Below are 57671 nucleotides of genomic sequence, written 5' to 3'. Positions count from 1 at the left end.
CGGGCGCGACGGCGGCTGGCTGCCGCGCTGGGCGCTGGCCGGGAGCGAAACGAACATCATGACCGGCGACCCGGTGACGCCTTTCCTCGTCGAAGCCTGGTCCAAGGGCCTGCTCGCCGGGCACGAGGAAGAGGCGTACGCGCTGCTCAAGAAGAATGCCACGAGCACACCGCCCGCCGATTCGCCGTACAACGGGCGCTCCGGCGTGAACTTCTACAACGACCGCGGCTACATCCCCAGCGGCCTGACCCTCGGCACGGACTGCGCGGCCAAGGGCGGCGACAACGACTGCAACCACCCGGCTTCGGCGACGATGGAGTACTCCGCGGCCGACGCGGCGCTCGCGCTGATGGCGAAGGGCCTCGGCCACACCGCCGACGCGCGGATGTTCGCCGACCGCGGCCAGTGGTACAAGAACCTCTGGGACTCCTCGACGCAGGCGTTCCGCCCCCGCACCACCGAAGGCACCTGGCTGACGCCGTACAACCCGGTCGACGCGGATCAGCAGTTCCACGAGGGCGGCGCCTACCAGTACCAGTGGCTCGTGCCGCAGGACCCGGCCGGACTGGTCTCCCTGATGGGCGGGCGCGCCACCACGCAGAAGCGGCTGGACTCCTTCTTCGCCTACGACAAGCTGCTCACCGACCCGGCGGGCACCGCGCGCAACGACTGGATCGCCAGCCCGTACGACTACTACGGCAAGCCCACCTACAACCCGAACAACGAGCCCGACCTGCTGGCGCCGTACATGTACAACTGGGTCGGCGCGCCGGCGAAGACCGCGACCGTGGTGCGGGCGGCGATGACGCTGTTCACCACCGGCCCGGACGGCATGACCGGCAACGACGACCTCGGCACCATGTCGGCCTGGTACGTGTTCTCCTCGCTCGGGCTGTACCCGACGATGAGCGGCTCGAACTTCCTCGCGGTGTCCAGCCCGCAGTTCGAGTCGGCGACCGTCCGGATCGGACAGTACGGCAGTGCGCAGGGCGGCACGCTCACCGTTTCCGCGCCGGGCGCGAGCGACACCAACCGGTACGTGCAGAGCGTTTCGCTGAACGGCCGTGACGTCCGGCAGACCTGGCTGGACTGGTCCGCGGTCTCCCACGGCGGCACCCTGACGCACGAACTCGGCTCCAGCCCGTCGAAGTGGGGTACGTCCGCGAACGCCGAGCCGCCTTCGGTGAACAACGCGGTCGGCGACCTGCGCAGTCACGTCGACGCTTCGCTGGGCCAGAGCTCGGTGGTGATCCCCGCGTCGGCGCGGGCGCAGCAGGTGAACCTGAACCTGGACGTGCTCACCCAGAGCCCGGGGGTGCAGCCGGTCATGGTGACCTCGACCGCGCCGAAGGGCTGGAAGGTGACCACGAAGCCGTGGAACCCGCTGCTCCGGTGGTCGGGCCGGTTGCCGGTGCAGCAACCGGTTTCAGTGACCGTGACGGTGCCGGCGGGGACCCCGGTCGGCAGCTATCCGTTGCAGGTCAAGGCTTCCGGGCTGGGCGCGAACACCGTCACCCGGCCGGTGAGCGTCGAAGTGCGGGCGCCGGCGGTCTGCGCGGCGACGTCCGGCGCGGCGTGCGCGGTCGACCTGAGCCGGGACCTCGACCACGACGGCACGGCCACCGTCGCCGCGTCCACCGAGGGGAACTTCGACGGCTCCGGCTGGAGCTACGACGCGGACCTGATGCCGCCCGCCGGGCCGGTCCTGTGGGACGGCGTCACCTACGCCGCCCCGGACCCGAGCGGGACCGCGGCGAACTTCGTCGAGGCCCGCGGCCAGTCGCTGCTGGTCCCGGCGGGCAGCCACGGGACGCTGCGGATCGTCGGCTCCTCGCACAGCGGCCCGGTGACGACCACGCTGACCGCGCATTACACCGACGGCAGCAGCGCCGCCCTCGGCGTGACACTCGGCGACTGGGCGGGCTCGGCCCCGGCGGGCAGCACCGTCGTGCTCGACCTGCCGCACCGGATCAAGGCGGGCAGCGGCGTGGACGGGCCGCCGGTCCGGCTCTTCGGCGTCCAGGCCGCCCTGGACCCCGGGAAGACGCTCCAGTCGCTGTCCCTGCCGAACGACCCCCGGGCCGAGCTGTACGCGATCACCCTCGCCTGAGCGCGGCGGGCCGGTGCGTCCACTGTGGACGTGCCGGCCCGGCTCAGCGCGTGACCGGCGCCAGCATCAGCCCGGTGATGCCGTCGATCAGGCCGGTCGCGGCGTCGGCCCAGGTGGCCCGCGGGGTGGGGGTGCCCTCGGCGAGGGCGCGCTCGCGCTCGGCGGTCACGTGGATCATCAGCTGGCGGACCATGTCCCCGCGCTCGGCGCGGACCTCCGGCGGCAGCTGGGGCAGGCAGTGGTTCAGCCCGTCGACCGCCCGGGCCAGCACCGGCGAGGAAAGCGATTCCGTCACCATGATCTCGCGCAGCGCGGGGTCGGTCATGATCTGCGCGCCGAACCGGGCGAACCAGCTCGGCGCGCCGAGCTCGTCGAGGTACGAGGTGGTCGGCCGGACCAGGCAGGCCACCCACTCGCGCAGGCCGGGGTTCGCGGGCACCGCGTCGACCATCTCCGTGCGCAGCACCTCGATCCGCGCCGTGTGCTTGCGCATGATCGCGCGGACCAGGTCCACTTTGGTGCCGAAGTGGTAGTTCACCGCGGCGTTGTTGCCCTGGCCCGCGGCCTCGCTGATGTGCCGGTTGGACACCGCGTGCACCCCGTGCTCGGCGAACAGCTGCTCCGCCGTGCCGAGGATCGCCTCCCGGGTCGCGCCGGCCCGGTCCACCCGGACGGTTCTCTCCGTCATAAACCACCGCCTCTTCGCCGGGGAAGATCCTACGTGCGCGCCCGCAGCCAGCTGCGGGCCGCGGCCAGATACGCGCGGGCGAGGTCTTCGCCGTGGAACGGGTCGAGGTCCCGCCGCGCGGCGGTGCGGTCGTCGAGCATCGGGCAGAACAGCCGCTGCGCGAGCGGTTGCCGGCCGCTCTCGTCGTGCAGCCGTCGCACCAGCGCCGCGGCGAGCCCGCCGCCGGCGCTCTGCTCGCCGACCGCCACCCACGCCGGGTCGACGCCGCCCGGTCCTGCAGCCAGGTCCAGGCGGCGTGACAGTCGTCGATCGCCGCCGGGCACGGGTGCTCGGGCGCCGGCCGGTACTCGGCCGAAACGACGGCGATCCCCAGCTCACGGGCGGTCTCATCGCAGAACCGGTCGTCCGCCACGGCGCTTCCGGCCACGAGTCCCCCGCCGTGGATCCAGAGCAGCGCGGCGTCCGAGCGGACGACGACGGGGCGGTGGACCCGGACCCCGTCCGCGGCCTCCAGGCGCACGCCGGGAACCTCGACCGCGCGCATCCGCCGGGTCAGCGGCCGGGCCAATCGCCGCACCCACGGGCGCCGCATCGAGAGGCGCGGCACCCATCGGACCCGGGCCCGCAGCTCCGGCGCCACCTTCTCCGGTTCCACCGCTACTGCACCGCCCATCCGCCGTCGGAAGACAGCACGGCGCCGTTGACGTTGACGCCGTCGTCGCCGAGCAGGAACGTGATCGAGGCCGCGAGCTGCTCCGCCCGCGCGATCGCCGGGATGAGCGGGAGGAACGCGCGGATCCGCCGCTGACCGAACTCCGACGGGTTCGCGCTCTGCGGGACCCCGGTGGCGACCCCGCCCGGGGCGACGGCGTTGACGCGCAGGCCTTGCGGCCCGTACATGAACGCGCAGCTGCGGGTGATTCCCACGACAGCGTGTTTCGAGGCGGTGTAAGCGATTCCGGCAGCCGAGCCGCGCAGCGCCGCTCCGGAGGCGACGTTGACGATCGAGCCGGCACCGGCGTCCAGCATCGACGGCGCGGATGAGGCGCAGCGTGCCGTCCACGTTGACGGCGAAAACGCGTCGCCAGACCTCGTCGCTGACCTCATGGGCCGGCGAATTGTCGTCGGTGATGCCCGCGACGTTGGCCAGCCCGTGGATCCGCGGCCCGGCCACGGCCACGATCCGCTCGACCCCGGCCGCGTCGGTGATGTCCGCGACCACGGTGACGAGGTCGCCGGATCCGGCTTCGGCGGCGAAGGCGTCCAGGCCGTCGGCGGAGAGATCGGCCGCGACCACCCGGCCGGCGCCGCGGTGTCGATCCGGGTGCCGGGCGCCTGAGCATCGTCCATGGCCTGGAGCCTACCCCGAATTTAAATCACTTGCTTGACTAAGGTCGCGTGAGTGGGTTACCTAGGAACTGAGATCACCGACCCCGGAAGGCATCCATGTCCAGCACCTCGTCAGCCCCGGGTTTCGACCCGGACGCGCTGCGCGCCAAGTACCGTGCCGAGCGCGACCGGCGGCTGCGCCCGGACGGCAGCGCCCAGTACCGGAAAGCCGAAGGCGACTTCGGCTACTACGCCGCCGACCCGTACGCCACCCCCGGCTTCACCCGGGAGCCGCTGCACGACCGGGTCGACGCGGTGGTCGTCGGCGGCGGTTTCGGCGGGCTGCTCGCCGCGGCGCGCCTGCGCCAGGCCGGCCTGGACCGCGTGCGGGTGATCGAGAAGGCCGGGGACTTCGGCGGCACCTGGTACTGGAACCGCTACCCGGGCATCCACTGCGACGTCGAGTCCTACATCTACCTGCCGTTGCTGGAAGAACTCGGCTACGTGCCCGAGTGGAAGTACGCGCCCGGCGCGGAGATCCTGCGGCACTGCCAGGCGATCGGCCGGCACTTCGGCCTCTACCGCGACGCCTGCTTCCGCACCGCCGTCGAAGGACTGCGCTGGGACGAGGACCAAGCCGAGTGGACGGTCCGCACCGACCGCGGGGACACGATCCGGGCCCGCTACGCGGTCGTCTCCAGCGCTGTGCTCGACCGCCCCAAGCTGCCCGGCATCCCGGGCATCGAGACGTTCGAGGGGCACACCTTCCACACCAGCCGGTGGGACTACGGCTACACCGGCGGTGACGCCGACGGCGGCCTCACCGGGCTCGCCGGCAAGCGCGTGGCGCTCATCGGCACCGGCGCCACCGCGATCCAGGTCGTGCCGCACCTGGGGCGCGATGCCGGGCACCTGTACGTCTTCCAGCGCACTCCGTCCACTGTGGACTTCCGGGGCAACCGCCGCACCGACCCCGCGTGGGCCCGCTCGCTCGCACCGGGCTGGCAGCAGGCCCGGCGGGACAACTTCCTCACGATCATCACCGGCGGGCAGGTCGAGGAGGACCTGATCGCCGACGGCTGGACCGGCAGCGCCCGGCTGCTGGAGAAGCTCATCCCCACCGACGCCTACGCCGGGCTCCCCGAGGAGGAACGCGAACGCGTCGGCGAGCTGGCCGATTTCCAGAAGATGAACGAGCTGCGCGACCGGGTCGCGTCGGTGGTACGGGACCCGGCGACGGCCGAGGCGCTCAAACCCTGGTACCGCTACATGTGCAAGCGGCCGACGTTCAGCGACCATTACCTGCAGACGTTCAACCGCCCCAACGTGACCCTGGTCGACACCGCGGACCACGGCGGCGTCGAGCGGATCACCGGGAAGACCGTGGTGGTCGGCGACCAGGAGCACGAGGTCGACTGCATCATCTTCGCGACCGGTTTCGCCCTCGGCGCGACCGACCTGCTGAGCGGCCGCCTCCCGGTCCACGGGCGCGACGGCGTCCCGCTGCTGGAGCACTGGCGAAACGGCATCCGGACCCTGCACGGCTTCGCCAGCCACGGCTTCCCGAACCTGTTCCACGTCGGGCAGCTGCAGACCGCCGGCACGGTCAATTTCGTGCACGGCCTCGACCAGCAGGCCGTGCACATCCGCGAGATCGTCGCCGAGGCCCGTGCACGCGGCGTGGACCGGATCGAGCCGACCTCCGAGGCCGAGGCCGCGTGGCTCGACACGATCCGGGGGAAGGCGAAGGACCGTACCCAGTTCGCTCTCGAATGCACCCCGGGCTACTACAACAACGAAGGCCGGCCGAGCGAGCGCGGCCAGTCCTACGGCTTCGGTGACGGCCCGCTGGCATTGCAGGAACTGCTGCGGAAATGGCGTGCGGACGGCGGTTTCGACGAGGTCATGGCCGCGCGGTGACGCTTGCGACGATCAGCTCCGCGGCGACCCGGGCGCCGTCCGTGCGCACCTCGGCGGCGAACGACCGCGCCCGACTCTCCACATCGGACCGAAGGACCTGCTTCAACGCCGTGGCCAGGGAAACCGCGGTCGGCTCGGCACCCGCGTGCGCGACGCCGATGCCGAGGTCCTGGACGCGGCGAGCGAAGTAGTCCTGGTCGTAGTGGTGCGGCACCACGACCTGCGGCGCGCCCCCACGGGCCGCGGTGGTCGTGGTGCCCGCCCCGCCGTGGTGCACGACGGCGGCGACCCGCGGGAACAGCGCCTGCAGGTTCAGCTCCGTGACGGCCAGGCAGTCCGGCCCGTCGTCCGGCAGTGACAGCCCGGCCCAGCCGCGCAGCACGATCGCGCGGCGTCCGAGCGCCCGGGCCGCCTCGACCGCCGCCCGGCCCAGTTCCCGCGGCGAGCGCATGCTGCCGAAGCCGAAGTAGACCGGTGGCTCGCCGTCCGCGAGGAAGTCCTCCACCTCCCGGGGAAGCGGCCGCCGGTCGGGCAGGGTCCAGGCGCCGGTCTGCACGACGTCCACATCGGACGGTCGCGGCCACGGCGCCAGCGCCGGGTCGGCGGCCAGCAGGGGCCGGTCGGTCAGGATGTGGCCGAGCACGTCGTCGACCGGGCCGAGCCCGGCCGCCGCGCGCTGTCCGTTGAGCGCGGGGCGCCAGATGGCGTTGCGGCGGTTGATCTCCTGGGCCCACCGGGTCCGGTCGTCGGCGTCCGGGTCGGCCGGCGGGCGCCCGGGCAACGGCGGCGGCGCGTGCTGCGGCGACGGCAGGCTGACCGGGCTGTAGTCGGCGAAGAAGTAGCGGATGCCCCGCAGCTCGGCCACCGACCGCGCGGCGACCTGGAGCTGGTTGCAGCCCACGATCGCGTCGCAGCCCCCGGCCGCCTCCCCCACCGTCTCGAACTGACCGGCGACGGTGGCCGGCACCAGCGCCCGCAGCTCCTCGATCGTCGGCTTCTTGGGCGCCGGGCCCGCCGTCGCGCCGGGCTGCAGCCCGGGCCCCAGCGGCACGAACGGCAGGCCGTGCTCTTCGGCCAGCCCCCGGAAGTCCGGCGGCGCGCACAGCCGCGCCTCGTGCCCGAGACCACGCAGCTGCACCCCGAGCGCCAGCAACGGCTGGAAGTCCCCCCGTGAACCGATCGTCGACAGCAGCACCCGCATCGAAGTCCCCCTCGCTCCTCGGCCCGCGGAGCAGCGATTATGCGCCGCCGGACGGGCCTTGCGGCAAGCCCCGGGGTGCGCTATACCGTGAAGTGGGAAGGGAAATCCCCCGCCGAAGTGGGAAGAGAAATCCCCCCGCCGCCCGGAGCGGTCTCCGTCCACTTCGGACACCTCTCACCGAGCCACCCACCGCGCCTGCGGCGTCACTCACAGCACCCCGGCGCAATGTTGACATTCGGACATCGGCTCCGGCACGATCAAGAAGCCGCCGGAGCCGAGGAGCCGCCCCGATGTCCCGCCCCATCCCGTCACCGCCCGAGGCGAACCGGCCGGGCGTGTCGCACGGGATCGCTGTGACCTCGGTCGCGCCGGGGTTCGCGACGGCCGGGCAGCCACCGGCCGGAAATGGCTTGCCCCTGCGGAAACAGCGCCCGTCCGGGCAGGTCGGTACCACCGGGGAGACCGCCGGCGCCGTGCTCTACTTGGCTTCGGCGCCGGCCATCAGCGCGACTCTCGACCCCGCCGGGGCGTCCACCCCGCGGGCCTGCCCCCCGCCGCGTCGTTCGGAAGGATCCCGATGACCCAGACCGCACTGGCCGTCCGCCACGTCGCCTTCGAGGACCTCGGCCTGATCGAGCCGGTGCTGAACCGCCTCGGGTACGACGTGCTGTACCTCGACGCCGGCGTCCACGAGATCAGCGCCGAGACCGTCGCGGAGGCCGATCTGCTCGTCGTGCTGGGCGGCCCGATCGGAGCCGCCGACGCCGGGCGCTACCCGTTCCTCACCGCCGAGGTCGACGCCATCCGGGAGCGGGTCCGCCGCGGCGGGCGCACGCTGGGCATCTGCCTGGGCGCGCAGCTGCTCGCCCGCGCGCTGGGCGCCGGGGTCGAAGCCGCCGGGCACAGCGAAATCGGCTACACGCCGTTGACCTTCACCGACGAAGGGCTCCGCTCGCCGCTGCGGCACCTCGCGGACGTCCCCGTGCTGCACTGGCACCAGGAGCGGTTCGACATCCCGGCGGGCGCGGTCCGGCTCGCCTCGACGCCGGCGTGCCCGAACCAGGCGTTCGCCGTCGGCGCGCACGTCCTCGGCCTGCAGTTCCACCTCGAAGCCGACCCGCGCGCCCTGGAACGGTGGCTGATCGGCCACGCCCAGTCCCTCACCGCGCTCGGCCTGCACCCCCAGCCGCTGCGCGAGGCCGCGGCGGACGCCGGCACCGCCCTCACCACCGCCGCGACCCGCGTGCTCACCGAATGGCTGCGCCCCGTGCCCGGCCCGGCCGCGGAGGTCTCCGGCGCCGTCGGGTGTTCTGCCTGGTAGACGGCCAGAATGCAGCACCCGCCGCGACGACTTTCGCGTCCCGGACCGCCCCCGAATTGCACGACGATGCATAAGTGTGCATAATCATTCGCGTGTCCAAGATGCTCACTTCCCTCCCTGTCGGCGAGCGCGTCGGGATCGCCTTCTCCGGCGGCCTCGACACGTCTGTGGCGGTCGCGTGGATGCGCGACAAAGGCGCGGTGCCCTGCACCTACACCGCGGACATCGGCCAGTACGACGAGCCCGACATCGCGTCGGTGCCCGGGCGCGCCCACGCCTACGGCGCGGAGATCGCGCGGCTGGTCGACTGCCGTGAGGCCCTCGTGGAAGAGGGGCTCGCGGCGCTGACCTGCGGCGCGTTCCACATCCGTTCCGGCGGCCGCCCGTACTTCAACACCACCCCGCTCGGCCGCGCGGTCACCGGCACGCTGCTGGTGCGCGCGATGCTCGAGGACAACGTCCAGATCTGGGGCGACGGGTCCACCTTCAAGGGCAACGACATCGAGCGGTTCTACCGCTACGGCCTGCTCGCCAACCCCTCCCTGCGGATCTACAAGCCGTGGCTGGACGCCGACTTCGTCACCGAGCTGGGCGGCCGCAAGGAGATGTCCGAGTGGCTCGTCGCGCACGAGCTGCCCTACCGCGACAGCACCGAGAAGGCCTACTCCACCGACGCGAACATCTGGGGCGCGACGCACGAGGCCAAGTCGCTGGAGCACCTCGACACCAGTGTCGAGATCGTCGAGCCGATCATGGGCGTGCGGTTCTGGGACGCCGACGTCGAGATCGCCCCGGAGGACGTCACCGTCGGCTTCGAGCTGGGCCGCCCGGTCACGATCAACGGCCGGAAGTTCGACACCGCCGTCGACCTGGTGCTGGAGGCCAACGCGATCGGCGGGCGGCACGGGCTGGGCATGTCCGACCAGATCGAGAACCGCATCATCGAGGCGAAGAGCCGCGGCATCTACGAGGCGCCGGGCATGGCGCTGCTGCACGCGGCGTACGAGCGGCTGGTCAACGCGGTGCACAACGAGGACACCGTCGCCAGCTACCACAACGAGGGCCGCCGCCTCGGCCGGCTGATGTACGAGGGCCGCTGGCTGGACCCGCAGGCGATGATGCTGCGCGAGTCGCTGCAACGCTGGGTCGGCACCGCGATCACCGGCGAGGTGACACTGCGGCTGCGGCGCGGCGAGGACTACTCGATCCTCGACACGTCCGGCCCGGCGTTCAGCTACCACCCGGACAAGCTGTCGATGGAGCGCACCGAGGACTCGGCGTTCGGCCCGGTGGACCGGATCGGCCAGCTGACCATGCGCAACCTCGACATCGCCGACTCCCGCGCCAAGCTGGAGCAGTACGCGAGCCTCGGCATGGTCGGCAGCACCTCGCACCCGGCCCTCATCGGCGCCGCCCAAGCCGCCTCGACCGGCCTCATCGGCGCCATGCCCCAAGGCGGCGCCGAAGCGATCGCCTCCCGCGGCCGCGTCTCCGGCGACGACGAGCTGCTAGACCACGCAGCCATGGAGTCGGGCACCGACTGACCCGGCCGCCCTGGCTCGGCCCGGCTGGGCCAGTCGCTGAACGAGCCACTCCCGAGACGATGTCCGCACGCTGGTCGGGCCGGCGTGCGGGCATCGCTGTCTCCGGGGGCTTCTCGTTCGCGATTTTCTTGCGCCGCAAGGGGTCCGGCACCGGACGGGAGACTGCTGCGCTGGGGTGCCGGACCCCACCACGCGCCCGGCACCGGTCAAGAGGCTTTCGCGCCCGGGTTCCTTGCCCCACAACGGACCCGACCCCGGCGGAGAGGCTGCCGCACCCGGGCTCTGCGCCCCACAACGCACCCGGCACCGGCGGAGAGGCTGCCGCGCCGGGCTCCGGATCCCCCAATGAACTCACCGCCGGCCGAGAGACTGCCGCGCTCGGGTTCCTTGCCCCACAACGGACCCGACCCCGGCGGAGAGACTGCCGCACCCGGGTTCCGCTCCCCGCCACGCGCCCGGCGCCGGCCAAGAGGCCGCGCTCAGGTTCCGAACCCTACAACGCACCCGGCACCGGCTGAGAGGCTGTCGCGCCCAGGTTCCCGGACCCCACAATGCACCCGCCGCCAGCCGAGAGGCTGCCGCCCTCGGGCTCCGCGCCCCACAACGCACCCGGGCACCGGCCAAGAAACAGCGTTCCCGGTTTCCTTGGCCCGCAATGGACCCGGCACCGGCAGAGAAGACTGCCGCGCCGGGCTCCGCGCCCCGCAACGCATCCGGCCCCGGCTGGGGAACTGCCGCACCCGGGTTGCACACCCGCAAAGCATCCGGCACCGGCAGAGGGCTGCCTGGGCCGGTCTTCGGCCGGTGTCTCGGCTCAGGCGTCGTCCAGGTCCTCGTTCGGTTTGCGGGCCGCGGTGTTCTCCCAGGGGTCCGGCAGGGGGCGGCGGGGTTCGCGGACACCGGCTGGGTCGCCGGAGTCGGTGACCCAGACCGTCACCGGGTCCCACCGGGAAAGGCGGGCGCCCGCGGCGGGCAGCTGCGCCACCACGACGCCGTTCAACACGGCGTGGGGACTGTCGGGATCGGGGCCCTGCAGCAATAATCCCGCGTCGTGGCCGGACAGCCACGCGTCGAGAGCCTGTCGCCCCCGGAAGTTCGGCACCACTACCGACCTGTCGTCCGGCCGATGCTTGTCCGTCAATGCTGCTCACCCGCAGCCCAGAATACCCCCGGCGACTGGCCGAGGTGAAGGCTTTAGCGCGGGTAAAGGCCGCCGTTGACGTCCCAGCAGGCGCCGGTCACGAAGCCGGCGTGCTCCGCCGCGAGCAGCGCCACCATGTCGGCCACGAACAGCGGTGAGCCCAGCGTGCCGACGGGAATCGAGCGTTTGATCTCCGCGAGCCGGTCCGCGGGCACGGACTCGTGCACCACCGGCAGGTCGAGCGGGCCGGGTGACACGGCGTTCACCGTGACCCCGCGCCCGGCCAGCTCGCGCGCGAACACCTTGGTCAGCGTGGCGACCCCGCCCTTGGCCGCGGCGTAGTGCGCACCGGTGGCGGTCCCGCCGTTCTGCCCGGCCAGCGAGGCGACGTTGACGATCCGGCCGGCGCCCCGTTCGGCGAAATACGCCCCGAAGACCTGGCTGCCGAGGAACGCCCCGTCGAGGTTGGCCGACACCACGGCGGAGAAGCTCTCCGGGCTGATCTCCATCAGTGGCTCCACTGTGGACATTCCCGCATTGTTGACCAGCACGTCGATCCGGCCCCAGCGACGGTGTGCCTCGTCCCGGGCACGTTCGAACGCCGCCTTGTCTCGCACGTCGAGCGGGAGCGCCAGCGCGGTCGTGCCGCCGGGGTCGAGTTCGTTCGCGGCGCGGCGCACCGCCTCGTCCGCCCGGTCGGTCAGCACGACGCGATAGCCCTGCTCGTGCAGCCGCCCGGCGATCACGCGGCCGAGCCCGCGCGCGGCGCCCGTCACGACCGCGACCCGCGACGCCGTCACCGGTCCCCCGCCGCGGAGTCCGACGAGGTGACGGCGGCCGGGATGGCCAGCTCACGGCCCATCCGCGCCTCGATCCGCATGTACCGCCAGAGCGCGTGCTCGCCGACCGGGGTGGTGCGGAACAGGTTGCAGGCCCGCACGACGGTCGGCTGGTCCGCGACATCGGCCAGCACGTAACAGGTCCACGGCCAGGCCGCGGACGGGCCGACCATGTGCTGATCGTCGTCGATCGTGCCGAGCACCGTGACCCCGTCCAGCGCCGCGAGGTCGCGCAGCATGGCGGAGAAGGCCTGCCACACCACGCCGATGCCGTCGGTGGGCAGGTCGAAGAAGTTCTGGTTGACCCCGATGCAGAACAGCACGCGCAGCGGGACGGCGGCTTCGGTCACGTTTCCCGGTCCTCCTCGAGATCGGCTCGTCCGGTCCGCACGACCGTAGCGGAGGGGTCCGACAAAAGGAGACACGCCGGTGCCGGCGCCGGAAAACCCGGCACCGGCACTGGAAAACGTGGCTCAGACGCCCGCGACCGAGGAGATCCAGTCGCGGTAGAGGGTGACGTTGATGTAGGCGGTGTAGGACTGGCGGTCGCTGGTCGAGGCGACGCCGACCTGCTTTCCGTTGGCGTACATCGGGCCGCCGGAGTCGCCGCCGGCGGTGATGCCGTCGCCGCGGTTCGCGCAGACCGAGGTGCCGGCCGCGCCGTCGGGGCAGTCGATGGAGGTGACGTTCACCTTGGCCACCTTCAGCTGCTGCGACTGGCACTCGATCTCCGGCTTGTCGGTGCAGGTCGCGCCCCAGCCGTAGACCTGGGCCTCGTCGCCGACCTTGACGTCGCCGGCGCTGCCCAGCGGCGCGTAATCGGTCTGCACCTGCTGGTCGATCTTGACCAGCGAGATGTCGGCGTCGGTCGACTCGTGGACCTCGGTGGCGTTCACCGAGGTGCCCTGGGTCTGGTCGAGGCTGCCGACGTGGAAGCTGATCTGCTGGCCGTCGGCGCCCTGGGTGCAGTGCCGCGCGGTGAGGATCCAGTCCGGCGCGATGATGGTCGCCGAGCAGAGCTCCTGGCCGCCGGCGAACATCCGGGCCGCACCGTGCAGCGAGTCGGCGTTGCCGCCGTCGATGATGTACGGCTGGGCGGCGACCGAGGTCCCGGCCGCGGCCAGCGAGAACAGGGCCACTCCGGACAGAACCGCGGCGACACGGGCTTTGCGCACTGGGATCTACCTCCAACCGCGGGCCGGGCCACGCGGTGACGGGGACGGTGAAGGACGCGCCCACTTTCACGGCTGTGAGTGATTACCCGGTACCCGACGATGGTCGGTAAAGGAAGAACGCGACTTCCGTCGTAGGCCGATGGAAGCCGCTGCGACGGTGGTTGCTCCGCTGAACGGCGGTACCCGTCCACGGTGGCGGGGCCGTGTTCGGGCCGGGGCTCCTTACCTGAGTGGGGCGCGGCGAAGGCGACCTTGTCGGGCAACCCAAGCGGTCAGTCCAGGCCCTCAGGCAGGCCGGGCCAGGGTGGTGTCCAGGAATGCCTGGGTCGCGGCCGTGATCGGGCCGGTGCGGTGCACGAGCCATTGCGGCAGCCGCTCCGGTGGGGAGAAGCGGTAGACCTCGGCGCCGGCCCGGCGGGCCAGGTCGGCCCAGCCGTCGGGCATCAGGCCGGCGCCGATGCCTCGCAGGACCATCGGCAGGACCACGCTGCGGTCACCCACCTCGGCCGCGATGGAGACCTCGCCGACGCTCGCGGCCAGCCGGTCGAACAGCGCGCGCACCGCGGTGGCCGGCTTGGTCACCACGAACCGCATGCCTTCGAGGTCTTCCCACGCGACGGTGCCGTCCCCGCCGAGGCGTGTCCCCGGTGGCGCGACCAGCAGGAACTCCTCGTCCCGCAGATGGTGGGCGACCAGGCCCTGGCCGGTCGGGCGCTCGGCGCTGCCGCAGACCCCGGCCTCGCAGCGGCCTTGCAGGACCATGGCCACCACCTCGGCCGCGGACAGGGCCGAAGAGGTGCTGACCAGCACGCCGGGATGCCGTTCCCGCAGTTCGGCGATGATGCTGATCACCGGCTCCAGCGCCGAGGACGAGGTCGCGGCGACGTCGACCCGGCCGACCAGGCCGTCGCCGACCGCGCGGGCCGCCGCGCGCATCGCGTCCAGGTCGCGCAGGACCAGGCGGGCGCGGTCGGCCATCAGCTGGCCCGCGCTGGAGAGCACGGCGTTGCGGCCGACCCGGTGGAACAGCTCGACGTCCAGCTCGTGCTCCAGCTTGGCGATCGCGCGCGACAACGAGGGCTGCGCCACCCGCAGTGCCTTCGCGGCGTGGGTGAAGCCGCCGTGCTCGACGATCGCGACGAAATACTCCAGCTGACGGCGTTCCATAGCACAACGCTATCGGAACGGTGTCTCACATGTCTTGGACGTACACCCGCCGCGCGCGCGAGGATGCAGGCATGTTCCAGACGCGTCCCACCCTGCAGGGCACCTTCGGCATGGTCTCGTCCACCCACTGGCTCGCCTCCGCCTCCGCGATGGCGGTCCTCGAGGACGGCGGCAACGCCTACGACGCGGCCACCGCCGCCGCCTTCGTGCTGCACGTGGTCGAGCCGCACCTGAACGGCCCGGGCGGCGACGTGCCGATGATCGTCGCCCCCGCGGGCGGCGCGCCGAAGGTCCTCTGTGGACAGGGCCCCGCGCCGGCCGGGGCCACCATCGGGCACTACACCTCACTCGGGCTGGACCTGGTCCCCGGCACCGGCCCGCTGGCCGCCGCGATCCCGGGCGCGTTCGACGCCTGGCTGCTCCTGCTGCGCGACCACGGCACCAAACCGCTGCGCACGATCCTCGGCTACGCGATCGGGTACGCCGCGAACGGGCACCCGGCGGTCGAGCGGATCGGCACCACGGTCGAGACCGTGCGCGAGCTGTTCGAGACCGAGTGGACCAGCTCGGCCGAGCTCTACCTGCGCGACGGCAAGGCGCCGGCGGCGGGCGCGCTGCTGAAGAACCCCGCGCTCGCGGACACCTGGCGCCGCGTGCTCGCCGAGGCCGAGGCGGCCGGGCCGGGCCGTGAGACGCAGATCGACGCGGCCCGCAAGGTCTGGCGCGAGGGCTTCATCGGCGAGGCGATCGCCGAGTTCTCCGCGAAGCCCACCATGGACACCTCCGGCGAGCGGCACGCCGGCACCCTCACCGGCCAGGACCTGGCCACGTACGAGGCGTCGTACGAGGACCCGGTCACGCACACGTGGAACGGCTGGACCATCGCCAAAGCGGGTCTGTGGAGCCAAGGACCCGTGCTCCTGCAGCAGCTCGCGCTCCTGCCCGGCGAGCTGGACTACGCCACGCCGGACTACTACCACACGCTCATCGAGGGCACGAAGCTCGCGATGGCCGACCGCGAAGCGTGGTACGGCGACAGCTCGGACGTCTCGATGGAGACCCTGCTTTCCCCGCAGTACAACGAAACCCGGCGCCGGCTGATCGGTGACAAGGCGTCGCACGAGCTGCGCCCGGGACGCCCGGACGGACGCGAGCCGCGGCTGGCCCGGCATGTCGAGTACGTCGGGGCGGGCGGCGCCGTCGTCACGCCGGTGGGCGCGGGCGAGCCGACCGTCGCCAAGGACGGCGCGACCCGCGGCGACACCTGCCACGTCGACGTGGTCGACCGGTGGGGCAACATGATCGCGGCGACGCCCAGCGGCGGCTGGCTGCAGTCCAACCCGGTCATCCCGGGCCTCGGCTTCCCGCTCGGCACCCGGCTGCAGATGGCCTGGCTCGACCCGGGCCTGCCCAACTCCCTCGCCCCCGGCAAACGCCCGCGCACCACGCTTTCGCCTTCGCTCGCCCTTCGCGACGGCGTCCCGGTAATGGCGTTCGGCACTCCCGGCGGTGATCAGCAGGACCAGTGGAGCATGCATTTCCTGCTCGCCGTCGCGCTGGGCGAAAACGTCCGCGGCGGACTCGACCTGCAAGGCGCGATCGACGCGCCGAACTGGCACACCGACAGCTTCCCGAGTTCGTTCTACCCCCGTGCGATGGTGCCCGGCGGGGTCACCGTGGAATCGCGGGCCGGCGCCGACGTGATCGCTTCTTTGGAAAGCCGCGGACACGTGGTCGAAGTGGGAGAACCCTGGTCCGAAGGCCGGTTGTGCGCCGTCGCTCGAGACCCGGGGACCGGCATGCTCTCGGGCGCGGCGAACCCCCGCGGAATGCAGGGATACGCCGCTGGGAGATAATGCGGGAACCGTCGGAAAACAGCGGACCGGAATCGCCGGGCCGCTTTTTTCCATGCCATTTTGAAGGATAACGATATTAACACGGATTAACACCGGGGAAACGACGTCGGGGAAAAACCGACGTAGCTTGTTCGCCATGTCCCCCCGGTCCTTTTATGTGGCCCTCGCCGTGCTGGCGGCGGCGACGCTGACGGCCTGCGTGCCGGTGCAGCACGTGAGCGGTCGCAGCGAGCACCACAACGACTTCGGCACCCCGGTCGGCGACCAGCGGGTGGCGGACGGGGGCGAGCTGGTGATGGGCCTGTCCTCGGAGCCCGACCGCCTCGACCCGACCACCTCCAGCTCGCTCTACACGCGCTACGTGATGAGCACGATCTGCGAGAAGCTCTACGACCTCGACTCGGCCGGCAGCGTGGTCCCGCAGCTGGCGGCCACGCTGCCCACGGTCTCCCCCGACGGCCTCACCGTCACCATCGGCGTCCGCTCCGGCATCGTGTTCGCCGACGGCACGCCGTTCGACGCGAAGGCGGTCGCGACCAGCCTGCAGCGGCACTTCTCGCTCAAGACCTCCCAGCGCACCAGCGAAATGGGGCCGGTCAAGAGCATCGAGGCGACCGACGCGAGCCAGGTGGTGCTGCACTACAAACGCCCGTTCGCGCCGATCACCGCCGCGCTCGCCGACCGCGCCGGCATGATCATGTCGCCCGCGGCGCTGGCGAAGGAGGGCGACGGCTTCGGCGACCACCCGGTCTGCGTCGGGCCGTTCAAGTTCGCCGGGCGGGTGCCGCAGACGTCGATCACCGTCACCCGCGACCCGCTTTACTACGACGCCAAGGACGTCCACCTCGACCGGATCACCTACCGGATCATGTCCGACGCCAACATCCGCGCCGCGAACCTGCGCTCCGGCGACGTCCAGGTCGCCGACACCATCTCGCCGCAGGACATCGACGCGCTCGCCAAGGACCCGGCCCTGAAGGTGCTGCAGGCGCCGTCGCTGGGCTACCAGGGCATCACGCTCAACACCGGCAACGTCGACGGCGTCGGCAAGCCCACCAAGCCGATCGACACGCCGCTGGCCAAGGACCCGCGCGTGCGCCAGGCGTTCTCCCTCGCGATCGACCGCCAGACGCTGGTGGACACGGTCTTCAACAACTGGTTCGACCCCGCCTGCTCACCCATCGCGCCGGCGACGCCGTACGCCTCGTCCGCCAGCAACGCCTGTCCCGCCTTCGATCCCGCGAAGGCCCGTCAACTCCTGCACGAGGCTGGGGTGCCCATCCCCTACCCCGTCTCGATGCAGGTCTCAAACGCCCAGGACCAGCTCCGGTACGCGCAGGCACTTCAGGCGAGCGTCGCCGAGGGCGGGTTCGACCTGAAGATCGTGCCGGTCGAGTACTCGACGCTGCTGGACGTGCAGAAGCGCGGCACGTTCGAGGCGCTGATGCTCGGCTGGTCCGGCCGCGTCGACCCGGACGCCAACACCGCCCGGTTCCTCTCTTCCGGCGCGGGCGGCAACTACGGCGGGTTCCATTCGTCCACATTGGACAACCTGCTCGGCGCCGCCTCGCGCAGCATCGACGTCAAGGCCCGCGCCGCGCTGTACGGGCAGGCGGTGCAGCTGATCCAGCAGCAGAACCCGATCGTCTACACCTACCGCCTGCGGAACCTGACCGTGCGGTCCACGCGGGTCGCGGGCGTCGAGGTGTACTCCGACGGCGTGGTGCGGCTCGGCAAGGCCGCGTACCTGCAGAACCAGGAGGGCTGAGCCGTGTTGCGCCACCTGTTCCACCGCCTCTGGCAGTCCGCGCTGACGCTGGTGCTCGCGTCCGTCGTGGTGTTCATCGGGGTGCGGGCGCTGCCCGGCGACCCGGCGACGGCGATGGCCGGCGAGCAGGCCGACCCCGCGGCGATCGCGGCGGTGCGCGCCCAGCTCGGCCTGGACGACCCGCTTCCGGTGCAGTACTTCAAGTTCGTCGGCCACGCGCTGACCGGCGACTTCGGCAAGTCCGTCCGGACCGGGACGCCGGTGCGCGAGATGATCGGCGCGACGCTGCCGGTGACCGTGCAGCTGGCGGTGTTCGCGATGGTGATCGCCGTGCTCGCGGGCATGGCCGGCGGCGTGGTCGCGGCGGTTTCGCGCGGCCGCTGGCCGGAGTGGGCCGCGAACGGCTTCTCGCTGCTCGCCCTGTCGATCCCGACCTTCTGGCTCGGCATCCTCGCCGTGCTCTACCTGTCGGTGCAGCTGGGCTGGTTCCCCGCCTCCGGGTACGTCTCGCCGTTCGAGCAACCGTTGCGCGGGCTCTACTACCTCGCGCTGCCGGCGCTGATCCTCGGCCTCGCGCACGCGGCGGTGGTGCAGCGCCAGACGCGCTCGTCGATGGTGGAGACGCTGACCGCCGACTTCGTCCGCACCGCGCGGGCGAAGGGCCTCGGCCGGGGCGCGGTGGTCTTCCGCTACGCCCTGCGCAACAGCCTCATCGTGGTCACCACCATCGTCGGGCTCCAGCTCGGCGGCCTGATCGCGGGCGCGGTGGTCACCGAGCGGATCTTCAGCCTGCCCGGCATCGGCAAGCTGACCCTCGACTCGGTGTTCACCCGCGACTACCCGGTGATCCAGGCCGTGGTCCTGGTGATCACCAGCGCCTACATCGTGATCAACCTGCTGGTCGACTTCCTCTACACCGTCATCGATCCGCGCATGCGCGTCTCCGGGAGGACCCGATGACCGTCGAGACCGCCGCCCCCGTTCCGTCGGCCCGGGTCCGCGGGCGCACGCTGGGACGGCTGAGGCGGAACCCGATGGGCGTGGCCGGCGGCGTGCTGCTGCTGATCGTGCTGGTCGCCGGAGTGTTCGCGCCGCTGCTGGCGCCCTACGCGCCGGCCGAGGTGCACTTCTCGACGCCGTTCCAGCAGCCCGGCACGGTCGGCTTCGGGCTCGGCACCGACGACCTCGGCCGCGACATCCTGTCCCGGGTGCTCTACGGGACCCGCGCCTCGCTGGAGGTCGGCGCGCTGTCGGTGCTGCTCGCGGTGGTCCTCGGCGTGCCGCTGGGGCTGCTTTCGGGGTACTGGCGTTGGCTGGACGCGATCGTCTCCCGGCTGGCGGACCTGATGCTGGCGTTCCCGTTCCTGATCCTCGCCGTCGGGCTGGCCGCGATCAACGGCGGCGGCCTGGCCAACGCCGCGGTCGCGCTGGGCATCGCGCAGATCCCGACCATGGTCCGCGTGGTGCGGGCGGAAACGTTGCGGCTGAAGGAAACCGACTTCGTGCTGGCCGCGCACACCATGCACGCCGGGCCGTGGCGGATCCTCGGCCAGCACGTGCTGCCCAACGCGCTGCCGGTGATCATCGTGCAGGCCACCGTGATCATGCCGGCGGCGGTGCTCGGCGAGGCGATCCTGTCGTTCCTCGGCCTCGGCATCCAGCCGCCCGACCCGAGCCTGGGCATCATGCTGTCGGACGCCCAGCAGTACCTGTTCCGCACGCCGTGGCCCGGCATCTTCCCCGGCATCGCGCTCGCCGTGATCTGCCTGGGCTTCAACCTGTTCGGCGACGCCCTGCGCGACGCGCTCGACCCGAAGACCAGCCGGTGAAGGGGACCGTCATGACCGAGCCGCTGCTGGAGATCAACGACCTGGAAGTGTCCTTTGGGGACACTCCCGCGGTGCGCGGCGTGAGCCTGAGCGTGGCGCCGGGCGAACGCGTCGCCGTCGTCGGCCAGTCCGGCTCCGGGAAGTCCACCACCGCGCACGCGGTGATGGGCCTGCTGCCCGGGTCCGGCCGGGTCACCGGCGGCACGATCCGCTGGCGGGGCGAGGACATCACGCAGTCCGGCGAAAAGCGGCTGCGGCGGTTGCGCGGACGCGAGGTCGGCCTGGTGCCGCAGGACCCGATGTCGAACCTCAACCCGGTGTCACGGGTCGGCCGCCAGGTCGCGGAAACCCTGCTGGCGCACCGGGTCTGCGGACGGCGGGAGGCCTGGGGCCGGGCCGTGGAGCTGCTCGGGCAGGCCGGGCTGACCGAGCCGGCCCGGCGGGCGCGGCAGTACCCGCACGAGTTCTCCGGCGGCATGCGCCAGCGGGTGCTGATCGCGATCGGCCTGGCCTGCCGGCCGGACCTGCTGATCGCCGACGAGCCGACCTCCGCGCTCGACGTCACCGTGCAGCGGCAGATCCTCGATCACCTGGACGGGCTGACCCGCGAGCTGGGCACGGCACTGCTGCTGGTCACCCACGACCTGGGGCTGGCGGCAGAGCGGGCCGACCGGGTCGTGGTGATGTCCGAGGGCGAGATCGTCGAAACCGGTGCCGCGAAACAGGTCCTGACCGCGCCCCGGGAGGACTACACCCGGCGGCTGGTGGCCGCCGCGCCGTCACTCAAGGCTCCCCCGCGACGGCCAGTGTCCTCTTCGGACGTCGTGCTCGAGGTCGAGCACGTGTCCAAGGAGTACCGCCTCCGGGGCAGGGGCGGTGTGCTGCGCGCGGTGGACGACGTGTCGTTCACCGTCGAGCGCGGGCGCACCACCGCGATCGTCGGCGAGTCCGGTTCGGGCAAGACCACCACCGCGCGGATGGTGCTGGGACTGGTGCCCGCGACCGACGGCCGGATCCGGCTCGACGGCACCGGCCTGGCCGGGCTGCGCGGCGCCCGGCTGCGGGCGGCGCGGCAGGCCATGCAGCCGGTGTTCCAGGACCCGTACGCCTCGCTCGATCCGATGTGGACGGTCGAGCGGATCGTCACCGAGCCGTTGCGCACCTTCGGCGTCGGCGACCGCGCCTCGCGGCGGGTGAAGGTGGCGGAGCTGCTGGACCAGGTCGCGCTGCCGGCCGCGCTCGCCCAGCGTTACCCGAACGAGCTGTCCGGCGGGCAGCGCCAGCGGGTCGCGATCGCCCGCGCGCTCGCCGCCGGCCCGCGCCTGGTCGTGTGCGACGAGGCGGTGTCCGCGCTGGACGTCCTGGTGCAGGACCAGATCCTCGGCCTGCTCTCGTCGCTGCAGGAGGAGCTGGGGCTGAGCTACCTGTTCATCTCGCACGACCTCGCCGTGGTCCGCTCGCTCGCCCACCACGTGCTGGTGATGAAGGACGGCCGCGTGGTCGAGCAGGGGCCGGTGGACGAAGTCCTCTCCGCGCCCGCCGACCCGTACACCCGGCAGCTGCTGGACGCGGTGCCGGGCGCCACGGCCTTCGCCGGTTGACAGTTCTGGAACGGCGCTCCATGATTGTGGAACAACGTTCCAGAGACCCTTGCGGAGCCCATCATGAAAACCCCGGTCACGATCATCGGCGCCGGCCTCGGCGGACTTGTCCTCGCCCGCGTCCTGCACGTCCACGACATCCCGGTCACGGTCTGCGAAGCGGAGCCCTCACCGAAGGCGCGTTCGCAGGGCGGGATGCTCGACATCCACGAAAACACCGGCCAGGCGGCCCTCGCGGCGGCCGGCCTGACCGACGGCTTCCGCAGCCTGATCCTGGAGGGCCGCCAGGCGACGCGGGTCCTCAGCCCGGACGGGACCGTCCTGCTCGACGAACCCGACGACGACAGCGGCGGGCGACCCGAGGTGCAACGCGGCGAGCTGCGGCAGCTGCTGCTCGACTCGCTCCCGGCCGGCACCGTCCACTGGGGACACAAGGTCAGCGGCGTGCGCGCCCTCGGTGAGGGCCGTCACGAAGTGAGCTTCGCCGACGGCACCACGGTCGCCACCAGCCTGCTCGTCGGCGCGGACGGTGCGTGGTCCCGCGTCCGGCCGCTGCTGTCGGACGCCGTCCCCGAGTACAGCGGCATGTCCTACGTCGAGACCTACCTGTTCGAGTCCGGCACCCGTCATCCGGCCGCGGCGAAGGCGGTCGGCGGCGGGGGCCTGATGACGCTCGCGCCGGGCACGGGGATCATGGCCCACCACGAGCGCGGCGACACCCTGCACACCTACGTGGCACTCACCCAGCCGCTGGACTGGTTCGCCACCATCGACTTCACCGACCCGGCCGCGGCCACCGGGCGGATCGCGCGGGAATTCGGTGACTGGGCCCCGGAAATCACCGCGCTGATCACCGAAAGCGACGTCACGCCGGTCCTGCGCCCCCTCTACACGCTGCCGATCGAACACCGGTGGGAGCGCGGGCCGGGGGTCACCCTGGTCGGCGACGCCGCGCACCTCGCGCCGCCGAACGGCGAGGGCGCCAACCTGGCCATGCTCGACGGGGCCGAGCTCGGCCAAGCCCTGGCCGCGCACCCGGGCGACACCGAGGCCGCGCTCGCCGAGTACGAGCGGGCCATGTTCCCCCGCAGCGCCGCGGCCGCCGCGGACGGCGCCGAACTCCACGAATTCATGTTCGGCGACGACTCACCCCGGGGCCTGATGGCGATGTTCACCGGCGGCGAGCTGACCCCGTAAGCCCCTCAGGCGAGCTTCGGACGACTCGCCGCACCGCCTGATGGCCATGTTCACCGGCGGCGAGCTGACCCGGTAAGCGCCTCAAGCCAGCTTCGCCGGCACGTTGTAGGCCTCCACCCGCAGCCTCGGGTGGTCGACCGGGCGGCGCGGGTCGACCGTGATGGTGCGGCTTTCCCCTGGCAGCAGCCAGAAGTAGTTGTCGCCGTAGAGGGTCGGCAGCACCCGGTCGGTGCCGTTGCGCTCCCGCAGCGACAGCCGGACCATCGCGGCGGCCGTCCGGCCGGTGTTGCGGACGGTCGTCGTGTAGCCGCCCCGGCCGGTCGCCCGGAGGTCGGCCGAAAGCTGGGTCCGGGCGAGCTGGTTGAGGCCCTGCATCGCGGTGTCGGTGCGGTAGCGCCAGTAGGTGTTCTCCGAGATCACCGTGCCGTCGGCGCCGGTCATCCTCAGCCGCAGCAGGTGCAGCGCGGGCTGGTCGGCGGTGAACGGCACGGTGAACGCCGGCGCCGTCGAAATCGGTGCGACGTCGACCTTCTGCACCGAAGGCGCGCCCAGGGCCTGCCCGTCGAGGCCGTACAGCTGCGCGGTGACCGTCGCCCCGGCCAGCGCGCCCGGCGTGTGGTTGACCGCGAGCACCTGCCAGGTCGAGAGGTCGGCCTGGACGTGGCGGGCCTCGCAGCCCTTGCGCGAGCCGTAGTAGCTGCCGTTGACGTCGAGGTCGTAGTCGTAGGTCTGCCACACCGTGCTGTGCCACGCGGGATGCGACATCCACAGCAGCACACCGGTGGCGTCGTTCCACAGCTTGGCGTTCCACGCCTCGAAGATCGCGCGCATGCTCTCGTAGTTGACGAACTGCGCCTTGCGGGCGAACTCCTCGAGGCTCGTCGACGGCGCGAGCCGGGCGTCGATCGCCGCCAGGTAGGTCTGCGGCGACTGGTTGCCGTTCGACGACCAGTCGTGCAGGAACCACGGCGCGCCGATCGGCCAGCCCGGGTCGTCCTTTCCGACCAGGTTGCGCATGCTCTCGGCCACCGACACCGTCGGCAGGCCGATTTCACTCCAGAAGCCGGATTTCCCGCCGGTCGCCTCGCCGGTGAAGTACTGCTTCGGGTCGAGCCAGTGGTACGGCCCGTCGCCGGTGATCACCCCGCCCGCGGAGTTGCTCTGGTACAGCAGGTCCGTGTTGTGCGTGACGATGTCGCGCAGCGCCTGGTCGATCACCGCCGGCGGATTGCCCTCGTTGCAGCCGAACCAGACCGTGGCGCAGGCGTGGTGGCGGTAGCGCAGCACGGTGTCCTCGGCCTGCGCCAGGTAGCTGTCGTGGTTGGCCGGGTCGGTGGACCAGCCGTCCCAGAACTCGTTCCACAGCAGGATGCCGTACTTGTCGCAGGCGGCGAACAGCTCCTCGCGGTAGGACGAGCCGACCCAGTTGCGGATCAGGGTGAAGTTCATGTCGCGGTGCATCGCCACGACCGCGTCCATCCGCTCGGCCGGCATCCGGCGCAGCAGCTCGTCCCAGCCCCAGCTGCCGCCGCGGATGAAGATCTTGACCCCGTTGACCAGGATGGTCAGCGGTTTGGCCGAGTTGTCCACCGAGGCGGCGTCGGTCCAGGTGGTCCCGTCCTGGGAGACCTGGATCTTGAACGTCGCGGCGTAGGCGGTCTCCCAGGTCAGCACGGCCTGGTCGAACGCGGTCGCGGCGCCGAGGTCGACCTGGATCCACTCGCCGTCCTGGTACGCCGAGGTCCAGCGGGTCTGCGGGTCGCCGTCCACGGCGTTGGCGGGCGGGTTCCCGTCGGCCACCGAGGACGAGGTGGCGGTCTTGCGCAGGGCGAGGTCGGTGCCCGGCGCCTTGCTGTCCACAACGGACAGTGTCCACAGCGAGAAGCCCCAGCCGGTGGCGCGTTTGCCGCCCTGCATCCGGACGTAACGCGCGTTCTGCGCGCCGAGATCGACCTTCTGCCCGGCCCGGCCGTCGACGATGACGATCGGCTGGTCGTACTGATAGCCGATCTGCCGGAGGCCGAACTGCACCGCCTTCCGGTCGCTGACGGTCCGGCCGATCGCGGCGGTCAGGGTGAGGTCGTGCAGGGCCGGGTCGCCGTATCCGTTGGGCCACCACAGTTTCGGGTTCTTCAGCCGCAGCTGCGGGAACGCGGCCGGGGCGAACACGGCGACGGTCTCCTGGCCGGGCGCGACGGTGACGGTGGTGCTCACGCGGACGCCGTCGAACTCCGCGGTGACCTGCACCCGCTGGGCGACCCCGCCGGCATTGCGCACCGGCACCGAGATCGTGACCTCGGCGCTGCCGGTGTCCGGGAGGTTCGGCAGCACCGTGTCCACGCGGGCGTCGCCGAGCACCGCGTCGCCGGTGGAGCGCAGGCGGACGTGGTTCCAGATGCCCGAAACGCGGTCGCGGACAGCGGGCATCCAGTCCCAGCCGGACACGGCGAGGTAGGTCGGCGAGCTGGCGAACATCGTGGTGCCCGCGTCTACAAAGGACTGTCCGGCCGGGCCCTTGTCGCCAGGGCTGCCCGGTAACGGCATCGGCGAGATCTTCACCGCCAGCGCCTGGTCGCCGGTGCGGTGCAGCGCCGCGGTGACGTCCAGCGCCGCCCGGCCGAAGGGGTGGGCCAGGCTCCCGACGTGGGCGCCGTTGAGCCAGATGTCCGCCTCGTGGTTGACGCCGTCGAACTCCAGCCACACGTGCCGTCCCGCGCCGGTGTCGAGGCCTCGGGGCACGGCGAACCGGCGCCGGTACCACCAGTCGTGCCGGGACAGCGCTTCCGGCACGTGCATGTTGTTCATGCCCGCCACCGGGTCCGGCAGCTGGCCCTGCTCGACCAGCGAGGCCAGCACCGTGCCCGGCACGGTCGCGGGCAGCCAGCCGCGGGTGTCGACGCCCAGCACCGACAGCACCGCGCCGTCGGTGCTGGGCGCCCAGTCCTGCATGGTGAGCACCCAGCCGGACTCGAGCGCCGCGGTGCCGTCGGCCGCGACGTTCAGCGCGGGCGGGTCGTCGCGGTCGCGCACCGGCCAGCTGGTCCAGCCGTGCACCGGCGGACGGGGCTCGCGGCTGGTGCCGTAGACCTGGAAACCGTTGAGCCCCAACGGGTTCGTCGTGGAGAGGCGGGACGCCGAGAGCCGCACCCAGCGCGCGCTGACGACCGGGTCCAGCGGCACCGTCTGCACTCCCCCGGTGCCGGAATCGGTGTGGTGGACGGTGCGCCAGGACTTCCCGTCGGCCGAGACGTCGAGGTCGAGCGCGACCGCGTAACTCGACTGGATCTCGGTGCCCTTGGTGTTGGTCCGGCTGCCGCTCCCGTCGAAGGCCGGGTCGCCGGGGCGGGCTTCGAAGGTCAGCACCACCGAGCTGATCTGGCACTGCCCCTGCAGGTCGACGACGATCCACGGCCCGTCGCCCGGCGCGGCCCGCCAGCCCGAGCCCGCCACGCCGACCTGGGCGAGGCCGTCGACCGCGAACTCGGCCGGGGTGGCGGCGTAGTCGGTCGAGGACACCTGGACCGGGCGGAACAGGGCGAGGTCGGTCACGCCGTGCCCGGCCTGGCCATCGGCGGGTGCCGCGCCGACGGCCGTGGCGGCTTCGGCGATCCCGGGCAGCACGGCCGCCAGCCCGAACCCGGCCAGCAGACCGGTTCCGGCGGACAGCACGCGCCGCCGCGAGAGCGCCTGCTCCGGGCCCGTTCCGTCACCGTGCGCCATGAGGGCTCCGTTCACTCAGCGGCCGCCAAGGCACCCCGCGACCCCTTTGACGGGGCGTCCGGCACCGACGGCTGACAACGTTGCCAGGAAGCTTCCGCCGCCGCCCACGAGAAGGTCAAGAAGACAAGGAAGACAAGAATCAGCCACGATGACATCGATGTCGCCTGCCGCCGATCCGCTCAGCGGGACTACCGGATCACGTCCGGCCCGGCGGGGCAGGCCGGGTTGCGAGTCACCCCGCGGTGCCGCGCAGATCCCGAGCCTGCCCAGACCGCAAACCGGCCCGCGGCGCCAGCCCAGACCGCAACCCACCCCGCGACGCCACCACCCAACGACGCCGGGCCGCAACCCACCCATCCGCGACGTGCCGCAACCACCCAATGGCGCCGGGCCGGATCGCAAGCCACCCAATGGCGCCGGACCGGATCGCAACTTATCCAGCGGCGCTGGGCCGGGTTGCGAGTCACCCCGCGGTGCCGCGCAGATCCGAGCCCGCCCGGACCACAAACCGCCCCGCAGCACCAACCCAGACCGCAACTCACCCCGCGAGGCCAGCCGGATCGCAACCCACCCAGCGGCGTCCGGCCGGGGTGGGACTCGTCCAGCAGCGTCCGGCCGGGTTGCCGATCGCCTAGCGACACCAGCCGGACGCAAGCCACCCAGCGGGGCAGGCCGGATCGCATGGCACCCAGCGGCGCCGGGCCGGTCGCAGATCGCCCAGCGACACCTGCCAGACCGCAACCCACCGAACGACGCCGGGCCAGGCCGCGAATCGCCGAACGACACCAGCCAGGCCCCAACCCGCCCAACGGCGCCGGCCGGTCACAGATCGCCCAGCGACACCAGCCCAGACCACAAGCCACCCCGCGACGCCAGCCAGATCGCGACTCACCCAGCGGCGCCGGGCCGAAACCCACCCACCCGCGACGTGCCGCAACCACCCAATGGCGCCGGGCCGGATCGCAAGCCACCCAACAACATCCGGGCCAGGTCGCGAATCGCCGAACGGCGCCAGCCAGACCCCAACCCACCCAGCGGCGCCGGGTCGGGGGTGGCACTCGCCCAACGGCGCCGGGCCGGATTGCAAGCCACCCAAAAACACCCCTGCCAGGCCGCGAATCGCTGTCTCAGTTGATCGGGTCTGGCGCAAGGGGGCCGCGCATTCGGTCGGCGTCGCGGGCGGGGGTGAGGCCGAAGGCGCGGCGGTACTCGCGGGTGAACTGGGAGTGGCTGTCGTAGCCGACTAGGTGGGCTACCTCGGCGATGCTGCGGGGGCGGGCCGCCAGGCGGGCGCGGGCCTCTTGCAGGCGGATCTGCTTCTGGAACTGGATCGGCGTCATCGAGGTGGTGGCCCGGAAGTGGCGGTGGAACGTCGAGGGGCTCATGCCCGCGAGGCGCGCGAGGTCGGCGACGTGGACGGGCTCGGCGTAGTGCTCGCGCAGCCAGCGGATCGCGCGGGCGATGTGCGCGAGGCTGCCGTCGGCGAGGCCGATCCGGCGCACCAGCCCGCCCTGCTCGCCGGTGAGCAGGCGCCAGTGGATCTCCCGCACCAGGCCGGGCCCGAGCACGCGGAGGTCGTCGGGATGGCCGCCGGCGCGCAGCAGCCGGACGACCGCGTCCAGCAGGCCCGCGGTCGCGTCGCCGATCACCAGGCCGCCGAACGCGGGCGTGGGCTGGGCGGCACCTGACTCGAGCAGCAGTGACGCGATGAGCGCGGGCCGCAGCGTCAGGCTGAACACGAGCAGCGGCTCGGCCGGGCTCGCCGCCAGCGCCTGGCCGAGCACCGGCAGGTCGACCGGGACGACGACGTACTGGCCCGCGCGGTAGTCGTACGGCGTGCCGTTGAGCACCGTGCGCTTGACACCCTGGCCCACCACCGCGAGCGAGGGCTCCGACATCACCGCGATCGGCTCCGTCCGCTCACTGGCGAAGGTGACCGACGCGTCTTCGGTGATCCGCCGCTTGCGCAGCGTGCCGCGCCCTGTGTGCCGCGTGATCAGCTCGCCCAGCTCGTCGAGGAGATCCACCCGGCCAGCCAAGCACGATCCCGGCAAGATTGCGAGGATCGTGCCAAACGGCGCCATGATGTGCCTACCGCTCCGGGGCCGCCGCTGCTGTGATCGAGGGACCCGATCACGGCGAAAGCGAGCGAAACCCCGATGGACTACCGGAACCTGGGCACGACCGGCGTCAAGGTCAGCCCCCTGTGCCTGGGCACGATGATGTTCGGCGCCTGGGGCAACCCCGATCACCAGGACACGGCCCGGATCCTGCACACCGCCCTCGACGCGGGGATCAACTTCGTCGACACCGCCGACGTCTATTCGAACGGCGAGTCGGAACGGATCGTCGGCAAGGCGCTGGCCGGGCGCCGCGACTCCGTCGTGCTGGCCACCAAGGTGAACTCGCCGATGGGCGCGGACCCCAACGAGCGCGGCAGTTCGCGGCGCTGGATCCTGCGCGCCTGCGAGGAAAGCCTGCGCCGGCTGGGCACCGACCACCTCGACCTGTACCAGGTCCACCGGCCCGATCCCGGCACCGCGATCGACGAGACGCTCGGCGCGCTGACCGACCTGGTGCGCCAGGGAAAGGTCCGCTACCTCGGCTCGTCGACGTTCCCGCCCGCGTCGATCGTGCAAGCGCAGTGGACCGCCGAGCGCCGGAACCGGGAGCGGTTCGTCTGCGAGCAGCCGCCGTACTCGCTGCTGACGCGCAGCGTCGAGAACGAGGTGCTGCCCACCTGCGCCGAGCACGACCTGGGAGTGCTGGCCTGGAGCCCGCTGGCCGGCGGCTGGCTTTCGGGCCGGTGGCGCGCCGGGTCGGACGGGCTGACCAGCCGCCGCACGGAGAAGATGCCGCACCCGAGTACCCACGCGCACTACGACCTTTCCGTGCCGGGCAACCAGGCCAAGCTCGACGCCGCCACCGCGCTGGCCGGGCTGGCCGACGAGGCCGGGCTGCCGCTGATCCACCTGGCGCTGGCGTTCGTGGTGCGGCACCCGGCCGTCACCTCGGCCGTGATCGGGCCGCGCACCCTGGCGCACCTGGAAAGCCAGCTGGGCGCGGCCGAAGTGACCCTGGACGAGGCCGTGCTCGACCGCATCGACGAGATCGTGGCGCCGGGCACCGACCTCAACCCGGCCGACACCGGCTACCGCTCCCCCGCGCTGGCCGACGCCCGGCTCCGGCGGCGTCCTGTCCACAGTGGATAGTCAACGGTCCGACCACTGTCCCGCCCGGCCGATCGTCACCCATCTGCCGCAGTACCCAGGCCACCGGAGAAAACCCGGCCAGGTAACGGAATCGATCCACCGATCGGCATCCGGGCGACGGTCGCCGGTCTCAGCCGCTCAGGTCTAGACATCCGACGGATTCCCGACCTAGTGTGCGAAAGATTCACCAGGCACGGGGCTGCGGGGACCGTCAGGAGGGGCCGATGCCGATCTCGACGCGCCGGGCGACGCTGGTCTTGAGCGTGCTGGCACTGGCCGCGCTCGGGCTGAGCAGCCCGCCGGCCGGCGCCGCACCAGCCAGTACGGCGGCCGCGCCCGGTCAAACCACCGGTTGCACCGGCCCGATCCGGCCCGCCGCCATCATTCCGGTGCGGCCGTGCGACGGGATGGACCGGATCCTGGCCAAGGCGGCCGCAGTGGTGCCGCGCGCCGGGCAGCTGGCCTGGCAGCAGCGGCCGGTCACCGGGTTCACGCACTTCGGCATGAACACCTTCACCGACCGCGAGTGGGGCTCGGGCGCCGAGCGGGAGTCGACGTTCTCGCCGCAGCGGGCCGACACGGACCAGTGGATGCGCTCGATGAAGGCGGCCGGCATCACGCAGGTGATGCTGACCGTCAAGCACCACGACGGTTTTGTGCTCTACCCGACCCGCTATGCGAACCACTCGGTGATCGCCAGCCCGTGGTGGATACAGGGCTGTACCGGGGAAAACCCGGCCCGCGACAGCGCGCAGGAAGCCCGCGCCCAGGACCCGTCGGCCTTCTGGCAGGTCCGCGCCGCCGGCTGCGTCAACCCGCGCGGCGACCTCCTGCGCGACTACGTGGACTCCGCCCGCGCGGCCGGGCTGAAGGTCGGCGTTTACCTCTCCCCCGCGGACGGCGCCGAGCTTCCCGCGTCGTTCTTCGCCGAGGAAGTCCAGCGGGTCGAGGCGAAGGTCGCCGCCGGGCAGCAGCTGTCCATCGAGGAGCAGGCGACCTACGAGGACCGCGCCTTCGCGCCGTCGGGGCAGGGCCGTTACGGCTCGGGCAGCGCGGTCACCGAGCGCACCATCCCGAGCCTGGTGCCCGGCGACGACCGCGCGGCCGCGCTCGCGGGCGGGAAGCTGCCCCGCTTCACCGTCCGCGAGGACGACTACAACAGCTATTACCTCAACCAGCTGTACGAGCTGTTCACCCAGTACGGGCCGATCGACGAGCTGTGGCTCGACGGCGCGAACCCCTGGCGGAACAACGGGATCAGCGAGGACTACGACTTCACCACCTGGTTCCGGCTGATCCACGCCCTCTCGCCGGACACGGTCACCTTCGCCGGCCCCGCGGGTGTGCGCTGGGTCGGCAACGAGTCCGGTCAGGCGCGGGAGACGGAGTGGAGCCCGCTGCCGACGTCCGGCGATCCGGAGACGGCCCACAACGAGGAGCTGTTCATCGGCGGGGCGAGCGCCGGCGACCTCGGCTCGCGAGCGGTGCTCGCCGACCCCTCCGTGCGCTATCTGCAATGGGCGCCCGCGGAATCCGACGTTTCGCTGCGGCCCGGCTGGTTCTTCCACGCGAGCGAGCAGCCGAAGACCGCGGCGCAGCTGGTCGAGATCTACCGGCGGACGGTCGGGCGCAACTCGTCGCTGCTGCTGAACGTGCCGCCCGGCCAGGACGGGCTCGTGCCGCCCGCGGACAGCGCCGCGCTCGCGGGCTTCGGCGCGTCGGTGGCGGCGACCCAGGCCGTGAACCTCGCGAAACCCGGGCCGGACAGCCATCCCTCGCCCGCGGTCGCCGCGGTGACCGACGATTCGCTCACCACCTCGTGGTCCCCGCCCCACGGCGCGCGAGAGGGCACGCTGGACCTGCCACTGCCGCGGCCCGCGACGTTCGACCAGATCCGCCTCGGCGAGGACATCAGCCGCGGCCAGCACGTGGAAGGCGCCACTGTCCAGGCCGAGGTCGACGGGGCCTGGCAGACGGTCGCGACCGTCACCACCGTCGGCTACACCCGCCTGGTCACGCTGCCGGCGCCGGTGACCGCGGACCGTCTCCGGGTGATCGTCACCCAGGCGCGGGCCACGCCGTATCTGGCGACCGTCGGCCTCTACCGCACCGTTCCCCCGCCCGGCTGAGAGTTAGGGATCCCCCATGCCTGTCCCCACCAGGTTCCTCGCCGCCGTGGTCGTGGCCGGTGCCACCGCCGCGTCGCTGGCCATCGGCGCTTCCCCCGCTGCCGCGACAACAGCGATCGCGGTGCCCCCGATCGCGCCGACCCCGCAGTCCGTGACCCGGGCTTCCGCGGACGTGCGCGTGCCCGGCTCGGCCGTGCTCGTCACCGACAGCGCCACGGACCCGGCGGCTAAGGACCTGCTCACGACGTTGCTTCAGCAGCACGGCGCCCGCTCGGTCACCACCGTCGCGCCCGGGCAGCCGACCGGCCACGGCCGGCTGGTGGTCCGCCTCGGCGGCGCGGACCGCCCGGACATCGTCACGGCGCTGGGCTCGCTGACCGTGCCGGACCAGGCCGAGGGGTACGCGCTGCGCTCGCCGAAGCCCGCCGAACTGGCCGTCGGGGGCCGGGACGCGGCCGGGCAGTACTACGGCGTGCAGACGCTGCGCCAGCTGTTCGTGCGGTCCGGCGGCGGCTGGGCGGTCAGCGGCGCCGCCGTGCGGGACTGGCCGAACATGGCGTTGCGCGGCTCGATCGAAGGGTTCTACGGCCCGCCGTGGACCACCGAGGACCGGTTGCGGCAGATCGGCTTCCTGAGCGAGGTCAAGGCGAATTCCTATGTCTACAGCGCGAAAGACGACGCGTACCTGCGCTCACGCTGGCGCGACCCGTACCCGGCCGACCAGCTGGCCACGCTCGGGCAGCTCGTGCACGCCGCCGAAGCACAGCACGTCGACTTCACGTACGCGCTTTCCCCCGGCGTCTCGATCTGCTTCTCCTCGCCGAGCGATTACGCCGCGCTGACCGCGAAACTCCAGTCGGTCTACGACCTCGGCGTCCGGTCGTTCTCCATGCCCTTCGACGACATCTCGTACACGAGGTGGAACTGCGATGCCGACCAAACGGCGTACGGCGCCCCCGGGCAGGCCGCCGCGGGCAAGGCTCAGGTGACGCTGCTCAACACCGTCACCTCGCAGTTCATCAAGACCCACGACGGCGCACGGCCGCTGCAAACGGTGCCGACCGAGTACAGCGACCTCGCGGACTCGCCGTACAAGACCGAGCTGCGCGAGCACCTGGACCCGTCGGTGGTGGTGCAGTGGACCGGCACCGCGGTGGTGCCGTCCAGCATCACCGTCGCGCAGGCCCAGCAGGTGTCCACTTTGTACGGTCGCAAGGTGTTCCTCTGGGACAACTACCCGGTGAACGACTACGAGGAGTCCGCCGGGCGGCTGCTGCTCGCGCCGTACGGGCATCGCGAGGCCGGTCTTTCCCAGTACCTCAACGGAATCGTGTCGAACCCGATGAACCAGGAGGCGGCCAGCGAGATCGCCGAATTCGGGGCGACGGACTTCGCCTGGAACGACGCGGCGTACTCGCCCGAGCGTTCCTGGCCGCTGGCGCTCAGCCGGATGGCGGGCGGCGATCCCCGGGCGAGCGCGGCGATGGAGGTGTTCGCCGACCTGGAGCACCTGGCGCCCTCGTCGGATCCGACCCCGTGGCAGCCGCAAGCCCCGGCGCTCGCGGCGAAGACGGCCTCGTTCTGGCAGCGCTGGGACGCCGGCGACCACGACGGCGCGGCGCGCGAGCTGCGGCCCTACGCCCAGCGGATCAAGGACGCCGCGCCCGTCATCCGCGACGGCCGGGTCATCGCCGCCTTCGTCGACGAGGCGAAGCCCTGGCTGGACGCCACCGTGCTGTGGGGCGGCGCCATGACCGACCAGCTCGACGCGCTCGTCGCCTCGGCCCACGGCGACCCGGCCACGGCCCAGCGGCTCACCGCGTCCGCGGATTCCCTTACCACGCAAGCGAAAGCGGTGAAGACCGGCAACACCAACCCGTGGGGCGTGCGGCAGGCCCTGGTCGGCGACGGGGTGCTGGACGCGTTCACCGCCAAGGCCCGCACGGCGACCGTCGGCTGACAGACAGCGGCTACGACGTGTCCGGCGAGTGATGGGGGCAGTCGGCCGGTCCCGCGGCCGGCGGGCCTGGCCTGCCGATACGGTTCCCGCTCACCGCGGGCGAAGCTGGCGACAACCCGCAGCTGACCCCGCTGCCGGATGGCATCAGCCCGGCCCGGGTCGCGACCGTTCCCTGCCGCCCACGACCTACCGGACAGCGGCTAGACGGTCTTGATCAGCGGTGCGTCCCGGGTCAGCTCCCGGAACCCGAGGCTCCGGTACAGCCCCCAGGCCCGGGGATGCCCCGCCCCGCCCAGGCACGCGACCGTCATCTGCGTGGCCCCGGCTTCCCGCACCCGGTGCATCCCGTCCAGCAGCAGCGCCCGGCCGAGTCCCTGGCGCCGGTAGTCCGGATGCGTGCCGACCGGCTCGAATTCGGCGGTCTTGTTCACCTCGTCGAACCACATGATCGTCGAGGAGGCCATCGTCCCGTCCGGCGCCTCCACCAGAAGGTGCAGGTCGCCGCGGTAGCCCGGGGTCTGCTGGACGCCCGCGTAGCTTTCGGCCGAGTACGCCGAGGGGGCCCAGGCGTCCGCGTGGGCCTGGACCGCGGCCTCCGGTCCGGCCTCTTCCGCGGTGCGGAACCGGAAGCCGGACGGCAGCGCCGGATCGGCCACGTCCGCGAGGTCCCGCTCGGTGTACAGGTGCCACGACCCGTTGTCGGCGAGCGCGGCCTGGTCGGACCGATAGCCGTGCGCCGCCCAACGTCGGAGCGCGAACTCGTCGACGGCGCTCGGCGACACCGTGCGCTCGACGCCCGCCGCCACCTCGTCGAACCAGTCGATCACCTCGTCGATCAGCGCGGGGTGGCCGGGATCGACCTGATACACCAGATTCGCCCCGGCGACCTCCTTCACCGACCCGTCGGCCCGCGTCACCCGGTGCGGAAGGTAGGCCCAGCCCCACGCCACCAGATCGCCGCCGTCGAACCACAGCCGGCGGGGCCAGGTCCCGCCGCGCCGGGCGTGGCCCATGCCCCAGTTCCAGGCCAGCTCGCCGAACGTCGCCTCACTGTTCACCAGGTCCAGGCGGCTCGCGGTGATCCGCTGCGCCAGGCCCTGCATGAGCCGCACGTCCGCGGCGGTCACCAACTCGGCACCAGTCATAGTGCGCCACTGTGGCACCGGCCCCGCCGGGCTGTCGAACGGTTTTCCGGCGCCACACCGTCTACACAGGACTCAGGCGGTTCGCGACGCCGCGGTGGGCCGGGCCCCGGTGGTCGCGCGAGGACGGATGCCCAGCCGGAAGCCCTCCGGCTTCAGCGTCAGGGATTCGGCGATCTTCAGCCGGTACGCCGGATCCGGGGTGAAGTCGTACCGCTGCAGCACCATGCCCAGCGCCAGCACGGCTTCGTGCAGGGCGAACTGGCGGCCGATGCACGCGCGCTCCCCCGTGCCGAACGGCTTGTACGCCTGCGCCGGGCGCTTCTTCACCGCCGCGGGCTCGAAGCGGTCCGGGTCGAAGGTCTCCGCGTCCGGGCCCCACGCCGCCGGGTCGCGGTGCAGCAGCGGCAGCGGCACGAGCACCCAGTCACCCTTGCGCATCCGATACCGCCCGCCCAGCACCGTGTCCTCTCGCGCCTGGCGGGAGTACCCGGGCGCGGTGGGCCACAGGCGCATCGACTCGTCGAGCACGCGGCGGACGTAACGGAGCTTCATCACGTCGGCGAACGCCGGCTCGCGGTCGCCCCACACGGCATCCACCTCGGCGCGGGCCCGCGCGAGCAGCTCCGGGTGCCGGGTCAGGTAGTACAACGCGAACGACAGCGCGCCGGAGGTCGTCTCATGGCCGGCGACGACGAAGGTGATCGCCTGGTTCCGGACGTTCACCGGGTCCAGCTTCGCGCCGGTCTCCGGGTGGCTCTGGCTGAGCATCAGCCCGAGGATGTCGCGGCCCGGCTCGCCGTCGTGGCGGCGGGCGTCGATCACCTCGTCCACCACGGTGTTCATCAACGCGATGTCGGCCTGGTTCTGCCGCACCGAGCCCGCCAGCGCGCGACGCACGAACGGCAGCTTGATCCCCTGCATCTGGGCGAAGCGCAACGCGCGGGTCATCGCCGTGACGAACGCGTGCGGCTCCTCGCGCTCGAAGGAGCCGAAGCTGTACCCGAAGCCGGCACGGCCGATGGTCTCGAGCGTCAGCCGGGTCATGTCCGCGGAGACGTCGGCCGAATCCTTGGCGTCCCAGGAAGCGACCAGCTCACGCGCGACCTCCACCATGATCGGGTGGTAGCCGCGCATCGCCTCGCCGGTGAACGCGGGCATCAGGATGTCGTGCGCGAACCGCCAGTTGGGCTCGGTGCCGTAGGCGGTGAACAGCCCGTCGCCGGCGACCGCGCGGAGGTTCTTCACGCCGAGGCCGACGTGCTTGGTGAACCGCTTCTCGTCGTTCAGCTCGGTGACCAGGTCGATCCCGGAGGCGAAGACCAGCTCGATGCCGACCAGCCGCCGCGTGAAGATCGGGCCCAGCTGCCGGCCCAGGCGCACGGTGTCCTGCAGCGGCGTGCGCGGGTTCGACCCGATCAGGTCGCCGAGCACGGGCAGCCGGCCCGGCCGGTGCGGAATGCCGGTGGTGTCCACAAACGCCTCCTATTGAACCCGGATCCAATAGTGTCACGATCCCGCCGCAGGCGAGCCCGTGTCAAGTAAGCTCGGTGGATGCGGACCAGGCTGAGCACCCGGGAACGGCGGGAGCAGCTCCTGACGATCGGCGCCGGGCTGTTCGCGAAGCGGCAGTACGACGAGGTCTGGATCGAAGAGGTCGCCGAGATCGCGGAGGTCTCACGCGGCCTGCTGTACCACTACTTCCCGACCAAGAAGGACTTCTTCGCCGAGGTCGTGCGCACCCAGCGAGACCAGCTGCTGGCGATGAGCGAGCCGGACCCCGCCCTGCCGGTCGCCGAACAGCTGCGCGCGGGCCTCGACGTCTACCTGGAGTTCGCCCGCACCCATCCGGACGGCTACCGGATCGTGCACCGGGCCACCGGCGGGGCCGACCGCGAGATCCAGGAGATCCGCGAAGTCGCCATCACCGCCAACGCCGAGCGGATCCTGACCGCGCTCGGCGAGCTGACCACCGTCACCGAGGCGACCCGCCTGGCCGTGCGCGGCTGGCTGATGTTCGTCAGCGAGGCGATCCTGCACTGGCTCGACCACCAGACGGTGACCCAGGACGAGCTGCGGGACCTGTGCGCCCGCACCCTGTTCGCCGCGGCCGACGTGCAGCTCTGAGCGGCAGCGCTCAAGACGCGGCGGTCACCTCGATGGCGGGCAGCGCGCCGAGCTGCTCCACCGGCATTTCCTCAACCGCGGCGAAGACCTTCTTCTGGTGCTCCTTGATGCGCTCGTCCAGCAGGCGGCTCAGCTCGAAGGCCAGCCGGCCGGTCTGGCGGACCGTCACCTCGTCGACCAGCGGATGGGGCACGGACGTGATGACGATGCCCTCGGGCCGCCCGGTCGGCGCCTGCGAAACGCCGACCGAATAGGCCTCACGCGGGTTGACCGCGCCCTCGAGGGAGAAGTCGCGGATCCGGCCGAGCAGGCCGTGCCACTCGACGACCTCGCCCTGCACACCCGTGGCCCCGAGGTCTTTTTCGGTCAGGCCCATGCCTCGCTCGCCGGGGCGGAAGCACCGCGCGTACGAGTTCAGCGCCGAGACCCACAGCGATTCGACCAGCACGGCGTCGAGGCCGTCGCGTTCCAGCTCGGTGAGCAGGCGCTCGCAGCAGCGCAGGGTGAACTGGAGGTCGTCGAAGATCGCGGCGAGGTCGGCCAGCGCCAGCGCCGAAGGGGTTCGCAGCTGCCGCGCGCTCGACGGGGGTGCCACTTCGCGGGTCTCCTGGGACATCCGTGGACGCTCCTGTCATGGCGGGGGCCGGACGTTCACCACACCGCATCCCGGGCACCCCGCCGGTCTCAATTTGCGACAGTGCGCCGCCACGGCCCCGGCCGGTGACCGATTGGCACGGTCGGCCCGTACCCGAAAATTGGTTCACATGGAGCAGTGACATTCCACATATCGGTGTAACAGAATCAAGTCCGCGCGGCCCTGCAAAGCCGCGCTTCGCGAGGGCACTCGAAGGGAAACATCCATGTCATCTGCAAGATGGGGGTGGCGCCGCCTGCTCGGCGCCGCGCTTGCCGTTTCGACCGCCGTGACGGTCGTGGCCGCGGGCGGAGCACAGGCCAACGCCGCCAACGCCGCTGACACGTCCGACAACCACGAGATGGGCGCCTCGATCCGGGCGCACGACGGCGTGGCGGCGTCCGGCGCCGTTCCGTCCAGTGTGGACGCCAGCGTGCCGGGGATCGACGTCAGCTCCTACCAGGGCAACGTCAACTGGGCCTCCTACTGGAGCGCCGGCAAGAAGTTCGCCTACGTCAAGGCCACCGAGGGCACGGGCTACACCAACGCGTACTTCACCCAGCAGTACAACGGCTCGTACAACGTCGGCATGATCCGCGGGGCCTACCACTACGGCCGCCCGGACCTCAGCGGCGGCGCCGCGCAGGCGGACTACTTCGTCGCGCACGGCGGCGGCTGGTCCAAGGACGGCAAGACCCTGCCCGGCACCCTCGACATCGAGTGGGGCCCGAACTCGGCCTGTTACGGGCTGGGCACCTCGGCGATGGTCGCCTGGATCAAGGCGTTCAGCGACGAGTACCACAAGAAGACCACCCGCTGGCCGGTCATCTACACCGCGACCAGCTGGTGGAGCCAGTGCACCGGCAACGGCGGCGACTTCAGCTCCACCAACCCGCTCTGGGTCGCGCGCTACGCCTCCTCGGCCGGCACGCTGCCGTACAAGTGGGGCTTCTACACCTTCTGGCAGTACAGCTCCACCCCGATCGACCAGGACAGCTTCAGCGCGGACATCTCCCGCCTGAAGGTCCTCGCGACCGGCTGAGTCCCCCGCACGGCGGGAGCGGCCCACCGGGGCCTCCCGCCGTGCGGCCATCCGGGCCGGAGCCGGGCGACAAGCGGACAAGACCGGACAGAACCGTTGCCCGCCGGCCGAATACGCCCCTAGCATCGTGAACGTCCCACTTGACAACGATTTCACCAGCGGATGTCACCCAGCGGGGAGTGCGATGACCGGCAGAGACGACGAAGTCAAGGTCGGCCGGCGGGGCTTCCTCGCCCTGGCCGGAGCCGCGGGGGTCGGGGCCACCGGTCTCGGCGCGTCACCCGCGTCCGCTGCCGGAGAAAGCAAGCCACCGGACAAGACGCCTTCGTTGCGGGTGGACTACACCTTGCCGTCGCTGGTCTTCGCCGAGCCGGCGACCCGCGAACTGCTGGGCGCGTTGCACGAATCCGCGCTGACCGACCTGGTCGGCATCAACACCGCGTACGCCGATCCCCCGACCTACAACCACTCCGGCCGGCTCGCGTACCCGCCCGGCACGTTCATCCGCGCGGGCGGCGGTTACCCGTCGCCGCAGCGCTGGACGCGTGACGCGGCCGTGAACGCGTGGAACGCCGGCAGCCTGCTCAGCGCGGCGGTCGGCCGGAACACGCTGCTGTCCGTTGTGGACAAACGCGCCGACGGCAGCCTGATCGTGCAGCAGGACAACCAGTGGTGGGACCAGATCGTCTGGGTGCTCGGCGCCTGGCACCACTACCTGGTCACCGGGGACGCGCAGTTCCTGGCCGACGCCTACGGGATCGGCGTGAACACCGTCGCCGCGCGGAAGGCCGCGAACTTCAACGCCGCTGCCGGGCTGTTCGAGGGGCCCAGCTTCATGAACGACGGCATCGCGGGCTATCCGGCGCCGCCGTGGCAGCCGGGCATCCACTCGTCGTTCGTGCTCGACTACCCCGAAGCCGCGAAGCTCCTGTGCCTGTCCACGAACTGCCTCTACCACGGCGCTTTCCTCGCGCTGGCGGGAATGGCGCGGGCGCTGGGCAAGCCCGACGCCGCGCACCGGGCCGACGCGGCGCGGCTGCGCACGGCGATCAACACCCGCCTGTGGCACGGCGACGGCTTCGGCTATTTCGTGCACGGAGCCGGTTCCATGGCCGGTCAGCTGGACGTCTCGCAGGAGGGCGCCGGGCTCGCGTTCGCCGTGCTGCTGGGCGTCACCGATGCCGAGCGGACGCGGCAGGTGCTGGCGAACGCGGTGTGGGAGCCGCGCGGGATCGCCAACAGCCGGCCGCACTTCGCGAGGTTCAGCGACGAGAAACCGGGGCGGCACAACACCGTCGTCTGGCCGATGGTGCATTCGTTCTTCGGGCACGCCGCCGCGGCGGGCGGCCGGGCCGACCTGTTCGGCCGCGCCGTCACCGACCTGGCCACGCTGGTTTCGGGCACCGGCGGCAACTTCTACGAGATCTACGACGCCCGCACCGGCGCCGTGCAGGGCGGCTGGCAGACCGGTGGCAGCGGCGAGCTGGAGCAGTTCACCTCGCAGCCGGACCAGGCCTGGTCGGCCAGCGGTTTCCTGCGCCTGCTCTATTCGGGACTGTGCGGGCTGGACTTCACCGAGGACGGCCTGCGGTTCGCGCCCTGCCTGCCCGAGGGCTGGGGCCGGGTCAGCCTGCTCGGCCTGCGTTACCGTGAGTCCACTGTGGACCTCGTTCTCGACGGGGCGGGCACCCGGGTCGTCTCGTGCACTGTGGACGGACGACCCGGCCGCCCGCTGCTGCCCGCCGGCGCCACCGGCCACCACGCCGTGCACCTCGCCCTCGCTTGAGCTGAGAGGACAGCCATGGGAATCAGCGGCAGAACGACCGTCCCGGCCGCGGCGGCCGCAGTGGCGCTCACCGCGCTGTTCGGCTCCTCCGCCGAGGCCGCGGCCCGGACGTGGTTCACCTCGTGGGCCGAGTCGCAGCAGGATCTGGCGGGCGTCACGCTGAACCACCAGTCGCTGCGCATGATCACGCACCTGAGCCAGGGCGGCGACGCGATCCGGGTCCGGGTGCAGAACACCTTCGGCACCGCCCCGCTGACCATCGACGAGGCCACCGCGGGGATCAGCGCGGGCGCGTCGGCGGTCACCGCGCCGGCGCCGGTCACCTTCGGCGGGAGCCCGTCCGTCACCGTGCCCGCGGGCGGCGAGGTGTGGAGCGACGGCACTCCCCTGGCCACCTCGCCGGACCAGGACGTGGCGATCAGCCTGTACGTCGCGGGCACCGCCGTGCCGGGTGAGCACGATTCGGCGCTGCGGGACAACTACCTCACCCCGGCCGGCTCCGGCTCGCACGTCGCGGATCCCGACGGCGCGGCGTACACCCAGAAGGTCGGCGCCACCTACCTGGTCAGCGCCGTCGACGTGGACCACCCCGGGCTGACGGGCACGATCGTGCCGTTCGGCAGCTCGGTGGTCGACGGCACCGGCAGCACCAACTGCGGGCCCGGCTGCACCGAGACCGGCACCAACCGCCGCTGGGCCGACGACCTGGCCCGGCGCATCGTCGCGGAGCTGCCCGGCACCGCGCAGCTGGCCGTGGCCAACGCGGGCATCGGCGGCACCACCAGCGCGGCCGGCTGCCCCGGCATGCCCGAGGGGGTCAAGGGCCTGGACGCGCTGAGCCGCCTCGACCGCGACGTGCTCGCGCTGCACGGCGTCACCGCGGTGATCTACTACTACGGCACCAACGACCTCGCGGACGGCTGCACGGCCGCCCCCATCCTGGACAGCTACCACCAGGTCTTCCAGCGACTGCGCGACGCCGGGATCAAGGTCTACGTCACCCCGATCACGCCACGGCCGGGCTATTCCGACCAGAACAACGTCGACCGCCACACCGTCGGCCTGTTCGTCAAGCAGGGCAACAACTGCTCCGGCACCTGCACCGCCACGATCGACTTCGACCAGGTCCTCGCCGACCCGCTCGCCCCCAACCACATCAACCCGGCCTACGACAACGGCGACGGCATCCACGCCAACATCGCGGGCCAGCAGGCACTGGCCGACTTCGTGTCCCTGCCGATGCTGGCGGGGAGCTAGCGCCGGGAAAATAGGCGGCACCACGGGCGCGCCGGTCCGTAGACTCCGCGGCCATGGGTCATCTCGAGGCGGCGCACGTCGACTATTACCTGCCTGACGGGCGGCCGCTGCTCGGCGACGTCTCGTTCCGGGTCGGGGACGGGGCCGTGGTCGCGCTGGTCGGGCCGAACGGCGCGGGGAAGACGACGTTGCTGCGGCTGCTGGCCGGTGATCTGCAGCCGCATCAGGGCACGGTCGCGGTCTCGGGCGGGCTCGGGGTGATGGCGCAGTTCGTCGGGTCGGTGCGGGACGAGCGGACGGTGCGCGACCTGCTGGTCTCGGTCGCGCCGCCGCGTATTCGCGAGGCCGCGGCGGCCGTGGACGCGGCCGAAGAGCTGATCATGACCGTCGACGACGAAGCCGCGCAGATGAAGTACGCGCAGGCCTTGAGCGATTGGGCGGAGGCCCACGGCTACGAGGCCGAGACCATCTGGGACGTCTGCACGGTGGCAGCACTCGGCGTCCCGTACGAGAAGGCCCAGTGGCGGCAGGTCCGCACACTCAGCGGCGGCGAGCAGAAACGCCTGGTGCTGGAGGCATTGCTGCGCGGCCCGGACGAGGTCCTGCTCCTGGACGAGCCCGACAACTACCTCGACGTGCCCGGCAAGCGCTGGCTGGAAGAACGACTGCACGAGACCAGGAAGACCGTGCTGTTCGTCTCGCACGACCGGGAGTTGCTCGCGCGGGCGGCGGAGAAGATCGTCAGCGTCGAGCCCGGTCCGGCCGGCTCCGACGCTTGGGTGCACGGCGGCGGGTTCGCCACCTACCACGAGGCGCGGCAGGAGCGGTTCGCCCGTTACGACGAGCTGAAGCGGCGCTGGGAGGAGAAGCACGCGCAGCTGCGGAAACTCGTCCTGGACATGCAGCAGTACGCCGCCCGCAGCGACGAGATGGCGTCCCGCTACAAGGCCGCGAAGACCCGGCTGCGCAAGTACGAGGAGGCCGGCCCGCCGCCGGAGCCGCCACGGCGCCAGGACATCCGCATGCGCCTGCGCGGCGGCCGCACCGGAGTTCGCGCGGTCACTTGCGAGAACCTGGAGCTGACCGGGCTGATCAAGCCGTTTTCGCTGGAGGTCTTCTTCGGCGAGCGGGTCGCGGTGCTGGGGTCCAACGGCTCGGGCAAGTCGCATTTCCTGCGGCTGCTGGCGGGCGGGGACGTCGCGCACACCGGCCTGTGGAAGACCGGCGCGCGGGTCGTGCCGGGCCACTTCGCGCAAACGCACGCGCACCCGGAGCTGACCGGCCGCCCCCTCGTCGACATCCTGTGGACCACCCACGCGAAGAACCGCGGCGGCGCGATGGCCGTGCTCCGCCGCTACGAGCTGGAAGGCCACGGCGACCAGCCGTTCGACAAGCTGTCCGGCGGCCAGCAGGCCCGGTTCCAGATCCTGCTGCTCGAACTGGCCGGCACCACCGCCCTCCTGCTGGACGAGCCGACGGACAACCTGGACCTGGAATCCGCCGAGGCCCTGCAGGACGGCCTCGAGGCCTACGAGGGCACCGTGCTCGCCGTGACCCACGACCGCTGGTTCGCCAAGTCCTTCGACCGCTACCTGGTCTTCGGCTCGGACGGCGTGGTGCGCGAAATCCCGGAACCGGTCTGGGACGAACGCCGGGTGGCCCGCAGCCGCTGACCCCGGGCCTCAGCCCAGCCCCACCGCGAACACGTGCAGATCCCGCTCGGCCGGCAACGTCACCGAGGCCACCTGCTTGCCCGCCGGGGCGACAAACGGTGCCGTGGCGTAAATCGAAGCAGCGCCGCCCTGGCCGCCCGGCTGGTTGCGGTACGCGGTGCGCGCGACCAGCGTGTTGCCGAACACCGGGTCCGTGCCGCCGCCCGGGAGGACCCAGTCGCCGAAGGACAGGTCCGACTGGGCGGTGGTGCCGTCGGTGAAGGTGACCGTGGCGGTGGCGCGGTGGTCGCCATTCGTTGCGGTGCCGATGAAGGACAGGCGGCCGGCGGGCGCGGCGAGGGTGATCACCTGCCCCGCGGGCACGACGTTGTCCGGGCGGCCCGCGGGCGCGGCGGGCCAGGTGAAGGACGTGCCCACGGCCTGCGCGGTCTTCCCGCCGGCCAGGCCCGCGGCCGCGAGCGCCTGCCGCGAAAGGCTGTTGCCCGCGGTGTCGAAGTTCGCCGAGCCGGCGTCGCCGTCGTCGGAAATCCCGACGTTGCCGTACGCGGCGGTGAGGCCGCCCTTCGGGGCGACCAGCACGATCACCGAAGTCGTCACCGTGTGGCCGCTGCCGCGGACGGTCACCGGCACCGGGTAGTAACCCTCGGGGGTCCCGGCGGGCACGGAAACCGTCAGCTTCACGCTCCCGCCGCCGGTCCGGTCGTCGAGCCGGAGCTGCCGCGGCGCCGTGGCCGTCAGGCCCGCCGGCGACTGCACGGTGACGTCGAGAGCGCGATCGTGGCCGCCGAGCCGCTGGCCGGTGATCGTCGCCTGGCCCGTCGAGCCCGGCGCGGCCGTCAGCTGGTTGTCGGCCGAGGCGAGGAACGGCTGTTCACTGTCCCGATAGGACGGTGGCTGGCTGCCCGCGGCCCAGCCGCGATCCGGCTGCGCGGCCAGCGTGAAGTCCAGCCGGGCGCCGTCGTGCGCGGTGCCGGCGGGCAGCGACGTGCGGTTCCACTCCCCGCCGTTCAGCCGGAGATCCTGCACGTACGGCGTGGTCGCGGACGCCTTCGGCGCGCGGATGTCGATGGTGCGCCCGGTCGGCAGGGTGAGCACGGCGCGCTCGAACAGCGGGCTGTGCACGACCAGGTCCGAGGTCCCCGGCGTGCCGGGATAAATGCCGAGCGCGGCCCAGACGTACCAGGACGACTGCGCGCCGAGGTCGTCGTTGCCCGGCTCGCCGTCCGGGGTGGCGCTGAACTGCGTGGTCGCGATCTGCCGCACCACCTGCTGCGTCTTCCACGGCTGCCCGACGTGGTTGTACAGCCACGGCACCCCGAAGTCGGGCTCGTTGCCGGCCCACATGTACGGCTCGTTCGGGCCGACGTTCAGCTGCTGGAAGAACGTGTCCAGCCGCGCCGCGGTCTTCGCCGGCCCGCCCATCGCGGTGACCAGGCCGGCCGGGTCCTGCGGGACCAGCCAGGTGTACTGCGCGGCGTTGCCCTCGTCGAAGCCGTCCTGGCCGAATTCGCCCGGCGGCGGGGGCTGGTAGGCCGGGCCGTCGGGGAAGCGGCCGTCCTCGCCGCGCGGCTGGAGGTAGCCGGTGGCCGGGTTGAAGATGTTCTGCCAGTTCTGGCCGCGCTTGCCGAACTCACGGGCGACGCCGCGGTCGCCGATGCCCTGCGCGAACTGCGCGATCGCGAAGTCGTCGATCGCCCACTCCAGGGTGATCGACGCGCCGACGCGCGCGTGGTCGCCGCGGGAGGCGTCGTTGTTCGGCATGTACCCGCGGGCCACGTAGTCCGCGACGCCCCGGCGCTCCTGGTACGCGCCGGGCGTCCCGTCCACCGACGTCGCGCCCTTGACCAGGTACTTCAGCGCGGTCTTGACGTCGAAGTCCCGCGCGCCGAAGGCGTACAGGCTCGAGATCAGCGCCACCGAGCTGTCCCCGGTCATCTGGCCGGTGTAGTCGTTCGCCATCGGCCAGCGCGGCCACCAGCCGCCCTGCACCGCGTCGTTGGTCAGCGACTGCGCCATGTCGCTGGCCTGCTTCGGGAACAGCATGGCCTGCAACGGCGCGAGCGTGCGGTAGGTGTCCCAATCGGAGAAGTTGGCGTACTGCGCGTGCCCGGCGGGCAGCGTCCGAATCTTGTCGTCGAAGCCGATGTACCGGCCGTCGACGTCGTTGAACGTGTTGGGGTGCATCAGCGAGTGGTACAGGAAGGTGTAGAAGGTCTTGAGCTGCGCGGAGTCCTTGCCCGCCACGCGGATCTTGCCGAGCATGGCCGACCAGGCGTCCCTTGTGGACTGACGGACGGCGCCGAGGTCCCAGCCCGGGATCTCCGCGGCCATGTTGGCCTTCGCGCCGTCGACGCTCACGTACGACATCGAAACCTTGGCGTGCACCACTTTCTGCGAGCCGAAGGTCAGGTAGGCGCCGGCCTTCGGCGAGTCGACGGCGTCCGTGCCCGGCTTCACCGAGGTGCCGTCCCACGTGCCGTGCGCGGTGAACGGCTGGTCGAACGTGACGTCGTAGTAGACGGTGTACTTGTTGCCCTTGCCGCAGAAGTTGCCGGTGGTCGCCGAACCGCTGACCTCGTGGTCGCCGGTGACCTTCAGGTCCGCGTGGGAGTCGCCGGCCAGGCTGGCGCCGCCCTTGACCAGCACCTGCGCGTTCGCGCCGGCCGGGAAGGTGAACGCGGCCAGGCCGGTGCGCGTGCCGGCGGTCAGCTCCGCGCGGACCTTCGAATCGGCGAGCGTCACGGCGTAATAGCCGGGTGCGGCCTGCTCGCCGTCATGGGTGAAGTGCTCGGTGCGGTCCCACGGGGCCGCACCGACGTCGCCGGTCACCGGCAGGATCGGCACGTCGCCGAACGCGGTGCAGCCGACCGAGGCGTGATCGAGGCTGAAACCTCGGATCTGATCGCTGTGATACTGGTAGCCGGCGTAGGAGCCCTGGGTGTCCGGGGAGAACTGCATCATCCCGAACGGCATCGCCGGGCCGGGGAAGTTGTTGATCTCGCCGACCGAGCCGCCCCCGCTGCCGGTGCCGATCAGCGGGTCGACGTACGCTGCCGGGTCGCTGACCAGCTGCGCTTCCGCAGCCGCCCCGCCAGGGGCCGCCGCGGCGACACTCGGCGCGCCGAGTACCGCCGTCGCGAGGACCGCCGCCAAGAACCTGTACCGCACCGGGTGCCTCCCACGGCAGAAACCGAGCTACCTGACCTGACATCCGACCTTTCCGCGCGCCCGGCCCTCGGTCAACACTTTGACAAAGACCTGGCTCGTCAGCCCGCGGCGACCGCGTTGCGCCGGTAGGCGACGGCGACCTCGCTCAGGAACGCAGCGTCGCTGCCGAGGTCTTCGCCACCGGGCGCGGCGCTGCTTTCCTCGACGTCCGGCGCCACGCCGTCCGCCCGCGCGCGCAATGCCGCGACGACCGCGGCGGCCTCGACCGCGGCGTCCAGCCGACGGCCGCGCAGCCCGGCCCGGACCCCGCTTTCCCGCGCGGCGGCGGCGACGGCCGGGTCCCGGTACGGCTGGAGCGCGAGCAGCCCGTCGCGGATCTCGATCACCCGCCGGTAGAGGCGCATCCGGAGGCCCCACGGCGCCAGCCGGCGCGGGCCGGCGGGCGGGTCCAATGCGATCGCCGGGTCGGCCCGGTACAACGCCGTCCACAGTGGACGAAGCCGGCGGTGCCGCCGGCACCGGCCCAGCCAGGCCGCGGCCGCGGGCAGCGTGACGCCGACGAGCACCAGCACGTGCGCCACGGCGGGCAGCGCCTTGGACATCAGGAACGCGTGCCCGGGCGGATAGTCGAAGCCCCACCGGGGCGCGGCGGCCAGCGCCGTCTTGTTCACCAGGTACACCACCCCGGCGGCAGTGCCCGCGACAGCCAGGCCAAGGCCCGCGCGCAAAGAAGCCGGGGCTGCCGGACGCGCATACCGCAGGCCCAGCCGGATCACCCCGGCGAAGGCCGGGATCTGCGCCGCGGCGTAAGCGAAGCAGTACTCCATCACCCACGGCGACTGCGGCTTCAGGTCGGGCGTGAGCGCGAAGAGCACACACATCACCGCGAACATGCCGCCGATCCACCAGCCCTGCCGGCGCGGCGGGCGGATTCCGTTCAGGTGCGCGAGAAACCGCTGCGCCGACCACGCGGCGTAGAGCATGCCGGCGTGCCCGGCCAGGCGCGGCAGGTCCGGGGCGCCGGTGACCGCGCGGATCACCGTCTGCCCGGCGGGGGTCAGCGCCGTCAGCGAGACGGCCAGGCCGAGGAAAACCTGCCGGACCGCCCGGCGGCCGGGGTCGCCGCCACGCCGCGCGGCGAACAGGACCCAGGCCAGCACCACCGGGCCGTACCGCAGCAGCCACTCAGCCATCGGCGTCCCCCAGCGCCGAACGGAGCCGGTCGGCGGGGCTGCCACCGGTGCGGGCCCGCTGCCGGATGAGTGACGCCAGCAGCTCGGCCTCGCGCTCCTCCTCGGTCGAGTAGCCGGCGCGGGCCAGGACCCGCCGGACCATCGCGGGGTCGAGGCTCGGCAGCAGCGAGGCGGCGGCCTCCGGCATGGACGACGGGTAGTGATCGCACAGCACGTGGGCCAGCTCGTGCAGGATGATGTGCTCCTGATGCGGCCGGCTGGTCGCCGCCTCGTAGCAGATCAGGTCCGCCTCGCCGGTGGCCAGCCACAGCCCGCAGACGCCGGTCAGCCCGGCCATCGGCACCAGCCGGATCGGGCGGCCGCGGCGCCGCGCCACCTGATCGCAGAGCACCCGCACGTCGAACGGCACCGGCATGGGCAGCTCGCGCAGCCGGGCGGCGCACCGCTTGCGGAGCCGCCGGTCGCCGGGTCCGGTCACCGCCCGGCGTCCGGGTCGGGCAATCCCTCCAGCTGCCGCACCCGGTCCACCATGTCGGCGATCGCCTCCAGGCTCTTCGAGGACAATCCGTTGGCGCGCAAGGCGATCTGCCGCACCGGCGCGGCACGCAGCGCGCTGAGCAACGTCAGCTCAGCGTTGATCCGCTCCGCCTCCGCGTCGTCGAAGAAGTACGCGGGCGGGACGCCGAAGAACCCGGCGAGGGCCTCCAGGTGCCGCTTCGTCGGGTTGTCGCGCAGCCCTTTTCGCAGCTGCCAGAGGTAGGTCGCGGAGATGGTGGGCCCGCCCTTGGCGCGGATGCCCTCGGCGACCTCTTCGAACGAGTACTCGTTCCCCTCACGCGGCCGCACGGTGCTGAACAGGTGATCCACCTTGGCGGCGAGCGTGTCGGACATGGCCCGCACCCTACCGGGCGCCGGCTGGGGTGAAGCCGATCTTCGGCGAACCGGACACCGTGGTTGACGGCGCTCTTCAGGGCAGTTTATGCTCGATCGCCGCTTCGTCAGCTGACGTGAAGTGACCATGGCTTCGAGGGGGACTCGTGGAGCTGGCAGGTCAGCGCGAGAGACGTGTGGCCGCTTCGCCCGGAAGCGGCCACACGACGGTTTTCCCCACCAATCCGCGTCAGTACTCGACGATGTGATAACCGCCCAGCGAGGCCGGGGAGAAGAGCCCACCCTCGCATTTGGCGACCGAAGGACCGAAATCGTAGGGCACGTAAGTGCCCAGGGAGTACCAGAAATTCTCACCGCTCGAGCAATGGGCGACGACCCGGTAGCCGTTCCCCTCGCCGAAGCCGCAGTTCACGGCGATCCCCACCCCGAATGCGACCGAGTAGGTCTCGGAAAAGCACCCGGGCCGGCCTTGACCGGGTTCCGCCGCGGAAGCCGGCGCGGCGACCAGGCAGGCCAGGGCGATCATCGACGCGGCGAGACCGGCTATTTTCCGTTTCATGGCACTCCTCGACTTCAGGGGTAACGACAATTCCGACCGTGTCCCGGGAGTGCGCAAAACACAATGATCCCCCCGCCGGTTCAATCTCACGGAAAGCTATCTTCCCTAGCCCGGTAGAGTGAGCGAACCGGATTCACGACTGCGGCATCCGGGTGGTTCCCGAACTCCGGAATTCGATTGTGCCGACAATCGCCAGGCGCCTCTTGCTCCACTACGGGGAGCGTCGCGCCGATCCGGCATCAGAGAGTGAAAGAACCGGCGACCACTCGACCGGGTGCTATCCGCGCATGAGCACCGCGGTCGCCCGCGCGACCACCGTGTCCCCCGACGTCACGCGGCACGAAGTGAAAACCGCGCGGCGCCCGATGCGGTCGACCGTGAGGTCCGCCTCCAGCCAGCTGCCGACGCCCGCCGTGGCGAGGAAGTCGACGCTGGTGCTGACCGTGCGGACCACCGAGCCCGCGCCGATGGCCCGGCGCGCGCGCCCTGGCCGGCGGCGATGTCGACGACCGTCATCAGGAAGCCGCCGTGCACCGAGCCCATCGTGTTCGTGTGCGCCGGGAGTACGCGGACCCCGAGCCGGCCTTCGCCGTCGCGGTAGATCGGCCCCACCTGCTCGACGAACGGCGAGGACTCCAGCAGGACGAACCCCGGGGGCGGCGAGTCGGGCGGCACCGGTGCGATCCTAGGCCCCGCCCACCGGCGGCGTGCCGCGGGTGTGGAACGACCCGATCGTCTTCGGGCCCCAGGCCTGGCCCTTCGCGCGCTCGGCCGGAGTCCGGGTGATCGGCCGCCGGTCCGGCGCCAGGATCAGCCGGGTCAGCGGGCCGAAGCAGATGTCGGCGGCGAAGGCGATGTGGTGCAGGCGGCCGTTGCCGCCGGTCCGATCGCCGGTGCACACGAGGTCGTAGGACTTGTTCGTGAAGGTCGGCCACTGCGCGGCGACGGACCCGTCGTCCGGGCCGGGCTCGGCGGCGAGGAACGTGACGTGGTCGGGCCGCCGCACTCCCATCCCGCGGCCCGGGTACGCCTGCGCACCGGCGCCAGCGGGCGTGCCGGGTTCACCGGGCCCACCCGGCTGACTACCCTGGGTGCGACCACGACCCAGGAGGCGACCGGAATGCCGTCGAACGCCGCAGATGCCGACCCGAACGCCCCGGCGGGCGTCGACCCCGGGCGGGCGAGCATCGCGCGAATGTACGACTACGCGCTCGGCGGCAAGGACCACTACGAGATCGACCGCAAGACGCTCGACGACCTCACCCGGGTGATGCCGGAGACGCTGCACCTGGCGTGGGAGAACCGCGCGTTCCTGATCCGGGTGTGCCGGTTCCTCGCCACCAACGCCGGCCTCACCCAGTACCTCGACTGCGGTTCCGGCCTGCCCACCGCCGAGAACGTGCACCAGGTGGTGCAGCGGCTGCAGCCGGAGGCCAAGGTCGTCTACATCGACCACGACCCGGTGGTGATCGCGCACGGCCGGGCGCTGCTGGAGGAGAACGAGCGGACCCGGTTCCTGCCCGGCGACATCTTCGAGCCCGCCACCATCCTCGGCGACGAGGTCGTGCGCGCCCACCTGGACTGGGAGCGGCCGATCGCGCTGTTCTTCGTGGCCACGCTGCACCACCACAAGGGCGACCGGCACGCCCCGGCCGACATCATGCGCGAGTACATCGCCGCGCTGCCCCGGGGCTCGTACGTCGCGATCTCCCACCTGTTCGACCCGGGCGAGGGCGCCGACAGCGAATCGATGCGCGTCTTCCAGGAGGCGGTCGCGCGCGGTTCGCTCGGCGGCGCCACGGCCCGGACCCGGTCCGAGATCGAGGAGCTGTTCGACGGGCTGGAGCTGATCGAGCCGGGCATCGTCGAGCTGGCGAACTGGTGGCCGGACGGGCCGCACCTCGAGCCGCTGAACCTGGCGCAGCGGCTGATCGTCGGCGGGATCGCGCGCAAGGTCTGACGTGCCCGGCCGGGAGCCCCCGGTCAGGCCGCGACGCGGGCCTTGGCCTTCTCGTCCTCCGACGCGAGCCAGAAGAACACCGGCGGAAGCACGAGTTCGATCACCGTGAGCGCCAGCTGGAACCACTGCGGCCAGCCGTGCACGGCCAGCGACACCAGACGGCCGGCGGCGCCGAGGAGGAACACGCCGGCGAGCCACCGCACGACCGTGGCCGGGATCGGCGACTGCCGGGCCGCCCACACCCACATCAGGCCGTAACCGAAGAACAGCGCGCCGTAGAAGCGTTCCCGACTGTCCACAGTGGCGCCGACGCCGCCCTCGCCCGGCACCGAAGCGATGCCGCCGGCGAAGTGGAACACGCCGATCGCCGCGCAGGCGATCCCCATGGCCAGCGCCAGCCACTTCAGGAACCGGGCCATCACCACTCCCCCTTAGTAGACTTCCGTCTACTAAGGGACGGTACGACCGATAGTGGACTCGTGTCAACTAGGATCGGCCCATGACCCCCAGACGGCGCCTCGACCGCGCCGAGCGACGCAAGGAACTGCTCCAGGCCGGCGCCGAGCTGTTCGCCGCCAAGCCGTACGCCGAGGTGGCCATGGAGGACGTCGCCGAGCGCGCGGGGATCTCGCGAGCGGCGCTGTACCAATACTTCCCGGGCAAGCGGGACCTGTTCGCCGCGATCTACCGCCAAGCCGCGGACCGCCTGGTCGCCGAGGTCCGGTTCGACCCGGAGACCCCCGTCGAGGAGCTGGTGTCCGCCGGGCTCGACGCGCACATCGACTACTTCGCGGCGAACCGGAACACCGCGATCGCGGCGAACCAGGTGCTCGCGGGCGACCCGGTCATCCAGGCCATCATCAACGAGGAGTGCGCCGCGCAGGGGCGGGGGCTGCTGGAGGCCACCGGTCTCACCGGCCACCCGACCGCGCCCGCGGTCGTGATGGGCTGGCTGGTGTTCGTCCGCTCGCTGTGCGTCGAGTGGATCACCACGGACGCGTTCAGCCGCGAAAGCCTGCGCGACACCTGCGTCGGCGCCCTGCGGGGCGCGCTGGCCGCGCTGGAACCCACTCCGGACGCGCGCGAACCTGAGTGAGGCACGGGCATTGTGCCGCTCCCCGGCGGCCCTGTCCCTACGGTCGCACCGAAGGATCGGCGGGCGGTCCGGACAGAAAGTTGTCTGAACCAGTTTCCCCGGTTTCCGTTGACACGGCGACAATCCGCGAGTCACGCTGAACCCCGGCCCACCGCCGGGCCCGCGCGGCCTGCTCACTGCCTCCCCCGTCCGGGAGGCCGCTCTCGTGTCTCGACGAGGAGGACAGTCATGCCCGCTGCCCGGTTCAGACCCGCCTCCGCCACGACCGTGCGCGCCCTCCTGGCCGCGACCGCGCTGGCCGCCCAGCTCCTCGTGGCCGCGCATCCGCCCGTCACTCCCCCGGCGCCTGCTCCGGCCGGTTCTCCCCCCGCCCACGCGCCCGGGCCGCACCAGCCCGCGCCGGCCCAAGCCGCGCCTTCGAAGACCCCCGCCGTGCAGGCCGCGATCTGCAACAAACGCTGCGACGCCGCCGATCCCGCGCTGTCCCCCGGCGACCGGACCCCGCTTTCGGTCACCCTGTTCTCCCGGTCGATCGTGCTGCACTTCGACGACACCGACGCGATGGGCTGGGCCTCGATCGGCAACGGCAGCCCGGGCGACGAGGTGTGGCTGGACCGCTCCTTCGACGGCGGCCAGAGCTGGGCCTCGGGCAGCAAGCTAGGCGACACCGCCACCCCGTCCGGGCAGACCGGGTGGCGCACCCTGATGTACAACGTCGACGACTGGAACAACCTCGGCGTCGGCGCGCTGCGCGCCTGCGGCAAGGCCGGCGACCGCGCGGACATCGCCTGCACCTCGTGGGCGCGCACCCCGTGGAACGCCGGTGAGCGGCGCACCGCGGCGGCCACCGCGCAGATGATGTTCTACAACCTCCAGACCGGCCTGTTCTCGACCACCGGCTGGTGGAACTCGGCGAACGCGCTGACCGCGGTGATCAACGGCATCAAGGTGACCGGGATGGCCAGTTACACCTACGCCATCGGGCGCACCTACGACCTGAACGTCAACAGCGGCCTGGGCCAGTTCCGCAACGACTACATCGACGACACCGGCTGGTGGGGCCTGGCCTGGGTGGCCGCCTACGACCTGACCGGCGACAGCCGTTACCTGTCCACCGCCCGCGCGGACGCGGACCACATGGCGTCCTATTGGGACGGCACCTGCGGCGGCGGGGTCTGGTGGAGCACCGCGAAGACGTACAAGAACGCCATCGCGAACTCGCTCTACATCCAGCTGAACGCCGCGCTGCACAACCGGATCTCCGGCGACAGCACCTACCTCGGCCGCGCGCGCAGCGACTGGAGCTGGTTCCAGGGCACCGGCATGGTCAACGGCTCGAACCTGGTGAACGACGGCACGGATCTGAACACCTGCAAGAACAACGGAAGCACGGTGTGGTCGTACAACCAGGGCGTGCTGATCAACGCGCTGACGGAGCTGAACCGCGCCACCGGTGACAGCTCCCTGCTGACCACCGCGCGTCAGCTGGGCGACGCGAACACCACGTCCGGCTCGCTCAACACCGCCGACGGGATCCTCCGGGACCCCTGCGAGACCGGCGATTGCGGCGGTGACGGGCCGTCGTTCAAGGGTGCCGACGCCCGCGGGCTGGGCGCGCTGAACGCGGCGCTGCCCGACCACCCGTACACGGCTTACCTGAAGCGCCAGGCCGACCGGGCGTACGGCTCGGACCGCAATTCCCTTGACCAGTACGGACTGCGCTGGTCCGGGCCGCTGGACAAGATCGACGCCGCGCGTCAGCAGAGTGCGCTCGACCTCGTGAACGCGGCGTCCTGAGATGCGCCGTCTGCTGGCCCTCGCCGCCGTGGTGCTGGTGGGGCTCACCGCCGCGGTCGTCCCGGCTGCCGCGGCGGCGCTCGCGCCCGTCGTCCGGGTGATGCCGCTGGGCGACTCGATCACCTGGGGCGTGGGCAGTGCGACCGCGTCCTCCTACCGCGCTCCACTGTGGACGATGATCGCCGGGCAGTCGCGTTACGCCGCGAGGTTCGTCGGGAGCCAGGCTTCCGGCAGCCTGGCCGCGCCCGCGAACGAGGGGCACAGCGGCTACACGATCGACGAGATCGCCGCCGGGATCGACGGCTGGGTGGCCGACGCCCGGCCCGACGTCGTGCTGCTGCACCTCGGGATCAACGACCTCAACCGGGGCATCGACCTGCCCGGCGCGCCGGACCGCCTGCGAGCGCTGCTCGACCGGGTCTTCACCGACCGCCCCGGCGTCGCGGTGCTCGTGCTGGGGCTGATCCCGACCACGCCCGGGCTGCAGGACCAGGTCGCGGCGTTCAACAGCCGGGTCAAGGGGTTCCCGGCGGCCGAACAGCAGGCGGGGCACCAGCTGCGGTACGTCGACCCGCCCGCGCTCACCTCGGCCGAGATGGCCGACGGGCTGCACCCGAACGACGCCGGCTACCAGCGGATGGCGCAGAGCCTCTACGGCGCGCTCGACCAGGCCTGGACCGACGGCGCGGTCACCGGCCGCCCCCCGCTGGCGGCGGGCACCGAGGCAGGCGGCTCGGGCAAGGTCCGCTGGGCGGACTTCGACGGTGACGGCCGCGCCGACTACCTCGCCGTCGCGAGCAGCGGCGAGGTGTCGGTCTACCTCGACCGCGGCGGCGACGGGCACGGCGGCTGGGACGTGCTCGGCCCGGTCACTTCCGGGACCACGACGGACCCGTCGCGGGTCCGGTTCGCCGACTTCGACGGCGACGGCCGCGCGGACTACCTGACCATCGCCGGCAACGGCGCCGTCTCGGTGCGGCTGAACCGCGGCGGCGACGGTCATGGCGGCTGGACCGATCTGGGCCAGGTGGCCACCGGCACCACCACCGACCCGTCCCGAGTCCGGTTCGCCGACTTCGACGGCGACGGCCGCACCGACTACCTGACCATCGCCGACAACGGCGCCGTCACCGTGTTCCTCAACCGCGGCGGAGACGGCCACGGCGGCTGGACCAGGCTCGGCCAGGTGGCCACCGGCACCACCACCGACCCGTCCCGAGTCCGGTTCGCCGACTTCGACGGCGACGGCCGCGCCGACTACAGCGCACTCGCCGACAACGGCGCCGTCACCCTGTACCTGAACCGAGGCGGAGACGGCCACGGCGCCTGGATCCCCTACGGCCAGATCGCGACCGTCCTCACCACCACCGCCGACCGCGTCACCCTGGCCGACGCAACCGGCGACGGCAGCGCCGACTACCTCTTCGGCAACCCCACCACCAACGCGGCCACCCTGTATTCCTGGTCCGGCGGCGATGGCCACGGCGGCTGGATCAACCAGGGCCAGATCGCTAGCGGGGTAGCAATCGGCTGAACCTCCGACGACAGCACCGTCTCGTGACCGAAACCGGGGCGGGCCCTCGCCCACGTGCGGCCGTGGAAGCCACCGCTACAGCGAGCACCGCACGGTGAATGGCACTGCGAGCAGGCGACCTCGTCACCATCGCCACCAACGCGGCCACCCACCGCTCCTGGTCCGGCGGCGACAACCACAGCGGCTGGATCAACCAGGGCCAGATCGCAAGCGGGGTGACAATCGGCTGAGTCTCCCACGGCAGCAACGTCCCGTGACCGAAACCGGGGCGGGCCTCCTCGCCCACGTGCGGCCGTGGAAGCCACCGCTACAGCGAGCACCGCACGGTGAATGGCACTGCGAGCAGGCGACCTCGTCACCATCGCCACCAACGCGGCCACCCACCACTGGTCCGGCGGCGACAACCACAGCGGCTGGATCAACCAGGGCCAGATCGCAAGCGGGGTGACAATCGGCTGAACCTCCGACGGCAGCAACGTCCCGTGACCGAAACCGGGGCTGGGAGAGCGCAGCTGGGACAAGTGGTGCCGCGAGCGGGCGGCCACGTCACCATCGCCACCCACGACCCCACCACCAACGCGGCCACCCACTACTGGTCCGGCGGCGACAACCACAGCGGCTGGATCAACCCGGGCCAGATCGCAAGCGGGGTGGCAATCGGCTGAACCTCCGGCGGCAGCAACGTCTCGTGACCGAAGCCGGGCCCGCGAAACCGGAGGCCGGGCCCGCGATGGAAGGCGCCGACTGAGCGGGCGGCCGCGTCACTGTCGTCACCCGCGGCCGTGCCGGGGCGGAACTGTCCGATGTAGACCTTGTAGCCCGGCTTAACGGTGGTGAAGTACTTCGCGCTTGTCGCCGTCGTCCGGTGGGGGCAGGGTTTTCCCCATGGCACAAGGAAAAGGGCGGGCCTGGGCGGTGCTCCGGGTGGCGGTGCTGGCCCTGGTGTGGGGGTCGACGTTCCTCTGGATCGAGCTGGCGCTGGGCGCGTTCTCGCCGGTGCAGGTGGCCTTCCTGCGGTGCGCGCTGGGGGCGGCGACGCTGATCGTCGCGGCCGTGGTGGGGCGGCGGCGGCTTCCGCGCGGGTGGCGGATCTGGGGGCACCTGCTCGTGGCCGCGTTCTTCTGCAACGCGCTGCCGTTCTTCCTGTTCGGCGTCGGCCAGGAGACCGTCGGCTCCGGGGTGGCCGGCGTGCTCAGCGCGACGACGCCGCTGTGGTCCCTGCTGATCGGGCTGTTCCTGGGCTCGGAACGCCGCCCGCGCCCGGCCCGGCTGGGCGGGCTGCTGCTCGGCTTCGCCGGGACGGTGCTGATCTTCGCCCCGTGGGAACAGACCGGTGAAGCGGGCTGGGGCTGGCTCGCCCTCTGCGCCGCGGCCGCCAGTTACGCGGTCGGTTTCGCTTATATGGGAAGGCATCTGGTCGGCCGGGGCGTGCCGACGCTGTCCCTCTCCTCGGCCCAGCTCACCGCCGCCACGGGGCTGTCCGCGCTGGCCCTGCCGGCCGGCTTCGCGCCGATCCGCCTCACGGCCGTCGGCCTGGTCGCCATCGTCGCGCTGGGCGTGTTCGCCACCGGGCTCACCTTCCACCTCACCTACCGGATCATCGCGGACGAAGGCGCCACCAACGCCGCGACGGTCGGCTACCTGCTGCCCGTCGTCTCGGTGGCGCTCGGCGCGATCGTGCTCCACGAGGCAGTCGGGTTCCGGGCCGCGGCCGGGATGGCGGTGGTGCTCGCCGGTGTCGCGCTGACCCGGTTGCGCAACCAGGTGCCCGTGGCCTCGGCGGTCGAGCACCGCGCGGTGAAATCCGGTTGCGCGGCGACCGGCGGCGGTGAGTACGGTGGGCGCCATGTCGAGCCTTGAAGCGGACAAGGTGGGGGCTTTCGGTCACGCCGTCAGCCCCCTGAGCCACTGAGAGTCCCCCTTTCCGGGACCGGTGCGCGCCCTGGGGCGCTGACCGCGGTGACGAGACGCCTGGTCGTTCTCCCTCACCTCGGAGCCATCGGAGCCCTTGATGCCGTTTTCGCTCTACCTGCTCGCCGTGGCCGTCTTCGCGATGGGCACTTCGGAATTCATGCTCGCCGGCCTGGTGCCGGACATCGCCAACG

At 71.9% G+C, this 57671-nt stretch carries 47 protein-coding genes and 2 pseudogenes (2 of these 49 only partly in view); 27 read left to right on the top strand and 22 right to left on the bottom strand.

What is annotated here, in order from left to right; translation table 11 throughout:
* On the top strand, positions 1-2110 hold the 3' portion of the coding sequence (locus BMY97_RS10130) for a GH92 family glycosyl hydrolase (protein ID WP_091615840.1). It extends 1163 nt beyond the left edge of the window; only the last 2110 of its 3273 coding nucleotides appear in the window; its start codon lies beyond the left edge, outside the window; it ends in the stop codon at positions 2108-2110.
* A gap of 43 nt (positions 2111-2153) precedes the next feature.
* Here the strand turns inward: BMY97_RS10130 and BMY97_RS10125 are convergent, their stop codons facing one another.
* The 3 genes and pseudogenes from BMY97_RS10125 to BMY97_RS10115 form a co-directional block, all read right to left on the bottom strand.
* Positions 2154-2798, bottom strand: a complete 645-nt coding sequence (locus BMY97_RS10125; RefSeq protein ID WP_091615837.1) for a TetR/AcrR family transcriptional regulator — start codon at positions 2796-2798, stop codon at positions 2154-2156.
* A 29-nt stretch (positions 2799-2827) separates the two neighbouring features.
* A pseudogene (locus BMY97_RS10120) lies at positions 2828-3342 on the bottom strand (alpha/beta hydrolase fold domain-containing protein).
* A 113-nt stretch (positions 3343-3455) separates the two neighbouring features.
* Positions 3456-4095 (bottom strand): annotated as a pseudogene (locus BMY97_RS10115) (SDR family NAD(P)-dependent oxidoreductase).
* A 149-nt stretch (positions 4096-4244) separates the two neighbouring features.
* Between BMY97_RS10115 and BMY97_RS10110 the strand changes: the two are divergent.
* A complete protein-coding gene (locus BMY97_RS10110) occupies positions 4245-6047 on the top strand; it encodes a flavin-containing monooxygenase (RefSeq protein WP_091615834.1) in 1803 nt (600 codons plus the stop codon).
* On the opposite strand, the gene BMY97_RS10105 is transcribed toward BMY97_RS10110, so the two are convergent.
* Positions 6031-7248 (bottom strand): glycosyltransferase, encoded by a 1218-nt coding sequence (locus BMY97_RS10105; protein ID WP_091615830.1) that lies wholly within the window; start codon positions 7246-7248, stop codon positions 6031-6033. The genes BMY97_RS10110 and BMY97_RS10105 overlap by 17 nt on opposite strands.
* Positions 7249-7825: 577 nt before the next feature.
* Here BMY97_RS10105 and BMY97_RS10100 point away from each other — a divergent pair.
* Together BMY97_RS10100 and argG are read left to right on the top strand one after the other, a co-directional pair.
* Complete coding sequence (locus BMY97_RS10100; protein ID WP_091615827.1) at positions 7826-8569, top strand: glutamine amidotransferase; 744 nt, start codon at positions 7826-7828, stop codon at positions 8567-8569.
* 92 nt (positions 8570-8661) lie between these two features.
* Positions 8662-10113 carry an argininosuccinate synthase gene (argG, locus tag BMY97_RS10095; RefSeq protein ID WP_091615824.1) on the top strand — a complete coding sequence of 484 codons (1452 nt, stop codon included), beginning with the start codon at positions 8662-8664 and terminating at the stop codon, positions 10111-10113.
* A gap of 814 nt (positions 10114-10927) precedes the next feature.
* Here the strand turns inward: argG and BMY97_RS10090 are convergent.
* The 5 genes from BMY97_RS10090 to BMY97_RS10070 form a co-directional block, all read right to left on the bottom strand.
* Entirely contained in the window at positions 10928-11215 is a 288-nt protein-coding gene (locus BMY97_RS10090) for a PASTA domain-containing protein (RefSeq protein ID WP_177231258.1), read from the bottom strand.
* A 92-nt stretch (positions 11216-11307) separates the two neighbouring features.
* Positions 11308-12054, bottom strand: coding sequence for an SDR family NAD(P)-dependent oxidoreductase (locus tag BMY97_RS10085; protein ID WP_091615819.1), 747 nt, complete (start codon positions 12052-12054; stop codon positions 11308-11310).
* Positions 12051-12443: a hypothetical protein gene (locus tag BMY97_RS10080; RefSeq protein ID WP_091615817.1), complete on the bottom strand. Its 393-nt coding sequence runs from the start codon at positions 12441-12443 to the stop codon at positions 12051-12053. The genes BMY97_RS10085 and BMY97_RS10080 overlap by 4 nt, the downstream gene beginning before the upstream one ends.
* A gap of 123 nt (positions 12444-12566) precedes the next feature.
* Positions 12567-13268: a S1 family peptidase gene (locus tag BMY97_RS10075; protein ID WP_177231257.1), complete on the bottom strand. Its 702-nt coding sequence runs from the start codon at positions 13266-13268 to the stop codon at positions 12567-12569.
* A gap of 285 nt (positions 13269-13553) precedes the next feature.
* The gene (locus BMY97_RS10070; RefSeq protein ID WP_091615814.1) at positions 13554-14435 is read right to left on the bottom strand and encodes a LysR family transcriptional regulator; all 882 of its coding nucleotides are present in this window, start codon (positions 14433-14435) and stop codon (positions 13554-13556) included.
* A gap of 71 nt (positions 14436-14506) precedes the next feature.
* On the opposite strand from BMY97_RS10070, the gene BMY97_RS10065 reads away from it, so the two are divergent.
* From BMY97_RS10065 to BMY97_RS10040, 6 genes are all read left to right on the top strand, one after another.
* Complete coding sequence (locus BMY97_RS10065) at positions 14507-16291, top strand: gamma-glutamyltransferase family protein (protein ID WP_091615811.1); 1785 nt, start codon at positions 14507-14509, stop codon at positions 16289-16291.
* Between the two features lie 136 nt (positions 16292-16427).
* Positions 16428-18059, top strand: a complete 1632-nt coding sequence (locus BMY97_RS10060) for an ABC transporter substrate-binding protein (RefSeq protein WP_091615808.1) — start codon at positions 16428-16430, stop codon at positions 18057-18059.
* A 3-nt stretch (positions 18060-18062) separates the two neighbouring features.
* Positions 18063-19019, top strand: a complete 957-nt coding sequence (locus BMY97_RS10055; protein ID WP_091615805.1) for an ABC transporter permease — start codon at positions 18063-18065, stop codon at positions 19017-19019.
* A complete protein-coding gene (locus tag BMY97_RS10050) occupies positions 19016-19888 on the top strand; it encodes an ABC transporter permease (RefSeq protein WP_091615802.1) in 873 nt (290 codons plus the stop codon). The genes BMY97_RS10055 and BMY97_RS10050 overlap by 4 nt, the downstream gene beginning before the upstream one ends.
* An 11-nt stretch (positions 19889-19899) precedes the next feature.
* Positions 19900-21489 carry an ABC transporter ATP-binding protein gene (locus BMY97_RS10045; protein ID WP_091616303.1) on the top strand — a complete coding sequence of 530 codons (1590 nt, stop codon included), beginning with the start codon at positions 19900-19902 and terminating at the stop codon, positions 21487-21489.
* 63 nt (positions 21490-21552) lie between these two features.
* Positions 21553-22686 carry an FAD-dependent oxidoreductase gene (locus BMY97_RS10040; RefSeq protein ID WP_091615800.1) on the top strand — a complete coding sequence of 378 codons (1134 nt, stop codon included), beginning with the start codon at positions 21553-21555 and terminating at the stop codon, positions 22684-22686.
* Between the two features lie 81 nt (positions 22687-22767).
* Here BMY97_RS10040 and BMY97_RS10035 read toward each other — a convergent pair whose 3' ends face one another.
* Together BMY97_RS10035 and BMY97_RS10030 are read right to left on the bottom strand one after the other, a co-directional pair.
* Complete coding sequence (locus tag BMY97_RS10035) at positions 22768-26406, bottom strand: discoidin domain-containing protein (protein ID WP_091615797.1); 3639 nt, start codon at positions 26404-26406, stop codon at positions 22768-22770.
* A gap of 1127 nt (positions 26407-27533) precedes the next feature.
* Complete coding sequence (locus tag BMY97_RS10030; RefSeq protein ID WP_218156745.1) at positions 27534-28433, bottom strand: AraC family transcriptional regulator; 900 nt, start codon at positions 28431-28433, stop codon at positions 27534-27536.
* Between the two features lie 132 nt (positions 28434-28565).
* On the opposite strand from BMY97_RS10030, the gene BMY97_RS10025 reads away from it, so the two are divergent.
* The 3 genes from BMY97_RS10025 to BMY97_RS10015 all read left to right on the top strand — a co-directional run bounded on the left by BMY97_RS10025 (position 28566) and on the right by BMY97_RS10015 (position 33707).
* Entirely contained in the window at positions 28566-29618 is a 1053-nt protein-coding gene (locus tag BMY97_RS10025; protein ID WP_091615791.1) for an aldo/keto reductase, read from the top strand.
* Between the two features lie 224 nt (positions 29619-29842).
* Positions 29843-31747, top strand: a complete 1905-nt coding sequence (locus tag BMY97_RS10020; protein ID WP_091615788.1) for an alpha-L-fucosidase — start codon at positions 29843-29845, stop codon at positions 31745-31747.
* Positions 31748-31763: 16 nt separating this feature from the next.
* Entirely contained in the window at positions 31764-33707 is a 1944-nt protein-coding gene (locus BMY97_RS10015) for a glycoside hydrolase family 84 protein (protein WP_091615785.1), read from the top strand.
* Positions 33708-33907: 200 nt separating this feature from the next.
* Here the strand turns inward: BMY97_RS10015 and BMY97_RS10010 are convergent, their stop codons facing one another.
* A complete protein-coding gene (locus BMY97_RS10010) occupies positions 33908-34852 on the bottom strand; it encodes a GNAT family N-acetyltransferase (RefSeq protein WP_091615782.1) in 945 nt (314 codons plus the stop codon).
* Positions 34853-34924: 72 nt separating this feature from the next.
* Positions 34925-36325, bottom strand: a complete 1401-nt coding sequence (locus BMY97_RS10005; protein ID WP_091615779.1) for a cytochrome P450 — start codon at positions 36323-36325, stop codon at positions 34925-34927.
* A gap of 78 nt (positions 36326-36403) precedes the next feature.
* On the opposite strand from BMY97_RS10005, the gene BMY97_RS10000 reads away from it, so the two are divergent.
* On the top strand, positions 36404-36976 hold the full coding sequence (locus tag BMY97_RS10000) for a TetR/AcrR family transcriptional regulator (RefSeq protein WP_091615777.1): 573 nt from the start codon (positions 36404-36406) through the stop codon (positions 36974-36976).
* A 10-nt stretch (positions 36977-36986) separates the two neighbouring features.
* Here the strand turns inward: BMY97_RS10000 and BMY97_RS09995 are convergent, their stop codons facing one another.
* Positions 36987-37592 carry a hypothetical protein gene (locus tag BMY97_RS09995; protein ID WP_091615774.1) on the bottom strand — a complete coding sequence of 202 codons (606 nt, stop codon included), beginning with the start codon at positions 37590-37592 and terminating at the stop codon, positions 36987-36989.
* 244 nt (positions 37593-37836) lie between these two features.
* Here BMY97_RS09995 and BMY97_RS09990 point away from each other — a divergent pair, with 244 nt between their 5' ends.
* The 4 genes from BMY97_RS09990 (at position 37837) to BMY97_RS09975 (ending at position 43368) form a co-directional block, all read left to right on the top strand.
* Entirely contained in the window at positions 37837-38652 is an 816-nt protein-coding gene (locus BMY97_RS09990; protein ID WP_091615771.1) for a GH25 family lysozyme, read from the top strand.
* A 184-nt stretch (positions 38653-38836) separates the two neighbouring features.
* Entirely contained in the window at positions 38837-40438 is a 1602-nt protein-coding gene (locus BMY97_RS09985; protein ID WP_091615768.1) for an MGH1-like glycoside hydrolase domain-containing protein, read from the top strand.
* Between the two features lie 15 nt (positions 40439-40453).
* Positions 40454-41695: a GDSL-type esterase/lipase family protein gene (locus BMY97_RS09980; RefSeq protein WP_091615766.1), complete on the top strand. Its 1242-nt coding sequence runs from the start codon at positions 40454-40456 to the stop codon at positions 41693-41695.
* Positions 41696-41748: 53 nt separating this feature from the next.
* A complete protein-coding gene (locus tag BMY97_RS09975) occupies positions 41749-43368 on the top strand; it encodes an ABC-F family ATP-binding cassette domain-containing protein (protein WP_091615764.1) in 1620 nt (539 codons plus the stop codon).
* 9 nt (positions 43369-43377) lie between these two features.
* Here the strand turns inward: BMY97_RS09975 and BMY97_RS09970 are convergent, their stop codons facing one another.
* The 7 genes from BMY97_RS09970 to BMY97_RS09940 form a co-directional block, all read right to left on the bottom strand.
* Positions 43378-46536 (bottom strand): GH92 family glycosyl hydrolase, encoded by a 3159-nt coding sequence (locus BMY97_RS09970; protein ID WP_245787244.1) that lies wholly within the window; start codon positions 46534-46536, stop codon positions 43378-43380.
* A 98-nt stretch (positions 46537-46634) separates the two neighbouring features.
* Positions 46635-47729 (bottom strand): MAB_1171c family putative transporter, encoded by a 1095-nt coding sequence (locus BMY97_RS09965; RefSeq protein ID WP_091615761.1) that lies wholly within the window; start codon positions 47727-47729, stop codon positions 46635-46637.
* Positions 47722-48207 (bottom strand): hypothetical protein, encoded by a 486-nt coding sequence (locus BMY97_RS09960; RefSeq protein WP_245787243.1) that lies wholly within the window; start codon positions 48205-48207, stop codon positions 47722-47724. Before BMY97_RS09960 ends, BMY97_RS09965 begins: the two co-directional genes overlap by 8 nt.
* Entirely contained in the window at positions 48204-48620 is a 417-nt protein-coding gene (locus BMY97_RS09955; protein ID WP_091615758.1) for a helix-turn-helix domain-containing protein, read from the bottom strand. Before BMY97_RS09955 ends, BMY97_RS09960 begins: the two co-directional genes overlap by 4 nt.
* A 229-nt stretch (positions 48621-48849) precedes the next feature.
* A complete protein-coding gene (locus BMY97_RS09950; protein ID WP_245787242.1) occupies positions 48850-49179 on the bottom strand; it encodes a hypothetical protein in 330 nt (109 codons plus the stop codon).
* Between the two features lie 277 nt (positions 49180-49456).
* On the bottom strand, positions 49457-49648 hold the full coding sequence (locus BMY97_RS09945) for a PaaI family thioesterase (protein ID WP_091615751.1): 192 nt from the start codon (positions 49646-49648) through the stop codon (positions 49457-49459).
* Positions 49649-49864: 216 nt separating this feature from the next.
* Positions 49865-50185, bottom strand: a complete 321-nt coding sequence (locus BMY97_RS09940) for a VOC family protein (protein WP_218156744.1) — start codon at positions 50183-50185, stop codon at positions 49865-49867.
* A 114-nt stretch (positions 50186-50299) separates the two neighbouring features.
* Here BMY97_RS09940 and BMY97_RS09935 point away from each other — a divergent pair, with 114 nt between their 5' ends.
* Positions 50300-51139: an SAM-dependent methyltransferase gene (locus BMY97_RS09935; RefSeq protein ID WP_091616296.1), complete on the top strand. Its 840-nt coding sequence runs from the start codon at positions 50300-50302 to the stop codon at positions 51137-51139.
* 23 nt (positions 51140-51162) lie between these two features.
* Here the strand turns inward: BMY97_RS09935 and BMY97_RS09930 are convergent, their stop codons facing one another.
* Entirely contained in the window at positions 51163-51558 is a 396-nt protein-coding gene (locus BMY97_RS09930) for a DUF4345 domain-containing protein (RefSeq protein ID WP_091616293.1), read from the bottom strand.
* 80 nt (positions 51559-51638) lie between these two features.
* Here BMY97_RS09930 and BMY97_RS09925 point away from each other — a divergent pair, with 80 nt between their 5' ends.
* The 8 genes from BMY97_RS09925 to BMY97_RS09905 all read left to right on the top strand — a co-directional run.
* The gene (locus tag BMY97_RS09925; RefSeq protein WP_091615748.1) at positions 51639-52235 is read left to right on the top strand and encodes a TetR/AcrR family transcriptional regulator; all 597 of its coding nucleotides are present in this window, start codon (positions 51639-51641) and stop codon (positions 52233-52235) included.
* Positions 52236-52463: 228 nt separating this feature from the next.
* Positions 52464-54032 (top strand): glycoside hydrolase family 76 protein, encoded by a 1569-nt coding sequence (locus BMY97_RS09920; RefSeq protein ID WP_218156743.1) that lies wholly within the window; start codon positions 52464-52466, stop codon positions 54030-54032.
* Position 54033: 1 nt separating this feature from the next.
* The gene (locus tag BMY97_RS09915; protein WP_091615745.1) at positions 54034-55566 is read left to right on the top strand and encodes an FG-GAP-like repeat-containing protein; all 1533 of its coding nucleotides are present in this window, start codon (positions 54034-54036) and stop codon (positions 55564-55566) included.
* A gap of 98 nt (positions 55567-55664) precedes the next feature.
* On the top strand, positions 55665-55796 hold the full coding sequence (locus tag BMY97_RS49085; protein WP_281246892.1) for a hypothetical protein: 132 nt from the start codon (positions 55665-55667) through the stop codon (positions 55794-55796).
* Positions 55797-55896: 100 nt separating this feature from the next.
* Positions 55897-56025: a hypothetical protein gene (locus BMY97_RS49080; RefSeq protein ID WP_281246891.1), complete on the top strand. Its 129-nt coding sequence runs from the start codon at positions 55897-55899 to the stop codon at positions 56023-56025.
* A 23-nt stretch (positions 56026-56048) separates the two neighbouring features.
* On the top strand, positions 56049-56231 hold the full coding sequence (locus tag BMY97_RS46960; RefSeq protein ID WP_177231255.1) for a hypothetical protein: 183 nt from the start codon (positions 56049-56051) through the stop codon (positions 56229-56231).
* A 220-nt stretch (positions 56232-56451) separates the two neighbouring features.
* Positions 56452-57426, top strand: a complete 975-nt coding sequence (locus BMY97_RS09910) for a DMT family transporter (RefSeq protein WP_091615743.1) — start codon at positions 56452-56454, stop codon at positions 57424-57426.
* A 151-nt stretch (positions 57427-57577) separates the two neighbouring features.
* Positions 57578-57671, top strand: partial view of a Cmx/CmrA family chloramphenicol efflux MFS transporter gene (locus BMY97_RS09905; protein ID WP_091615740.1) — the start only. 1040 nt of this gene lie beyond the right edge of the window; only the first 94 of its 1134 coding nucleotides appear in the window; it begins with the start codon at positions 57578-57580; its stop codon lies off the right edge, out of view.

Origin of the sequence: Amycolatopsis saalfeldensis (assembly GCF_900110575.1) — a bacterium.
In the GTDB taxonomy this organism is placed as follows: domain Bacteria; phylum Actinomycetota; class Actinomycetes; order Mycobacteriales; family Pseudonocardiaceae; genus Amycolatopsis; species Amycolatopsis saalfeldensis.
The sequence above is the reverse complement of the archived record's forward strand: the minus strand, read 5'-3'. Positions and strand labels throughout refer to the sequence as shown.

What these genes read in the sequence shown, in the direction of transcription:
- BMY97_RS10125 (WP_091615837.1), bottom strand. Translation starts at nt 2,798, where the DNA reads ATGACGGAGAGAACCGTCCGGGTGGACCGGGCCGGCGCGACCCGGGAG.
- BMY97_RS10110 (WP_091615834.1), top strand. Translation starts at nt 4,245, where the DNA reads ATGTCCAGCACCTCGTCAGCCCCGGGTTTCGACCCGGACGCGCTGCGC.
- BMY97_RS10105 (WP_091615830.1), bottom strand. Translation starts at nt 7,248, where the DNA reads ATGCGGGTGCTGCTGTCGACGATCGGTTCACGGGGGGACTTCCAGCCG.
- BMY97_RS10100 (WP_091615827.1), top strand. Translation starts at nt 7,826, where the DNA reads ATGACCCAGACCGCACTGGCCGTCCGCCACGTCGCCTTCGAGGACCTC.
- BMY97_RS10070 (WP_091615814.1), bottom strand. Translation starts at nt 14,435, where the DNA reads ATGGAACGCCGTCAGCTGGAGTATTTCGTCGCGATCGTCGAGCACGGC.
- BMY97_RS10065 (WP_091615811.1), top strand. Translation starts at nt 14,507, where the DNA reads ATGTTCCAGACGCGTCCCACCCTGCAGGGCACCTTCGGCATGGTCTCG.
- BMY97_RS10060 (WP_091615808.1), top strand. Translation starts at nt 16,428, where the DNA reads ATGTCCCCCCGGTCCTTTTATGTGGCCCTCGCCGTGCTGGCGGCGGCG.
- BMY97_RS10050 (WP_091615802.1), top strand. Translation starts at nt 19,016, where the DNA reads ATGACCGTCGAGACCGCCGCCCCCGTTCCGTCGGCCCGGGTCCGCGGG.
- BMY97_RS10045 (WP_091616303.1), top strand. Translation starts at nt 19,900, where the DNA reads ATGACCGAGCCGCTGCTGGAGATCAACGACCTGGAAGTGTCCTTTGGG.
- BMY97_RS10040 (WP_091615800.1), top strand. Translation starts at nt 21,553, where the DNA reads ATGAAAACCCCGGTCACGATCATCGGCGCCGGCCTCGGCGGACTTGTC.
- BMY97_RS10035 (WP_091615797.1), bottom strand. Translation starts at nt 26,406, where the DNA reads ATGGCGCACGGTGACGGAACGGGCCCGGAGCAGGCGCTCTCGCGGCGG.
- BMY97_RS10025 (WP_091615791.1), top strand. Translation starts at nt 28,566, where the DNA reads ATGGACTACCGGAACCTGGGCACGACCGGCGTCAAGGTCAGCCCCCTG.
- BMY97_RS10020 (WP_091615788.1), top strand. Translation starts at nt 29,843, where the DNA reads ATGCCGATCTCGACGCGCCGGGCGACGCTGGTCTTGAGCGTGCTGGCA.
- BMY97_RS10015 (WP_091615785.1), top strand. Translation starts at nt 31,764, where the DNA reads ATGCCTGTCCCCACCAGGTTCCTCGCCGCCGTGGTCGTGGCCGGTGCC.
- BMY97_RS10010 (WP_091615782.1), bottom strand. Translation starts at nt 34,852, where the DNA reads ATGACTGGTGCCGAGTTGGTGACCGCCGCGGACGTGCGGCTCATGCAG.
- BMY97_RS10000 (WP_091615777.1), top strand. Translation starts at nt 36,404, where the DNA reads ATGCGGACCAGGCTGAGCACCCGGGAACGGCGGGAGCAGCTCCTGACG.
- BMY97_RS09995 (WP_091615774.1), bottom strand. Translation starts at nt 37,592, where the DNA reads ATGTCCCAGGAGACCCGCGAAGTGGCACCCCCGTCGAGCGCGCGGCAG.
- BMY97_RS09990 (WP_091615771.1), top strand. Translation starts at nt 37,837, where the DNA reads ATGTCATCTGCAAGATGGGGGTGGCGCCGCCTGCTCGGCGCCGCGCTT.
- BMY97_RS09985 (WP_091615768.1), top strand. Translation starts at nt 38,837, where the DNA reads ATGACCGGCAGAGACGACGAAGTCAAGGTCGGCCGGCGGGGCTTCCTC.
- BMY97_RS09980 (WP_091615766.1), top strand. Translation starts at nt 40,454, where the DNA reads ATGGGAATCAGCGGCAGAACGACCGTCCCGGCCGCGGCGGCCGCAGTG.
- BMY97_RS09975 (WP_091615764.1), top strand. Translation starts at nt 41,749, where the DNA reads ATGGGTCATCTCGAGGCGGCGCACGTCGACTATTACCTGCCTGACGGG.
- BMY97_RS09965 (WP_091615761.1), bottom strand. Translation starts at nt 47,729, where the DNA reads ATGGCTGAGTGGCTGCTGCGGTACGGCCCGGTGGTGCTGGCCTGGGTC.
- BMY97_RS09955 (WP_091615758.1), bottom strand. Translation starts at nt 48,620, where the DNA reads ATGTCCGACACGCTCGCCGCCAAGGTGGATCACCTGTTCAGCACCGTG.
- BMY97_RS09950 (WP_245787242.1), bottom strand. Translation starts at nt 49,179, where the DNA reads ATGAAACGGAAAATAGCCGGTCTCGCCGCGTCGATGATCGCCCTGGCC.
- BMY97_RS09935 (WP_091616296.1), top strand. Translation starts at nt 50,300, where the DNA reads ATGCCGTCGAACGCCGCAGATGCCGACCCGAACGCCCCGGCGGGCGTC.
- BMY97_RS09930 (WP_091616293.1), bottom strand. Translation starts at nt 51,558, where the DNA reads ATGGCCCGGTTCCTGAAGTGGCTGGCGCTGGCCATGGGGATCGCCTGC.
- BMY97_RS09925 (WP_091615748.1), top strand. Translation starts at nt 51,639, where the DNA reads ATGACCCCCAGACGGCGCCTCGACCGCGCCGAGCGACGCAAGGAACTG.
- BMY97_RS09920 (WP_218156743.1), top strand. Translation starts at nt 52,464, where the DNA reads ATGCCCGCTGCCCGGTTCAGACCCGCCTCCGCCACGACCGTGCGCGCC.
- BMY97_RS09915 (WP_091615745.1), top strand. Translation starts at nt 54,034, where the DNA reads ATGCGCCGTCTGCTGGCCCTCGCCGCCGTGGTGCTGGTGGGGCTCACC.
- BMY97_RS49085 (WP_281246892.1), top strand. Translation starts at nt 55,665, where the DNA reads ATGGCACTGCGAGCAGGCGACCTCGTCACCATCGCCACCAACGCGGCC.
- BMY97_RS49080 (WP_281246891.1), top strand. Translation starts at nt 55,897, where the DNA reads ATGGCACTGCGAGCAGGCGACCTCGTCACCATCGCCACCAACGCGGCC.
- BMY97_RS09910 (WP_091615743.1), top strand. Translation starts at nt 56,452, where the DNA reads ATGGCACAAGGAAAAGGGCGGGCCTGGGCGGTGCTCCGGGTGGCGGTG.